Consider the following 55,992-nt stretch of genomic DNA (forward strand, 5'->3'; position numbering starts at 1 on the left):
GCTGACACCCGACTACTCGCCCCACCCGCCCCGCTCGCGGCGGGAACGCCGACGGCCCGGAGGACACTGTCCCCCGGGCCGTCGGCGTCCGTCAGCGCGCGTCGCGGCGGCGGCGCGTCACTCCGAGCGCGAGCGCTCCGCCGGCGAGCAGGGCGAAGGCCGCCGCGGCGGTCCAGCCCGTCTCGACGCCGGTGCTCGCGAGTCCCGAGCCGGTCCGCGGAGGAACGGCGCCGGCCGGAGCGGGAGCCGGCGTGCGGGTCGGCTCGGCCGTGGGGTGCGCAGTGGGCTGCGCGGTCGGCGCCGTGGTCGGCTCAGCCGTCGGCGCCACCGTCGGCTCGACAGTCGGTCCCGGGGTCGGCACCGTCCCCGCCCCGAACACGGACTCCGCGGAGCCGAGCGATGCGAGCACCGTCTCGCCGTTCGCGTCGTCCACGCCGTCGTTGTCGGTCACCGCGAACACCTCGCCGGAGCCGGTGATCCCGAGGCCCTCGAGCTTCTCCTGGGTCCAGCCGTTCCCGGCCTGCAGCGCGGGCAGCACGTCGACCGCGAGCGTCTTCTCGAGCATCGGCAGCGTCTCGCCGACCGCCGCGCCCGCCTCCGTCGGCAGCGGCACCGTGTACACGGCCTTCAGCGCGGCGTCCGGCCCGTTGAGCTTGTCGCGCTCGATCACCGCGAGCGTGCCCGCGGGGGTCAGCGTGATCTCCGAGAGCCCGTTCCAGTCGCCGTCCGCCCCGGACACGGCCTCCAGCGGGTAGCCGAAGAAGCTCCAGCTGTCGGCGGCGACGTCGTAGCGCCCGATCCGGACCACTCCGTCGGCGTCGATCGAGGCCTCGCGCTGCAGTGCCGTCCAGACGATCTCACCGGCGGCGCCGTCCTCGACGGTCACTCCCTCGAAGCCCTGCTTGCCCAGTGCGGAGGCGAGCTCCGCGGGCAGGGCGATCCGCTCGGTCACCGCGGCGTCCGCGTCGAGCCGCAGGAGCGCGTTGCCGTCGCCTGTCCCGCCCTCCGTCACGGCCCAGAAGCCGCCGTCGACGCGGGCGGCGATCCCCTCCAGATCCAGAGCGGCGGGCTCGCCGCCCTCGGTCACCGTGAGCGTCGAGTCGAGCAGCGCCGGCGAGACGGAGGTGTCGATCGAGTGGAGGGTGCTCGGCGCGTAGGCGCTGTCGGTCACCGCGTACAGGCGGTCGGGCGCCGCCGGGTCGGTCGAGAGGCCCGAGAGCGCGCCCCAGGGCAGCGGCGATCCGTCGACGTCGGCCGACAGCACGGTCGGGAACGCGGGGGCGGAGGCGCCGAGCGCGTAGAGCTGCACGCTCGCGCGGACGGCGGCCTCGGCGTCGTCGGTCTCGCTCGAGACGACCAGCAGGTCGCGCTCGGGCAGGGCGAGCAGCCCCTCCGGGCCGGGCGTCGACGGCAGCGCCTGCACGAAGCGCGGCGCGGTCGGCTCCGACACGTCGTAGACGGCCACGAAGTTCGCCCGCTCGGCGCCGACGAACACGTAGGGGACGCCGTCGAAGGTGGCCGAGAGCAGGCCCTCGGGCTCGGAGCCCTTCGCGTCGGAGCGCTTGTCCGGGTAGAGCCCGAGGCGCACCGCGAGGTGGTCGAACGAGTTCCCGGCGTCCCACTGCACGGCCCCGGTCGCGGCGTCGAGGATCGACCAGCCGCGCGTGCCGCCCTTCCAGTCGCCCTCGTTCGCGATCGCGACGTGGTCGTCGCCGACCCAGCCGATCGCGTCGGGCTCGCGCGGGACGTCGGTGATCGAGCCGGTCAGCGAGATCGAGTCGTCGTCGAGCGTGTCGATGCCGCTGACGGAGGCGGTGCCCGCGGTGTACGAGGCGGTGACGGAGCGGGTGGCCAGGTCGACGATCGCGACGGCGTTGTTCTCCTGCAGCGTCACGGCGACGGCCGTGTCGGCCGGGTTGATCGAGACGTACTCGGGCTCCGGGTCCGACGGGGTGTCGAGGCCGGCGAGACCGGTGAGGTCGACGTGCTCCGGCACCCAGGCGGAGGGGTCGCCCGCGAGGTCCATCACCACGAGCTCCCCGGCGGGCGCCTGCGGGAGGTCGCCCTCCTCGCCGCCCTCGCGGGCGAGGTCCTCGTCGCGCTGGTTCTCGATCGCGATGACCGCGGTCGAGCCGTCGGTGGTGACGTCGATGGAGTCGGGCTGGCCGCCGAGCTCGATGCTCGCGACGGGCGCGAGGTCGTCGGCGTGCAGCACGCTGACGTGGCCGGAGGGGTTCGCGAAGTCGCCGTCGCTCGTGTCGACCACCGCGAGGACGTACTCGCCGGTCGCGTAGACCGAGGTCGGCTCGCCGCCCACGCCGACGCCGCCGAGCGGCTCGGGGGAGTCGGGGTCCGAGATGTCGAGGACGTCGATGCGCTGCCCGGCGGAGTCCGTCGAGTAGACCAGGCGGCCGTCGGGCGACGCGCTCGAGATCTCGGCGACGGCGGAGTCGGCGGACGGGTCGGCCGCGTTGAGGTAGGCCGGCACCGTGGCGATGCGGGTGAAGAAGGAGTCGCCCGCGGCGGAGGCGGGCAGGGCCGCGGCTCCGAGGGTGCAGCCGGCGAGGGTGACGGTGAGGGCGAGGGCGGCGGTGCGGGTGCGGGTATGACGAGAGGACACGGGTCTCCTGAGCGGCTTCGAAGGAACCCGCCCACGCTGGCCGCCCCCGGTGAACGCGCCGCCGCCCGCAGGTGTCCGCCCGGCGAACGCGCGGTGGCGGAGCCGCGACCGGGCGGGGGTCTCGAGACGCCGGCACGGACGCCTCGAGATCCGCCAGGCGGCGTGGTCAGCGCGCGAGGCCCTCCGCGGCCGAGCCCCAGGAGCCGAGGGCCGCGCGGACGCGCTCGTCGCGCGCGAGCGTCAGCGCCTCCGCGTACCCCTCCTCCAGCACGTCGTCGAGCCGCACCCGCGCGCCCGTCTCGGAGGAGCGGACCGCCGCCTCCACCATCGCGAGGCTCCGCACGTTCGAGTGCACCTCGCCCGAGGGCACCGCCCCCGAGCCCAGCACCCGCACGAACTCCGCGAGCGAGCCCGCGATCTCCTCGGGCACGGGCTCGAGCGTGGCGGTCCGCACCGCCTCCGACTCGCGCGACTGCCACTCCGGAGCGCCGTCGCCGTCCCAGTGCGCGGTGCCGCCGGCCCCGTTCACGCGCCAGTCGCCGTTCCACGAGGTCTCGAGGCCGTCGGCGCACCAGCTGCCGGTGTAGCTGAAGCGCACTCCGCCGGCGAACTCGAACACGGCGCTCGCCGCGGCTCCGTCGGCGTACCAGCTCCAGCCCGGGTTGTACTCCTCGCAGTAGACCGCGACCGGGTCGCTGTCGAGCAGGTACCGCGCCGCGTCGAAGGCGTGGATCGCCATGTCGACCAGGAGCACGTGGTCCATCTCGTCGCGGAAGCCGCCGAAGCGGGGCGCCTTTGCGAAGTGCACGGAGGCGGTGCCCAGCTGCCCGAGCCCGGCGATCTGCTCGCGGAAGGCGGTGATCGCCGCGTAGTAGCGGCGCGACTGGCTGGTCATCAGGAGCCGGCCCGAGGCCTCGGCCGTCGCCGCGAGCACCAGCGCCTCGGCGATGGTCGGCGCGATCGGCTTCTCGGAGAGCACGGGCAGCCCGGCGAACAGCGCCTCCGAGCTGACGGGCAGATGCGCCCGCGGCACGGTCACGTTGACCACGGCGTCGGCGCCGGAGCGCGCGGCGACCTCGGCGACGGAGGTGCCGACCGCGACCGGGCCGACCCCCTCCTCCTCCGCGGCAGCCGTGGCGAGGTCGACGTCGAGGTCGACGAGGCCGACGAGCTCGGCGTCCGGGGAGTCGCGGATGGTGCGGATCCAGGCGCGGCCCATCGCGCCGGCGCCGACCTGGACGAGGCGGACCGTCATCGGACGAGCGCTCCCTCGTAGTCCTGGCCGTTGTGGAAGTCCTCGGTCTCGTAGCGCTGCAGCACCGGGAGGCTGCGCTCGGGGCGCGAGGAGCGCACCCACTCGACGCCGTTCGCGATCACGCGGCGCACCTCGGCCTGGTGGTAGACGGGGTAGTCCTGGTCGCCGGGGGAGAAGAAGAAGATGCGCCCGTGGCCGCGCTTCCAGGTCATGCCGGAGCGGAAGACCTCGCCGCCCGTGAAGGTCGAGAGGAACACGAGCTCGTCGGGCGCCGGCACGTCGAAGAACTCGCCGTACATCTCCTGCCGGGGGATCACGAAGGGGTGCGGGATCCCCTGGGCGATGGGGTGCGTGGGATCGACGGTCCAGACCAGCTCGCGGTCCTGCTCCGAGCGCCAGCGCAGCGTGCAGGTGGTGCCCATGAGCTTGCCGAAGATCTTCGACCAGTGGCCGGAGTGCAGGACGACGAGGCCCATGCCCGAGAGGACGTGGCGCTGGACGCGCTCGACGATCTCGTCGGAGACGTCGCCGTGGGCCATGTGGCCCCACCAGACGAGCACGTCGGTGGCGTCGAGGACGTCCTCGGTGAGGCCGTGCTCGGGCTCGTCGAGCGTGGTGGTGGAGACGGAGGCGCGCTCGCCGAGGTTCTCGCGGATGCCGTCGGCGATCGTGCTGTGCATGCCGTCGGGGTAGATCGCGCGGACCTTCTCCTCGATCTGCTCATGGCGGTTCTCGCCCCAGACGAGGACGCGGACGGGGGAGGAGGGTGTGGTCACGGTGTTCCTTCTTCGACGGTGGAGACGGTGCGGCAGTGGGCGGCCCGACACGGGGTTAACCGCTTTACCGGCCGCGTCTCCTAGGATGCGGGAGACGTCCGCCCCGCGTCAACCACGGCCGGGCGGCGCGAGCGGAGGAGGCGCGGTGGCCACGATGAGGGACGTCGCGCGCCTCGCGGGGGTCTCGATCGCGACGGTCTCGTTCGTGGTCAACGACACCAAGCCCGTCTCGCCCGAGACCCGCGAGCGGGTGCGGGCGGCGATGCGCGAGCTCGGCTTCCGGCCGCACGCCCTGGCCCGCGGTCTCGCGCGGCGCCGCTCCGGGATCGTCGCGGTCGTCTATCCGCTCGTGTCGAGCCGGCCGCTCAACACCGCCACCTCGTTCCTGCTCGGAGCCGCCGAGGCCGCGGCGGAGCAGGACCACTCGATCGTCCTGTGGCCGACGGTCGGCGGCTCCGACCGCCTCGCCGACCTGCGCGCCGACGGCCTGATCGACGGCGTCGTGCTGATGCAGGTCACCAGCGAGGACGAGCGCGTGCCGGTCCTTCGGGACTCCGGCACGCCCTTCGCCCTCATCGGGCGCACCCGCGACCCGTCCGCCCTCGACTGGGTCGACATCGACTTCGAGGGGATGGTCGAGGAGGCGCTCGGCCGGCTCGCCGGCCTGGGGCACGCGCGGGTGGCGCTCGTGCTCGGCCCGGACCGCGACGCCGCGGCCGACTTCGGCCCCTATGCGCGCACCCAGGAGGCGTTCGCGCTCGCCTGCGCGGCCCGCGGCGTCGAGGGCGTGCTGCTGCGCTGCGAGGAGTCGCCCGCCGGTGGCCGCACCCTCGCCCGCTCGTTCGACCCCGCCTCCGCGACCGCCGTGGTGATCGTCAACGGGGGCGCCGCCGTCGGGTTCGCGCACGAGGTGCGGCACCGCGGGCTGCGCGTGCCCGAGGACCTCTCGATCGTCCTGCTCGCCTCCGACCCCGACGTCGCCGACCTGGCCGACCCGGCACTCGACCTGCTCGTCGCGCCCGGCCGCGAGCTCGGCCGCCGCGGAGTGGAGGCGCTGCTCGCCCGCCTCGCCGACCCGGCGGCGCCGCTCCTCCAGGAGCGCATCGGCGGCCCGTGGCGCCCCGGCGGCTCGGTCGCCCCTCCGCGCTGACGGCCGGCGCCCCGGGAAGCCCCGGGAGCGCGCGCTACGGCACGATCGAGTCGATGTAGCCGCCGTCGACGCGCACGGCGGCGCCCGTGGTGGCCGAGGCGAGCGGGGAGGCGAGGTACGCCACCATGTGGGCGATCTCCTCCGGCTCGATGAGGCGCTTCAGCAGCGACTGCGGCCGGTGCAGGCGCATGAACTCGCGCTGCGCCTCCTCCCACGGGAGCTCGCGGTCGACCAGCTCGTAGACGAAGTCCTCGACGCCGCCCGTGTGGGTCGGCCCGGCGAGCACGCTGTTCACCGTCACCCCGGTGCCGGCGGCGGCCTTGGCGAAGCCGCGCGAGACGCCCAGCAGCGCGGTCTTCGACACTCCGTAGTGGATCATCTCGGCGGGCGTGACGACGGCGGAGTCGCTGCCGATGTAGAGGACGCGGCCCCACTCGCGCTCCATCATCCCGGGGAGGTAGGCGCGGGTCAGGCGCACGCCGGTGAGCACGTTGACCTCGAAGTAGCGGCGCCACTCGGCGTCGTCGATGGAGAGCGCATCGGCGGAGCCGAAGATCCCGAGGTTGTTGACGAGCACGTCCACGTCGGCGGCCGCCCGCAGGAGGGAGGCCGTGCCCTTCTCCGTCGACACGTCGGCCGCGACTCCGCGCACCCGCGCCTCCGGCACCGCCGCGCCGACGGCCTCGATCGCCCGGCGGATCGACCGCTCGGAGCGGGCGTTCACGATCACCTCGGCGCCCGCCTCCGCGAGCGTCGTCGCGATGGCCAGCCCGATGCCCTGCCCCGAGCCCGTGACGAGGGCCGTGCGCCCGGTGAGATCCAACCCGATCATGCTGCTCCGCTCCGCGCTGCCGCCCGCCGGCCGCGCTCGGGGTCGAGCATGCCACCGAGCCCTGACATCCGGCCCGCTTCCGGCTGAGGACGCCCGCGGGTCGCCGCGGCATCGCTCGGAACGGCGGAGACCGTTGCCAACCGGACACTCGTGCGTTACGGTCTAATCAATCGGCAATACGTATTACCCGCGGGTAGTAGGCCGATGACCCAGACTGTCGACGAGGACGAGGCGGACGCGTGACCCCGATGCAAGCAGATGTCGCCGTGATCGGCGGCGGCCTCGGAGGAGTGGCGGCGGCGATCGCCCTCGCCCGCAACGGCCTCTCGGTCGTGCTGACCGAGCAGTACACGTGGCTGGGCGGCCAGCTCACCTCGCAGGGCGTCCCGCCGGACGAGCACACCTGGGTCGAGCAGTTCGGCGTCACCGCCGACTACCGGCGCCTCCGCGACGGCATCCGCGGCTACTACCGCCGCAACTACCCCCTCACCGCCGAGGCGATGCGCGACGACCGCCTGAACCCCGGCCGCGGACTCGTGAGCCGGCTCTGCGCTGAGCCCCGAGTGGCCGTCGCCGTGCTCGACGAGATGCTCGCCCCCTACCGCTCGAGCGGAGCGATCCGCGTCGTCACCGGCGTCGTCCCCTTCGCCGTCGACGGCGGCCCGGGCCGGATCGAGCGCGTCCTGCTGCGCGACGCGGTCTCGGGCGAGGAGCTCGCCGTCTCCGGACGGTACGTGGTCGACGCGACCGAGACGGGGGAGCTGCTCCCCCTCGCGGAGGTCGACTACGTCACGGGCTCCGAGTCGCGCGACGAGCACGGCGAGCCCAGCGCTCCCGCCGTCGCCGACCCGATGAACGTGCAGGCCGTCACCTGGTGCTTCGGCTTCGACAGCGCGGACGGCGACCACACCATCGAGCGCCCGGCCGACTACGACTACTGGCACGAGTACGAGGTGCCCTTCTGGGGCGGGAAGCTCCTCTCCTTCACCGCGCCGAACCCGAGGACGCTGCGCCCCGAGACCCGCACGATGCACGTCAACGCCGTGGGCGACACCCGCACCGCGGACCAGCGCGCGCAGGGCGGGGACACCGACCTCTGGATGTTCCGCCGGATCCTCGCGACCGAGACCCTCCGACCGGGCGCGCTCGACAGCGACATCGTGCTCGCGAACTGGCCGATGCTCGACTACCTCGACAGCTCGATCCTCGACGTGCCGGAGCCGGAGAAGCACCTCGCCGGCGCCCGCGCGCTCTCGCTGTCGTACTTCTACTGGCTCCAGACCGAGGCGCCCCGGCCCGACGGCGGCCGCGGCTGGCCCGGGCTCCGGCTCCGCGGCGACGTGATGGGCACCGCCGACGGCCTCGCGCAGGCCCCCTACATCCGCGAGTCCCGCCGGATCCGCGCGCTCACCACGGTGCGCGAGCAGGACGTCTCCGTCGCCGCCCGCGGGACGGGGAGCCCCGCGCGCTTCGACGACTCCGTCGGCGTGGGCATGTACCGGATCGACCTGCACCCGACCACCGGAGGCGACAACTACCTCGACGTGGAGTGCTCGCCGTTCGAGATCCCGCTCGGCGCCCTCGTGCCGCGCACCCCGACGAACCTTCTGCCCGGGGGCAAGAACATCGGGACGACGCACATCACCAACGGCGCGTACCGCCTCCACCCCGTGGAGTGGAACATCGGCGAGGCCGTCGGCGAGCTGGCGGCCCTCGCCCTCGCCGAGGACCTGTCGCCCCACGAGATCGCCGCCGACCCCGCCCTCGTCGCCCGCCTGCAGGCGAGGCTCGAGTCGCGCGGCGTAGAGACCCACTGGCCCGACGTCGTCGGGTACTGACCGGGAACACCGAGAAGACCATTGGAGAAAGAGAGACGATGAGACCAGCGAAGAAGCTGATGGCCTCGCTCGCCGCAGTCGGAGTGATCGCCGCCCTCTCGGGCTGCGGCGCCGCCGGCGGCGGGGACGACTCAGCACCCGTCGCTCTGAGGATGTCCGTCTGGACCTCCGACGAGAAGCAGCTCGCCCTGTTCGACTCGATGGCCGACGAGTACATCGCCGACCACCCCGAGATCGAGTCCGTGACCTTCGAGTCCCTCCCGTTCGCGGACTACAACTCGACCCTGACCACGCAGGCCGCGGGCGGCAACGCCCCCGACCTCGCCTGGGTGGGCGACATCGCGAAGGATCTGATCGACGCCGGAGCACTCGCTCCGCTGACCGAGACCTTCGAGGGGACCGAGGGCTACGAGTACGACGACATCCTGCCCAGCGTGGCGCAGTCGTTCAGCCAGGACGGCGAGCTCTACGCGTACCCGTTCTCCAACTCGCCGTTCGCGCTGTACGTGAACCAGGACCTCATCGCGCAGGCCGGGCAGACCGTCGACCCCGCGACGCTCAGCTGGGAGGACGTCGACCGCATCGGCGCGGCCGTCAACGAGTCGACCGGCAAGGCCGGCTACATCATCCGCGACTTCGACTTCTCGGGCTGGCTGAGCCTCGCGAACCTCTGGGCGGGCTGGGGAGCCCAGCCGTGGAGCGACGACGGGACCCAGTGCACGATGGACTCGCCCGAGATGGTGGAGGCGTTCCAGTTCTTCCACGACTCGGTCTACGTCAGCGGCGCGACCCCCGGACCCGGCGTGACGGCGGACTTCTTCGCCGGCGACGCCGCGTTCACGACCGCGCAGGTCTCGCGGGCGAGCCTGCTCGACGGCTCGTTCCCGTTCGAGATCTACCCGCTGCCCGTCGGCCCCGCCGGCGAGTACGGCAACATCGGCCAGGCCGGCATGGCCGCGCTCGCAGGCGGCGACCACGTGGAGGAGGCGACCGGCTTCCTCTCGTTCATGACCAACCCGGAGAACTCCGCCAAGCTCGCGCAGTTCTTCCCGCCGCCCCGCGAGTCGCTGCTGTCCGGTGAGGAGCTGGCGAAGGTCAACACCCGCCTCAGCGCCGAGCAGCTCGACCGCGTCGTGGTCGACGAGCTCGCCGACGTGTCCGCCACCCCTCCGGTGACGAGCCCCGCCGAGATCACCTCGGTCGGCAAGACGGCGCTGGACCGCATGTGGTCGGCCGATGCCGACGTCGCCGAGGTGCTCGGAGGCGTCTGCGACGCCATCGCGCCCGTCCTCCAGGGGAAGTGATCCCGTGACCGCGACCTCGACGGACAGCCGCCGATCCGCTCCCGCCGGCGCCTACTGGAACCTCCGGCGCCGCGACGCGCTCGCCGGCTGGCTCTTCATCGCGCCCCAGCTGCTCGGTGTGATCGTGTTCGTGCTGCTGCCCGTCGGGCTCGCGGTCTGGTTCAGCCTCAACGAGTGGAACGTCTTCACCGGCTCCATGACCTTCGTGGGCGGCGAGAACTACGAGCGGGCGATCAACGACCCGAGCATCGGCGCGGTGCTCGGCACGACCGCGGTCTTCTCCGGGGGAGTGGTCGTCCTGAACCTCGCCCTCGGGCTGGGCCTGGCCGTGCTGCTGAACCGGAGGATCCCGGGCGGCGCCCTGTTCCGCACGCTCTTCTTCTCGCCCGTCGTCATCTCGGTGGTCGCCTGGACCCTCGTCTGGGGCTTCCTCCTCCAGGACAACGGCGCGATCAACGGCCTGCTCTCGCTGGTCGGCCTCGACGGGCCGAACTGGCTCCAGGAGGGACCCACCGCGATGGCGAGCGTCATCGTCACGCAGGTCATCCGCAGCGTCGGCGTCAACATGGTGCTCTTCCTCGCCGCGCTGCAGGGGGTGCCGGGCGACCTCTACGAGGCGGCCCGGCTGGACGGCGCGAGCCCCCGCGCGATCTTCTTCCGGATCACGCTCCCGCTCATCTCGCCCACCCTGCTCCTCACCGCCATCCTCACGATCGTCGGCTCGCTGCAGGCGTTCGCGCAGGTCGCCGTCCTGACCGAGGGCGGGCCGGAGCTGTCGACGACAGTGCTCGTCTACTACGTGTTCCAACAGGCCTTCGAGTTCAGCGACATCGGCTACGGCGCGACGCTCTCGCTGATGCTGCTCCTCTTCGTCCTGATCCTCACGGTCGTGCAGTGGCAGCTGCGCAGGAAATGGGTCTTCTATGAGAACTGACGCCGTCGTCGAGCAGGGGACCCCGCTCACGCCACGCCTCGAAGCCGTCCCGGAGCCGCCCGTCAAGCGCCGCCGCGGCCGCAGCCCGCTCATGACCGCCCTGCTCGTCGTGACGCTGATCCTGCTCGTGCTGCCGTTCGCGGTGCCGACGTTCTGGATGATCGCCTCGTCGTTCAAACCGGTGAACGAGATCTTCTCGAACCCGCCGACCCTGCTGCCGGACTCGCCGAGCCTGGCGGGCTACGCCGAGGCGTTCCGGTTCCAGCCGTTCGCGCTCCAGTACTGGAACAGCCTCTACATCGCGGTCACGGTCACCGTGGTCACGCTGCTGGTGTCGAGCCTGGCCGGCTACGCCTTCGCCCGGATCCCGTTCCCAGGCCGCAACGCGGTGTTCCTCGTCGTCCTGACCGGCCTGCTGGTGCCGACGGAGGTGACGATCATCCCGCTGTTCCAGATCTTCCGGCAGCTCGGCTTCATCGACACCCACGTGCCGCTGCTGCTGGTGCCGATGGTCGGAGCGCCGGCGGTGCTGGGCACGTTCATCATGCGGCAGTACTTCATCGCGATGCCCGGCGAGCTCGAGGAGGCCGCGCGCCTGGACGGCCTCGGCCGCTTCGGGATCTGGCGGCGCATCTTCCTGCCGCTGTCCAAGCCCGCGCTGTCGGCCGTCGCGATCCTGACCTTCCTCGGGTCCTGGAACATGTACCTCGAGCCGACGGTCTACCTGACCTCACCCGAGCTCTTCACCCTGCCCCAGGCGCTCACCCGCTTCACCGACGCCTACGGCGGGGAGATGTGGGACGTGCAGCTCGCCGCGGCGACGATGACGGTCGTGCCGGTGCTGGCCGTGTTCCTCCTCGCTCAGCGGCAGTTCGTGGAAGGGCTCGCGCACTCCGGTCTGAAAGGCTGACCCGGTGTTCACGGATCGCCCCCTCGCCGCCCTCCGCGAGTTCCGTGCGGAGGTCGCGGAGCCCGACGACTTCGACGCCTTCTGGCGGGCCACCCTCGCGCTCGGGCGGGAGGGCGGCCCCGGCGTCAGCGCCGCGCCGGTCGACGCGGGCCTCCCGCTGGTGCGGGTGCGGGACGTGCGGTTCCCCGGCTTCGCGGGCGAGCCGATCGCCGCCTGGCTGGTGACCCCCGCGGTCGACCCGGGCGCCCCGCTCCCCGTGGTGATCGAGTACCCCGGGTACGGCAGCGGACGGGGCCGTCCGATCGAGCACCTCTGGATCGCCGCCGCCGGGTACGCGCACCTGGTCGTCGACGCGCGAGGCCAGGGAGCCGGACGCCTCGCCCGCTCCGGAGCCACCCCCGACCCCCACGGCAGCGGACCCGCGTACCCCGGGGTCACGACCCGCGGCATCGAGTCGCCCGAGACGTACTACTACCGGCGCATGATCGCGGACGCGGCGCTCGCCGTCGACGCCGTGGAGGCGCTCCCCGGGCTGGACCCGGACCGAGTGTCGGTCTTCGGCGGCAGCCAGGGCGGAGCGCTCGCGACCGCCGCGGCGGCGCTGCGCCCCCGGGTGCGCGCCGCGATCGCCCTGGTGCCCTTCCTCTCCGACGTCCTCCGCGCCACGACCGTCACGAACGAGGCGCCCTACGTGGAGATCGCCCGCTACCTGGCGACCCGCCCCGAGGACCTCGACGCCGTCGAGCGGACCCTCTCCTACGTCGACGGCGTCCACTTCTCGCGGCGCCTGGGCTGCCGGGTGCACCGCTCGGTCGGCCTGATGGACCCGATCTGCCCGCCCTCGACGGTCTTCGCCTCCCACAACGTCTCCGGCGGCGAGACGTCGATCGACGTGTGGCCGTACAGCGGGCACGAGGGCGGCGGGGTCGGCGACCGCGAGCGGGCGCTGGAGGTGCTGCGGGAGGTCCTCGGGTGACCGCGCGGGCGTGACCCCGCGTCTCAGGACGCCGGCGCCTCCTCCATCCCGAGCCGCATCGCCAGGTCCATGGCGCGCAGGCGGGCCGGCGAGACGTCGTAGGGCAGGCTCCGGATGATCTCGCCGGCGCTCCGGGCGCGGGAGCCCTGTGCGGGATCGGGGGCCGGCGCGGGGTCCTCGGGCGGGTGCGCCTCGTCCCACGCGTCGAAGATCGCCTCGTCCTCCTCGAGCTGACCGGACTCCTCGACGACGCGCATCAGCCGGGCCTCGAAGGCGTGCCGCTCCCGCGCCACCTGCTCCACCCGGGGGTCGTCCTCGGCGACCGTGTCGTGGAGGGCCTCCTCGGCGGCGTCGACGCGGTCGGCCTCCGCCCGCAGCGCCGGATCGGCGGCGAGGACGACGAAGCGGCCGGCCTGGGACACGGCACCCAGCGGGCCGAACATCCGCTCGGTGACCAGCAGGGTGTCGAGGTCGGCCTGGCGCAGCGAGCCCTCGGGCGCACCCTCGAGGCGGCGCGAGACGATGTCGTCGAGCAGCCCCAGCCGGCCGCCGAGGGTCCGCATGCGCCGGACCGAGGCCCGCTTCCGCTGCAGCTCCTCCTCCTGCGCGGCGAGCGCGTCGTCCAGCCGCGCGAGGACGCCCGCGACCTCGTCCTCGCGGTCGGCGCTGTCCTCGGCGCCGGCCGGGGCTGCGACGGCGAAGGCGTCCCGGATGTCCTCGAGCGCGACCCCGGCGTCGGCCAGGCGGCGGATCCAGAGCAGCCGGATGATGTCGTCGTAGCCGTAGCGCCTGCGGCCGTCTCCGCCCCGCTCGCGCTCGGGGAGCAGGCCGAGCCGGTGGTAGTGGCGGATCGCCCGCGGAGTGACGCCGGCGAACGCGGCGGCGTCGCCGATCTGCACCTGGCGGGGCGGGGCGGGGAACGACTGCATGAGGGACCTCTCCGATCGGGACGGTGTGCATCGAGCAGACCACATGACGCAGGGGCAGGAGCAAGCCGGCCCGGCCTGCTCCCGCCCCGCGTCCCCTCGCGCTCAGCGCGCCAGGCGCACCGTCGCGATCTCGAACGGACGCAGCTCGAGGCGCACGTCGGCCGACTCCGCCTCGACGGAGCTCTCGATGCGGACCTGCTCGGTCGGGCGCTCCATCAGGTCGGTGCGGGTGACCGCCCGGACGGCGAAAGCGGCGCGGAGGGTCGCTGCGGCGCGGCGGCCGAGCGACTCGTAGAGCCGCACGATCACGTCGCCGCTCCCGTCGTCCGCCGCCTTCACGGCCTCGACGATGACCGAGGGGTCGTCGATCGACACCAGGGGAGCGACGGGCGCGGCGCCGGTGAGCCTGCGGACCGGGGTGTTCAGCGCGTAGCCGGCCTCGACGGCGTCGGGCAGCTCGGCGCCGACCACGAGCGAGACGGCGAGGCGGTGGCGGCCCTGGTCGGCGTCCGGGTCGGGGAACAGCGGCGCGCGCAGGAGCGAGAGCCGGACCGTGGTCGTCGGGGTGCCGGCCGCGGCGCGGTCGCGGGTGATGTCGTGCCCGTAGGTGGAGTCGTTGACGACCGCGACGCCGAAGCCCGGCTCGCCGACGTGCACCCAGCGGTGCGCGACGGTCTCGAAGCGGGCGGCGTCCCACGTCGTGTTCACGTGGGTCGGGCGGTGCACGTGGCCGAACTGGATCTCGGACGTCGCCCGGTCCGAGAGCAGGTCGAGCGGGAAGGCGAGCTTGAGCAGCTTGCGGCGCTCGTGCCAGTCGATGTCGAGGTCGAGGTCGACGGCCGCCCGGCCGATCTGCAGCGAGACGGTCTGCACGACCGTGGAGCCGCCGAACGAGCGGGTGATCACGACCGTCGGCACCTCGCGGCCGAGCGGGTCGCTCACGGTGCCGGCGCGGACCGAGTCGACGCCGACGAGGTCCTCCACCGTGCGGCGGTAGTTGTCGTCGAGGTCCCAGGCGTCCCACTTGTTCGGGGTGTCGCGGTGGAGCTGGAGGAGCCCCGCGGCGGCGCCGGCGGGCACGACCTCCCGGCCGCTCGCGAGGTCCACGACCGACTCGAGGAGTCCGGAGGCGCCGATCCGCACCCGGACGAGCCCGTTGTCGAGCACGTGGGCGTCGCCGTCGGAGCGGAGCGTCGGGGCCGAGTGCTCCGCGGCGGGGTCGGCCGCGGCCGCGCCGAGCGCCGGCACGCCCCCGACGGCGAAGGGGGAGGAGTTCACCAGCAGCTCCGCGGAGCCCTCGCCGGCGAGGGCCCGGACGGCCTCGGCGATCATCTCCTCGATCCGCTGCGCGATGCGGGCGTAGTTCTCCTCCGCCTCGCGGTGCACCCAGGCGATGGAGGTGCCGGGCAGGATGTCGTGGAACTGCTGCAGGAGGACCGTCCGCCACATCTCGCGCAGCTCGTCGGCCGGGTACAGGACCCCGGCGCGGACGAGGGCCGTGGTCGCCCACAGCTCGATCTCGCGGAGCAGGTGCTCGCTGCGGCGGTTGCCCTGCTTGGTGCGCGCCTGCGACGTGTAGGTGCCGCGGTGGAACTCGAGGTAGAGCTCGCCCGACCAGGTGGGCGCGTCCGGGTACTCGGCCTGCGCCTCCTCGAAGAAGCGGCGGGGCGTGGACAGCTCGACGGTCGGCGAGCCCTCGAGGCTGCGCGTGCGGCGGGCGGCCGCGATCATCTCGCGGTTGGGGCCTCCTCCGCCGTCGCCGTAGCCGAAGGGCACGAGCGACATGGTGCCGCTGCCCTTCTCGGCGTACTGGCGCTCGGCGCGGGCGAGGTCCTCGCCTGAGAGGTCGGAGTTGTAGAGGTCGACGGGCGGGAAGTGCGTGAACACGCGGGTGCCGTCGATGCCCTCCCACCAGAAGGTGTGGTGGGGCATCGTGTTGGTCTCGTTCCACGAGATCTTCTGCGTGAGGAACCAGCGCCCGCCTGCTCCGGCGATGATCTGCGGCAGTGCGGCGGAGTAGCCGAAGGAGTCCGGGAGCCAGACCTCCTCGGTGTCGATCCCGAACTCGTCGAGGAAGAAGCGCTTGCCCTCGAGCAGCTGGCGCACGAGCGCCTCGCCGCCGGGCATGTTCGTGTCCGACTCGACCCACATCCCGCCGACCGGCACGAAGCGGCCCGCGAGCACGTGGCCGCGGACGCGCTCGAACAGCTCCGGGTGGTCGCGCTTCAGCCACGCGTACTGCTGCGCGGAGGAGGCGGCGAAGACGAAGCCCTCCTCGCGCTCGATCAGATCGCAGACGTTCGAGAAGGTGCGGGCCACCTTGCGGGCGGTCTCACGGGCGGGCCAGAGCCAGGCGGAGTCGATGTGGGCGTGGCCGACGGCGTGAAGGTGGTGCGCGCTGGCCGAGGCGGGGCGCTCGAGGACGGTCCGCAGCGCCTCCCGGCAGGCGGCGGCGGTGCCGGACACGTCGTCCGGATCGAGGACGTCGACGGCGCGGTCGAGGGCGCGGACGATCTCGGCGCGGCGCTGGGAGGACTCGGGCAGCTGCCCGATCAGCCCGACGAGCACGGCCATGTCCTGCTCCAGCTCCCAGACCTCCCGGTCGAGCAGTCCGAGCTCGAGGCGTCGGAGGCGGTAGAGCGGGTCGGACGGCAGGGCGCCGTCGGCGGGGCGGCCGCCGAGCGCCGTGGGGGTGAAGGACCAGTCGCCGGTGATGTTCGGGTTGGCGGCGGCCTCGATGTAGAGCTCGACCGTGCGGTCGCCCGCCTCGCGGCCGGGCAGCCGGTCGAGCGGGACCGACTGGTTGAACGGCTCGACGGCCTTCACGACCGTGCCGGTCGCGGTGAAGACGAGCCCCTCCGCCTCGAAGCCGGACTGGGCGCCGGTGTAGCCGAGGTCGACGACGAGCTCGGGCTCGCAGCCGTCGACGCCGACCCAGGAGGCGGGGATCTCGCCGCGCACGTGGAACCACACGGTGCCCCAGGGGGCGCCCCACGGCTCCCCGATGCGGGCGGGCGCGTAAGACGCGGCCCGCGCCTGGTCGAAGGGGACCGGCTCGCCCGGAGCGGTCCACGACTCGATCCCGAGCGGCTCGACCGCCCGGTGGATCGCCGGCCGGAGGCTCTCGGCGCGGAAGCGGGCGATGCGGGCTTCGATGCGGGTGCTGTCGTCATGCATGCGTTCTGGTGCTCGTTCCGTGTGCGGTGGGGGAGGGCGGCGGCGCGGAGGGCGCCGCCGCCCGGGGTCAGGAGGCGATGACGACGCGGTGCCCGTCGGGGAAGACGGCCACCTTCCGCCAGGTGTCGCCGGAGCGCTCCCAGCCCTCGTTGACCTGCCCGGCCGGAGGGGTCGGGATGGTCTCGGGGGCGCGGGCGACCGTGGTGTAGCCGGCCGCGCGCTCCACCCGGCCGCGGCCGAGCTCGAACGAGGTCAGGCGTCCCTCGTCGACGATCAGCGAGCCCTCGTCCACTCCCGCGGCGCCGCGCTCGATGAACGGGTTCACGAGGCGCGTCTGGGAGGAGTCGCTGCCCAGCACGATCGCCTTCTGCTGCGGGAAGCGGCCGAGGCTGAGCCCGTAGAAGCCGCCGAGGACGGTGAGGTTGCGCACCTCGAAGTCCGCTCCGCCGTTCGTCAGGCCGACGCCGAGGCAGTTCGCGCCCGAGGTCGGGAAGAAGTTCGGGTTCACGATCATGTGGCTCGTGCCGGCCTCGATCAGCACCTCCCAGCCGTCGCGGGAGCCCTCCGAGCGGAAGTTGATCAGGGTCAGGCCGGAGTTGACCGAGCGCCGGTTCTCGTTGCGGATCGACCGGAGGCCGACCGTGCCGCCGATGGCCTGGCAGTCGAGCAGCGTCATGTTCGTCGGCGCGAGGAGGAAGCCGCCGAGGCCGGGGCTGATCGCCTCGACGTTGGTCATCGAGCCGCCGATGGAGGCCTTGCCCGAGTCCTCCACGCCCCAGCCGGCGGGGGCGACGATCTTGATCTTGTTCCAGGAGTTGGCGTACGAGTACTCGTCGTCGACGCCCGAGACGAAGGTGGCGCGCTCGCGGAAGATGCCCGACTTGCCGGTCTTCTGGATCCACAGGTTGCGGAACTCGCAGTTGACCAGCGAGCGCAGCGACATCCCGTGGCCGCCGGAGGGCGTGCCCGTCATCTCGAAGTCGGCGAGGACGACGCCGGTGGCCTTGTTGTTGTTGGCGGGGCCTGCCGCGTCGCCGGTCTGGCCGGAGACGGTGAAGATGTCGCGGGTCGAGCCCTCGATCTGGACGATCCTCGTCTGGCGCATGCCGGCGCCGACGATCTTCGGCCCGGCGTAGCCGTAGGGCGGCCCGTTCTCGGGCTGCACCGGGTAGCCGCGGTAGTCGACCGCGAGGCCCGTCACCCGGATCTCGCCGGCGGGCAGCGACACCTCGCCGCCCGGAGCGGTCATCGCCTTGTCGATGGCCGCCTGCACCGCGCGGGTGTTGTCGGCGCCGGCGCGGTCGTCCCAGCGGAACTCCTTGTCGAGCGGCGAGATCGGCCCCTCGGTGACGCTCAGGCGCTTCTTCTGCCCGGGAGCGTCGGCCGGGGGCGCGGCGGCGGCCGGAGTGGCGGCGCCGACGGCCCCTGCCGCGCCGGCGAGGGCGGCGGCGCCCCCGGCGAGGAAGAGGCGGCGAGAGTTGTCGGGCCTGCGCTGCGGATCGTGCTCGGGCTGCTGATCGGGCTTGTGCTGCCGATCGGGCCTCGGGGAGGCCGTGGTCTGGTTGTCTGGGTCTGCGGGATTCATCATCGTCGACGTTCCGCCCTCTCTCGCCCCGGATGGGCGTACGGCGATCCTTCGTCATCGGTAGCCTGAGGTCAAGACGTAATACCTATTACCAGGATGAAGCGGGGGTGTCCGGGTGCCGCGGATCACGCAGAAGGACATCGCGCGTCTCGCGGGAGTCAGCCAGACGACGGTGTCGTTCGTGCTCAACGACAAGGGCGAGCAGCTCGCCCGGGTCCCGGAGGCGACGCGGGCGCGGATCCTCAAGGCGATCCAGGAGACGGGGTACGTCGCCGACCCCATCGCGCGCCGCCTCAAGCAGGTCGGCACCGGCATGATCGGCGTCTACACCTACGAGAGCCTGTTCCCGCTCGACCGCGAGGACTTCTTCCACCCGTTCCTCGCCGGCATCGAGGAGGAGGCGCAGAACCGCGACATCGACCTCCTCCTGCTGACCAGCGGCCGCGTCGGCGGCCGCCGCGGCGGCCTGAGCGGCGGCACCACCCGGCTGCGCCTGGCCGACTCCTGCATCCTCCTCGGGCAGCACATGCCCCGTGAGGAGCTCGAGTTCCTCAACGCGAGCGGCTTCTCCTTCGTCAGCGTCGGCCGCCGCGACGACGCCGGCGGGCCCGTGCCCTACGTGGCCGCCGACTACGCGTCGATCGTCCGCGAGCTGATCTCCTGCGCACGCGCCCTCGGCCACACCCGCTTCGCCTACGCCGGCCACGGCGAGGGCGTCGAGTCGTACACCGACCGCATGGCCGGCGCGCGGGCCGAGCTCGGCGACGGCTTCCTCCACCTCGTCCCGGGGCCGGAGGCGTCGCCGCGGGAGTGGATCCGCCGGATCGCCGCCGAGGGCGTCACGGTCGTCCTCGCCGAGCAGGAGGAGCAGTTCGTCCTCCTGCAGGAGGCCGCCGAGGCCGAGGGGGTGGCGGTGCCGGGCGACCTGTCGCTGGTGTCGCTCTCCGGATCGGCCGACCGCACCGGCTGGCAGGCCGGCTTCGAGCTGCCCCGGCGCGACATGGGGCGCCGCGCCGTGCAGATCCTGATCGAGGGCGACCCCGCGCGACGGGAGCAGCAGCTCCTCCGCTGCACGCTCGTCGACGGCGCCTCCCTGGCCGCGGCCCCGGCCTGACCGGCCGGCCCTGACCGCTCAGCCCTGAACGGCCGGCCGGGCTCAGCCCGAGTGGTGGCGCCCGATCGGCAGCACCAGCGGCGTCCGCGAGACCGGGTCCTCGATCACGCGCGACTCCATCCCGAACACCGCGCGCACCGTCTCCGGCGTCACCACCTCGGCGGGCGTGCCCGAGGCGTACAGGGCTCCGTCGCGCACGGCGACGAGGTGGTCGGCGTAGCGGGCGGCGAGGTTGAGGTCGTGCAGCACGATCACGATGGTCGTCCCGCGCGAGCGGTTGAGGTCGGTGAGCAGGTCGAGCACCTCGACCTGGTGCGACACGTCGAGGTAGGTCGTCGGCTCGTCCAGGAGGAGCACGTCGGTCCGCTGGGCGAGGGCCATCGCGATCCACACCCGCTGGCGCTGCCCGCCCGAGAGCTCGTCCACGGGGCGGTCGGCGAGCTCGAGCGTGCCGGTGTCGCGCAGCGCCTCCTCGACGATCGCGTCGTCGTCCGATCCGGAGCCGCGGCCGAAGAGGCCCCGATGCGGGTAGCGGCCCCGGGCGACCAGGTCCGAGACGGCGATCCCCTCCGGCGCGATCGGGGTCTGCGGCAGCAGCCCCACCTGCTGCGCGACCTGGCGCGTCGGGAGCCGGTGGATCGCGCGCCCGTCGAGCAGGACACTCCCCGAGCGCGGGGTGATCAGCCGCGCCATCGCGCGCAGGAGCGTCGACTTGCCGCAGGCGTTCGCGCCGACGATCACCGTGATCCGGCCGGGCGGCACGGCGAGCGAGAGCCCGTCGACCACGACGCGCTCGTCGTAGGCGAGGGTGACCGCGTCGGCGGCGAGGGTGGGCGGGGCGTCGGTCACAGGGAGCCTCCGGAGCGGTTGCGGCGGGCGAGGACCCAGAGCAGGAAGGGCGCGCCGAGGGCGCCGGTGACGACGCCGACCGGGAAGCGCGCGCCCGAGAACAGCGCGCCGACGACGTACTGGGCGAGCAGGTCGGCGGCGAGCACCACGACCGCGCCGACCAGGGCGGAGGGAATCAGCAGCGTGCGCGCGCTCGGCAGGATCCGCCGCGCGATCGGCCCCGAGACGAAGGCGACGAACGCGATCGGGCCGGTGGCGGCGGTCGCGACGGCCACGAGGCCGACTCCGACCGCGAGCAGGGCCAGCCGGCTGCGCCGCACGTCGAGCCCGAGCGCGGTCGCCGACTCGTCGCCGAGCTGCAGCACGCCGAGCCGGCCCGAGAGCAGCAGCGCCAGCGGCACCAGCACGAGCATCGTCAGCGCGAGCGGCGGGACGGAGGGCCAGGCGGCCGAGTTGAGGCTGCCGGTCAGCCAGCGCAGCGACTCCTGGACGTCCTCGAAGTCGGCGCGGGTCTGCACGTAGGCGATCACGCTCTGGAACATCGCCGCGACGCCGATGCCGATGAGGATCAGCCGCGCCCCGATCACTCCGCCGCCCTCGGCCAGCCCGGCGATGATCAGGGCCGTCGCGAGCCCGGCCGCGACCGCGATCACCGAGACCGCGCCGCCCGAGAGCCCGAAGAACGCGATCGCGACGACGGCCGCCGCGCTCGCCCCCGACGTGATGCCGATGATGTCGGGGCTGGCGAGGGCGTTGCGCAGCATCGTCTGGAAGATCACGCCGCCCATCCCGAAGCCCACGCCCACCAGGACGGCCGTGATGGTGCGCGGCAGCCGCAGCGTGCCCACGGTGAAGGAGGCGCCCGGCACGGTCTCGCCGAGGATCACGCGGACGACCTCCGGCACCGAGTAGACCGTGCTGCCGACCGTGAGCGAGACGACGACGAGCGCCAGCACGAGCACCGCGAGGACCGCGCAGCCGATGACCGTGCGCCGACGGCGCAGCGTGCGGCCGGCCGCGATGCCGACCGCGGCGGGCGCCTCCGCGGTCCTCACAGCGCCCGCACCTTCGAGCGGCGCACGATCGCGATGAGCACCGGGGCGCCGATCAGCGCGGTCACGATGCCCACCTCGACGTCGCTCGGCCGGGCGACCACGCGGCCGACCACGTCGGCGACGAGCAGCAGCAGGGCGCCGAGCAGAGCGGAGGAGGGCAGCAGCCAGGCGTGCGCGGGGCCGGTGACGCGGCGGGCGAGGTGCGGGACGACCAGGCCGATGAATCCGATCGGTCCGGCGATCGCGGTCGCGGCGCCGCAGAGCAGCACGGCCGCGAGCCCCGCGACCAGGCGGATGCGCCCCACGCGCCGGCCGAGGCCGGTCGCCAGGTCGTCGCCGAGCGCCAGGGCGTCGAGCCCTCGCGCGCTGGAGAGGGCCAGAACCGCGCCGACCGCGAGGAACGGGAGGACCTGCAGGATGCTCGCGGTCTCGGCGCCGCCGACTCCGCCGACCTGCCAGAAGCGGAAGCGGTTCAGCGTGGTCTCCTGGGTGAGCAGGACCGCGCTGATGAGGGAGGTGAGCGCGGCGGCGGTGGCGGCTCCGGCGAGGGCGAGCTTCAGCGGAGTGGCGCCCTCGCGGCCGAGCGAGGCGACCGCGTAGACGAACGCCCCGGCGGCGGCGGCTCCGAGGAACGCGAGCCAGATGAACTGCGGCAGGCTCGTCGCGCCGACCCCGGCGATCCCGAGCACGACCGCGAGCGAGGCGCCGGAGTTGAGGCCGAGGATGCCCGGATCGGCGAGCGGGTTGCGGGTCAGGCCCTGCATCACGGCTCCGGCGAGCCCGAGCGCGGCGCCGACCAGGATCGCGAGGACCGTCCGCGGCACCCGCCCCTGCACCGCTGCGTCGACGATGGACGCCGGATCGGGCGAGGTCAGCGCCGGCCAGATCTCGCCGAGCGGGATCTCGCGGGAGCCGTACACGAGCGAGAGGACCGAGGCGACGGCCAGCGCGACGAGGGCGACCGCCAGCGCGGTCGCCCTCGTCTTCCGGGTGGGTGCGGTGCGGGTCACGACACCTTGTCGGCGGCCGCGGCGAGGCCGGCGGTGTACTCGTCGAGCACCCACGGGATGCTGAGCAGGTTCGGCGACGAGGTGGCCATGGCGGCGGACGAGCCGTCCTCCAGCACGTAGACGGAGCCCCGCTCGACGGCCGGGATCTTGGAGAGCAGCGGGTCGGCCTGCAGTGCGGCGAGGGTCGTGTCGTCGCCGTAGACGACGAGCACGTCGGCGTCGAGCTGGTCGGCGTTCTCGGAGCTGATGGTGCCGCTGAACGCCTCCGAGTCGCCGGAGAGCTCGGCGACGCTCGGGGCGACGTCGAGCCCGAGGTCCTCGACGAACTTCACGCGCGCGTCGTTCGGCGTGTAGTAGGTGAAGGTGCTCGCGTCGGTCGGGTCGTACCAGCCGTACATGAACGTGGTGCCCGCGAGCTGCGGGTAGGACGCGGTGGTCTGCGTGATGTCGCTCTCGATCTCGCCGACCTTCGCGACGGCCTCGTCCTCGAGGCCCAGCGCGGCGCCGTCGAGCTTCGCGGAGTCCTGCCAGGTCGTGCCCCAGGGCAGGCCCGGGTAGGCGACGGTGGGGGCGATCTGGCTGAGGGTGTCGTAGTCCTGCCGGGTGATGCCGGAGTAGGCCGAGAGGATCACGGTCGGGCTGAGGTCCGAGATCGCCTCGAAGGGCACGCCGTCGGTCTCGTCGAACAGGGTCGGGGTCTCGGCGCCGGAGGCGTCGAGCGCCTCCTTCGTCCACACCAGCAGGCCGTCGCCGTCCTCGTCGCCGTAGGAGGCGCGGGTGAAGCCGACCGGGGTCACACCCAGCGCGAGCGCCACGTCCTGGTTGGTCCAGCTCGTCGCGACGACGCGGTCGGCCGACTCGACGGTGGTGCTGCCGAAGGCGTGGTCGACGGTGACGGGGAAGCCCTCGCTGCTCTCGGCGGCGCTGCTCTCGGACGTGCCCTCGGAGCCGGCGTCGGCTCCTCCCGAGCAGGCGGTGAGCAGCAGCGCGGCGAGGCCGAGCGAGGCGACGGCGGTCAGGCGGAGGGGGGTGCGAGTGGCGGGCACGGCGATCCTTCGAAGGGGGTGGTGTGGGTTGCGAAGGTTAACCTAACCTAACCGCCTGGACGGGGCCAGTGGCCGAGGGGATCAGCGGACGGGTCGCGCCTCCGCCGCCGCGTCCATCCGTCGCCCGCGGCCCGTGCCCGCCGCGGAGACGGGCCGCTGCTGACGGATCGATCGCGGGTGCGGCCCAGCGGGAGCATCGTTAGCGTGGAGGTCCGCGCCGATCGCCGGCGCCGAGGGGAGCCCCATGGATCAGACCGTCGAGATCGACGCCCGGGCGGAGGCCCTGCGCGCCGACCCCGAGAGCTTCGCCGCGATGGACGCGCTCTGGCGCAGCGTCTACGCCCTGCCGATGTGGTGCTTCATCGCGCGGGGGCCGGACGACGCGCCCACCCCCTTCGTCGGCGGCCTGGAGTCGGGGCCGATGGTCTTCGCCTTCACCACGGGGGAGCGCGCCCGCGCCGGGGCGCTGCACGCCGGCCTCTCCGACGAGGACGCGTCGCGCGTGCTGAAGGTGCCGATGCCGGCCGCGCTCGAGTGGATCGCGGCGATGGGGTCCTCCGGAGTCGCGGGAGTGGTCTTCGACCTGCCCCGCTTCGGGTACTTCGCGCCTCTCCAGAACCTGCTGCCGATGCGCGACTTCATGGCGGCGAACCCGCCGGCCTGAGCCCCGCCCCGTCGAGACCAGCGGATCCGCCGATACCAGCTGATCCGCAGGTTGTCGCCGCCCCGAACTGGTCACTGGACGACACTCGAGGATGGTGGGCCGGAGGCGCGCCCGTCCTCCGAGGACGAGGCCGGGAGACGCCGATGGGGAAGCTGCACTACGACGGATCGGTCGAGATCGACGTCGAGGACCGGGTGCTCGCCCACCTGCAGATCGTCCTCACCGCGAAGCTGCGCCGGGGGGAGTCGTGCCTGCTCACCTGGCGCGACGAGAACGGGATGAGCGACGGCCGCAGCGCGATCTGGCTGCACCCCTCGCACACGCTCCGCTACACCTACGCCGGCGGCCGCATGCCCCGCATCAACCCCGCCTGGATCTCGGCGCTCACCGATCTCGCGAACTCCGCCGGCGGCCTCCGCTTCGTCCCCGAGCCGCCGGAGCCCGTGCATCCCCCCGGCGGGAGCCCTCGCCGGTGACCGGCGGCCGGCCCCGTGCCCGGCCTCGGGCTCAGCAGCCGGAGTCGGCGGCGTCCGCGTCGAGCGCCGCCGCGGTGCCGAGCGCGATCAGCGACTGATCCGTCGCGACCGCGACCCTCGGGAAGCCGAGCGCTCGCAGCAGCCCGGCGCGCTCGCGGTCGCCCGCGTAGGCCCCGGCGCCCTTGCCCGCGCGCCGGGCCGCCGCGGCGATCCTCGGCAGCGGGTCGTCCGGACCGTCGGCGGCGAGCAGGTCGGACAGGTCCCGTCCGAGGCCGATCGCGAGGTCGAACGGGCCGACGAAGACTCCGCTCACGCCCGGCACCGCGAGGATCCGATCGACGGCGTCGAGGCCGGCCTGCGTCTCGATCATGACCCAGAGCGCGGTGCGCGCCTCGGCGGCCGACGGGGGAGCGGCGCCCCAGAGATCGGACATCGGCCCCCAGCTGCGGCGGCCGAGCGGCGGGTAGTGCGCGGCGCGGACGGCCGCGAGCGCCTCCTCGACCGTCTCGATCATCGGGACGACGACGACGTCCGCTCCGGCGTCGAGCGCCCTGCCGATCAGCGCGTCGGAGAGTCCGGCGACCCGGACGCCGACGGGCGGCCTCCCGCTCACGGCGCCGAGTGCGCGAAGGGAGGCGAGGACCGCGGCGTCGTCGAACGCGCCGTGCTGCGCGTCCAGGCACAGCCACGCGGGCCCGCCGCGAGCGATCTGCGCGACCGTCAGCGGCTCCCCGAGCCGGCACCACACCCCGTCGGCCCGTCCGTCTCCGAGAACCCGTTCCGCATCCACGGGTCCGATCCTCGCGCACGGAGCGCCGCCTAGGCGAGGACCGCCAGCGCCGTCGACAGGATCCCGAGGACGACGCCCGCCCCGAGCAGGATCAGCCCGGTCAGGCGCAGGGCCCGCACCGCGTCGCTCCACCGGTGCAGGCGGATGCGGATGCGGTGCGGATCCTCCTCGCGGTAGTGCACCTCCCGCTGGTCCGACCGCGTCGGCGTCAGCGGGTCCCCGGCGGACAGCGGACGCGACCGGACCTCGCCGGCCCGGGTCACCCAGTGCAGCGCGAGGGGCGGCCCCTCCTCGAGGTAGGCGGTCGTCGTCAGCCAGCGTCCGTCGATCAGCGCCGCGACGAACGCGGCGAGCAGGAACAGCACGCCGAGGGGGAGGGTGACCAGCGAGAGGGCCTCGGAGATCGTCTCCAGCATGCAGCGTCCCTCCGACCGGATCCGGTGCTGAGCGTACCGAGTCGGCGGCCGGCGCGTCCGCAGTGGGACGCGCCCCGCCGCCGAGCCCGCGGGCCTCAGCCCCAGGCGACCTCGAGGTCGACGACGAAGGTCACTCCGAAGCGGTCGCGCAGCATCCCGTAGAGGGGCGACCAGGCCGCCGGGGCCAGGGGCACGACTATCGCCGCCCCCTCCGAGAGGCCGTACCAGAGGCGGTGCAGCTCGTCGGCGTCGGAGCCGCGCAGCGACACGAACACCGGGATCGTGCCCGGGTCGTAAGCCGTGTGCGCGGGGACGTCGTACGCCATGACGCGGAAGCCGGCCTCGGAGACGACCTGGCCCCACATCAGCTGGTCGGCCTCGTCGGGCGCGGTGACAGCGTTCGCGTCCGCGTAGGACATCGCGTCGACCCGGCCTCCCGTGACCGAGGCGTAGAACTCCAGTGCCTCGCGGGCCTGTCCGCGGAAGTTGAGGTGGGTCGTCGTGGTGATGCTCATGGTGCGCTCCTCGCAGTCGTGCCGGGTCGATCACCCGGTGCCCCGACGCTCCCAGGAGAAGAGGACGGTGACGGTCCTCTTCTCGGAATACCCTCGGGACGTGCCCACGACGACCGAGCGGCTCCTCCTGCTCCTCTCCCTCCTGCAGACCCGCCGCGACTGGCCGGGCGGAGTGCTCGCCGAGCGCCTGGGGATCGCGCCGCGCACGGTGCGTCGCGACGTCGACCGACTCCGCACGATGGGCTACCGGATCGACGCGGCGAAGGGCCCCGACGGCGGGTACCGGCTCGAGGCCGGCGCCGAGCTCCCGCCGCTGCTCTTCGACGACGAGCAGGTGCTCGCCCTCACCGCCGCCCTGCGCGCGCCGATCGCGGGGCTCGAGGAGGCGTCGGCCCGTGCGCTGGCGACGGTGCGGCAGGTCCTGCCCGCCCGGCTCCGGCCCCGAGCGGATGCGCTGCGCTTCACGGTCGCGGCGGCGCCGGCTCCCGCGGTCCCCTCGGAGCGGCTGGTCGCGGTCGCGGCGGCCGTCCGGGCCTCGGAGGTGCTCCGCTTCGCGCACGCGGAGGCGGTGCGCCGCGTCGAGCCCCACCACCTGGTCGCGCGTCAGGGCCGCTGGTACCTCATCGGCTTCGACCTCGACCGCGACGACTGGCGGGTGTTCCGCGTCGACCGGCTCGAGCCGCGCTCACCCCGCGGTGCCCGCTTCCGCCGCCGGGCGCTGCCGGTCCGGAGTCCCGCCGAGTTCCTGGAGGCGCGGTTCCGCGGCGGAGCGCCCGGGGAGGGGTGGCCGTGCCGCGGCTCGGTGGTGCTGGAGGCGCCCGCCGCCGAGGTCCTGCCCTACGCGGGCGACGGGGAGGTGGAGGACCTCGGCGACGCGGGCTGCCGACTCGCCCTCGGCGCCTGGTCGTGGGAGGCGCTCGCCGCGTCGTTCGGCCGGTTCGACGCTCCGATGGCCGGGGCCGAGCCGCCCGAGCTGGCCGCCGCGTTCCGCGTGCTCGCGGAGCGGTACGCCGCGGCGGGAGCCTGACAGGACCGCGGCGGCCGTCCGGCGCCGCTACTTCACCGAGTACCGGGCGCTCCCCGTGCTGCCGTCCGCCGTCGTGACCGTCAGCGTCCAGCAGGTGCCCCGCTTCGCGGGCACCGTCCACGCCTTCACGTAGCGGTTCGTCGCGGTGTCGTAGCGGAGGCGTCCGGTCAGGGTGGTCGTCGGCGCTCCGGTGAGGACGGCGCCGGCGGTGCAGGAGGTCTGCTTCTGCGTGACGCTGCGCACGTCGGCGAGGGCGGAGTGGCGGAACGTTCCCGCGGAGGACGTCGAGGTCACCTGGAACGTCATGCCGGTCGCGGCTCCGGCGGCCACGCTCTTCACCGAGGTGCTGAGCCCGCCGACCGTCCACGGGGTCACGGTGTAGGACGCGGTGAGGGTCGAGACGTTGCCCGCCCGGTCGGTCGCGGTCGCCCGGTACACGTGCGGTCCGACGGAGCGGCCGCCGCCCGTGATCACGCAGTCGCCGGTGAGGCCCGAGAGCGCGTCGTCCGCGAGGCAGCGCGCCTCCGGGAGCACGGTGCCGAAGGGGTAGGATCCCTCGGGCCTCGACGTGAACGAGAGCTGCGGCTTCGTGGTGTCGATGGCGATGCCGCTGCGGGTCGTCGTGGCGCGGTTGCCCGCGTTGTCGACGGCGGTGCCGGTGACGCTCTGGCCGGGGCCCTCGCGCAGGATCCGCGCGGGGGTGCAGCTGCGGATCCCGGAGCCGCTGCCGTCGGCGCAGGAGAAGCCGACGGAGACGGGGGAGCGGAACCAGCCCGCGGCGTTCGGAGCCGTCGGCGCGGTCGTCGCGGCGATGGTGGGGACGCCGGTGTCGACGATCCGGTAGGTCGCGGCGGCGGTCGTGGTCAGTCCTCCGGGGTCGGTCCAGGTGCAGGTCGCCGTGCGGGTGCCGAGGCCGTTCACGAGCGTGCCGGTGACGACGGCCTCCTCGCTGAACGTTCCGCTCTCCGCATCCGTGATCGCGCAGGCGGCCCTCGGCTCCGAGCCCTTCTCGTAGGAGGCGCCGTCGGTGGCGTAGGCGACCGTCACGACGGGCGGGGTGTTCGCGGGGACCACGGTGACCGTGTGCGGCACGCCGGCCGTGGTGCCGTACGCGTTCCGCGCGCTCACCGTGAAGGTGGAGTCGCCTGCGGTGGTCGGCCTGCCCGAGACGACGCCCTCCGGCGAGAGGGTCACCCCCGCGGGAAGGGCGCCGGACGAGACCTCGAAGGTCGCGGCCGGGCCGGACGCCGTGAAGGTCGCGGAGTAGCGGGTCCCGGCCTTGACGAGCGTCTCGGCGGTGTCGGCGGTGAGGGTCGGCAGCGGGCCGATCGCGAAGGCGTGGTTGAAGCCGACCGCGATGCCGGTGGCGCCGGTGATCCCGGCCGGGACGTCCAGCTCCGTGTCGCCGTCGGGGTGAAGGGAGACGACGGTGCCGTCGGACGTCAGCAGGACGCTGAAGCCGATGCCGGCGGCGATCGCGGTGATGCCGCCGAGATCGGCGGGGACCCGCGGCAAGCCGGAGTCGGCGGGGTCGCCCCAGGTGACGACGGTGCCGTCCCGCTTCAGGGCGAGGCTGTGGGAGTAGCTGACCGAGACGGCGACGACGTCGCGGAGGCCTGCCGGGGCGGTGTACGCGCCCCTGTCGTCGCCGCCCCACGCCACGACCGTCCCGTCGGCGCGCAGCGCGAGGCTGTTCCAGCCGCCCGCGGCGATCGCGACCACTCCGGAGAGACCCGCCGGCACGTCGGTCGCTCCGAACTGATCGGAGCCCCAGGCCGCCACGGTCCCGTCGCCCCGCAGAGCGAGGGTGTGGTGGCTGCCCGCGGCGACGGCGGTCACGCCGCCGAGTCCGGCCGGGACGTCGGTCTGGCCCTGACGGTCGTCGCCCCACGCGACGACCGTCCCCTCCATCGTGAGGGCGATGCTGTGGAGGTACCCGGTCGAGATTGCCGTCACCTCGCGGAGCCCGGCCGGCACGTCCCGCTCGCCCTCCAGATCCGCTCCCCAGGCCTCGACGGTGCCGTCGGTGTGGAGCGCGAGGGTGTGGCTGTAGCTGCTCGCGACGTCCGTGAGGTCGGACATGCCCGCCGGCACGTCCCACTCCCCGTTGAGGTAGCGCCCCCAGGCGGCGACGCCGTTGGCGAGGTGGTCGTTCCCGACCGGCACCGGGTCCGGCTCGGCGGAGGCGAGGGGAGCCGCGGTGCCGGCGAGCAGGGCGACGGTCGCGGTCAGAGCGAGCAGAATGCGGCGCAGACCCGCGGCGGTGCGGGCGGGGCGCGGAGAAGCGGGGTCGGTCACGGGCTCACGCTAGGGGCCGGCTCTCCTCCGCGGCGGGGGCGGGGGCGCCCTGTAGCGGACATGTCCTCTAGAGGGCGGAGCGCCGCTCCTCCAGGGCGGAGCCCGCGCCCTCCAGGGCGGAGCCTGGCCCCTCGGGGCCCGCGGCGGAAGGGCTTGCCCGGATCCGCGGCGGGCGATTGGCTGGAGGGCAGGAGAGAGAGGTGTCACCATGACGCAGACCTTCCCCGCCTGGTTGCGGGATCAGCAGAAGAGGGACGACGAGGTCGGCCGCTTCGCGCAGGCCTTCGGCGGTCGCGACGACCTGCCCGAGCACGGCGGCCGCGCGATCTACGACGGCTACTTCGCCAGCGAGCCCGAGTCGGCGCAGGCCGATCTGGACCGCGCCTGGATGGAGTTCGAGGCGCACCCCGAGCCGTCCGCCACGTCCGACGAGCCGGAGGGACTCCGATGAGCGACCAGACCCCGAGCCCCGTCGAGGACCCGGACGACCAGTCCGACAAGCCGTCGCAGGCCGAGGGCGAGGACGAGCGCGACACCCCGCACGAGGTCCTGCCCGCCGAGGGCAAGCCCTCGAAGGCCGAGGGCTGAGCCGACGCACTGAGCCGACGCACTCCCCGGAGGGGCGCATCCTGCAGAGGGTGCGCCCCTCCGTCGCGTCAGCGCCCGGTGACCGCCAGCAGCTCGTGCGCCGCGGCGCTGTCCGGGTAGCGGGAGAGCGCGCGCTCCAGATCGCGCCGAGCCGGAGCCGTGCGCCCGTCCGAGAGGAGCGTGCTCGCGCGCTCGAGCAGCGCCTCCGCCCGCAGCTCCACGGGCCGCGCACTGGTGACGGTCGGGCGCACCACCCGGTCGAACGCCTCGAGGGCGCCCTCGATCACGCCGAGCTCGCGAAGAGCGACGCCGCGGCGGGTGAGCACCGCGGCGGAGGCGGCGTCCACGTTCTCGACGGGCGCCGAGAACTCGGCCACGTCGCTCCAGCGGCGGCGGGCGGAGTAGAGGGAGGCGAGCGTCGACGCCGCGAGGGTCGACAGCTCCAGGGTCTCGACCGCCACGACAGCCGCGGTCGGATCCATCGGTGCTGCCAGCTCGGCGTAGAGCAGGCGCAGCGCCGGGGCGTCGAGCGGCACATCCACGTCGAGGCCGCCGCTCAGCGGCAGGCGGACGGTCAGCGCGATCCCGTAGCGGCGGAGGAAGGAGTCGGCCGACGGGTCGTAGCGGATGCGCACCAGCCAGCCGGTGAGCCGCAGAGCGCGATCGTCGTCCGCGGAATGCAGGGCGTCGCGGACGAGCTCGACGACGGCCGCGAGGCGCGAGCCCTCGGGGGAGCCGGTGGTCGCCTCGTGCAGGTCCTCCGCCGGCGCCCCGGCGCGCACGAGCCGGAGCAGGGGCGCCTCCCACGCCGGAGCGAGGGCGGAGGGGCGCACGAGACCCGGCCCGCCGGGCATGCGGAGCCAGCCGGACAGCCGGGAGCGGTGGTCCTCGGGGGAGAGCGGGTCCCCGGCCGCTCGGAGCCGGGGGCGTGTGAGGGCGCGGAGCTCACCGCTCCGTCGGAAGCCGACTGCCACGGCCGATCCCCCTCCGCGTGCGGCGGCGGCTGAGGACCGTCGATCCGCCGAGTCTACGGCGTCGCCCCCCGCCGTCACCCCCGAACGGGGAGCGACGCGCTGGCGGCGATCCCCCGCCTCCCGTCGTCGCCCCCCGGCGCTGTCAGGCGCCGATCGAGCCCGCCGTGCGCAGCGGCATCACGTCGGGCTTCTCGGCGGTGCTCGCGATCGTCACGACCGCCTTCTCCTCGTTCGAGCGGAGCACGGCGTCCATGATCTCGAGCACGTGCAGGGCCACGCGGCCGGAGGCGCGGTGCGGGCGGTCCTCCGCGATCGCCTCCGCGAGGTCGGCCAGTCCCACTCCGCGACCGGTGTCGATCACGCCGGCGGAGTCGGGGACGACCCGCCAGTCCTCGTCGCGGACGGCGACCTCGACCGGGTCCGAGAACATGTTCGGATCCGGGACCGAGATGGTGCCCTCGGTGCCGTAGACCTCGAACTTCGGGGCCCGGCTGCGCCAGACCTCGAAGCTCACGGTGACGGTCGTGGCGACTCCGCTCGCGTGCTCGAGCAGCGCGGTGATGTGCGTGTCGATCGTCACCTCGATCGGCGTGCCCGCCTTCGGCCCGGTCTCGATCGTGCGCGGGCGGTCGGAGCGGGTGGCCAGACCCGTGACGCGGACGACCGGCCCGAAGAAGTGCACGAGCGCCGTCAGGTAGTACGGGCCCATGTCCAGCAGCGGGCCGCCGCCGGGCTGGTAGTAGAACTCGGGCGCCGGGTGCCAGCGCTCGTGGCCGGGAGCGGCCCAGTGCACCTGCGCGGCGATCGGGGTGCCGATCGCGCCGGAGTCGAGGGTGAGGCGCGCGGTCTGCACGCCGGTCCCGAGCACCGTGTCCGGGGCGCTCGCGAAGCGCAGGCCCAGCTCGTCCGCGAGGTCGAGCATCGGCGCGGCCTCGGCCGGGTTCAGCCCGAGCGGCTTCTCGGCGAAGACGTGCTTGCCCGCCTTCAGGGCGCGGGTGCCGATCTCGACGTGCGCCGCCGGGATCGTGAGGTTCAGCACCGCGTCGATCTCCGGGTCGTCGATCAGCGCGTCGACGGTGAGGGCGCGGACGCCCTGCTCGTCGGCGACCTGCTGCGCCCGCTCCTGGTTCAGGTCGGCGACCGCGACGAGGCGGAGGCCGGGGAAGGTCGGGAGGTTCGCGAGGTACTGCTCGCTGATCTTCCCGACGCCGATGATGCCGACTCTCAGCGGGACGCCCACAGCATTCCCCTCTCGATGATCGTGCGGACGTTGTCGTCCTGGAGGATCTCGACGCGGTGGCCCGGCGTCGAGACGAAGATGCGGCCCTCGCCCCAGAGGCGGGTCCAGATCGCGGGGGAGGTGATGGGGCGCTTCCACGGGTCCCACGGGCGGACGGCCTGCGTGGTCGTGGCGAGCACGTCGTTGTAGTCGTCGTGCAGCACCCAGTACTGCTCCGTGACCAGCTCGAAGTCGGTGATGCCCTGCGTGATCGGGTGGTCGGCGGCGAGGGCCGTCATCTCGATCGTGTGCGGCATGTAGTTGTCCGACTGCTCGCCGGTGCGCTCGTCCGGGTGCTTGCCGGGGTGCGAGGCGAACTGGCCGCCGATCAGCTGCAGGTAGTCGGAGTTGTCGCGGTAGGAGTCGGCGATCCCGCCGTGCCAGCCGGCGAGGCCTGTGCCGCGCTCGACCGCCGCGCGGAGGCCCAGGAACTCCTCCCACTGGATGGAGGTCATCGTGTTCGACTGCACGATCAGGTCGACGGTCCGCATGTACGCCTCGTCGGCGTACACGGCGGTCGACTCCTCGACGCGCACCTCGTAGCCGTTGTCGCGGAGGAACGGCAGGAACAGCTCGGTCGCCTCGACCGGTTGGTGGCCGTCCCAGCCCCCTCGGACGACGAGGGCCGTCTTGCCGGGAGTGGTCGGGGAGTGGTCGGTCATCGTCGTCCTCACGTGCGGGCGGATCGCTCCGCGGTTCGTCATCGAACAGGACTTGCGCAACTTCTGCGCGGGAGCCCCGGCGTCCGACCATCATGCACCGCGATTCCCGGCGGGAGCAAGCCGTCCTGCCGCAGGGCTAGTTGCGAAAGTCGGCATCCGCTACGGTGAGCACATGCCCGACCACGACGACGTCTCCGGAGCGACCACCCGCCCGACCATGGCGCTCATCGCCGAGCGCGCCGGGACCAGCGTCCCCACCGTCTCGAAGGTGCTCAACGGCGGCACCGACGTCTCGGAGGCGACCCGTCTGCGCGTGATGGAGGCGGCGCACGCGCTCGGCTACCGCCGCCGACCGCGTCTGCGCCCGCCGGTCGAGGATCCGCACTCCGCCCAGATCGTCGACGTCGTCGTCGGCCACATCGGCGGCACCTGGATCGGACCGGTCCTCGAGGGGATCGAGGCCGAGGCGTCCGCCGCCGGGGTCGACCTGGTGCTCACCCGCGCCCGCGACGACGGCGCCTGGATCAGCCGCCTCCTCCGCCGCCCCTCGCTCGGCGCCATCGTGGTGCTGGTCAACGTCTCGGCCGCGCAGCTGCACCTGTTGACCACCGCCGAGCTGCCCGTCGTCGTCGTCGACCCCAGCACGCGGCCGCCGGCCGACGTCGCGAGCGTCGGCGCGACCAACTGGGACGGGGGCCGCATGGCCGCCGAGCACCTCCTCGACGCCGGCCACACCCGCTTCGGCGTCCTCGGCGGCACCCGCACCCAGCTCTACAGCAGCGCCCGGATCGACGGCTTCACCACCGCGCTCCGCGCCGCCGGGGTCGAGGATCCGCGCGTCGCCTACTGCGACTGGGACCGCGAGCTGGCCCGCGAGGCCGCCGGGCTGATGCTCGCCGAGCCGGACGCGCCGACCGCCTTCTTCGCCTGCTCCGACGTGATGGCGCTCGGCGTCTACGAGGCCGCCGACGACGCTGGCCTCCGCATCCCGCGAGACCTCAGCGTCATCGGCTTCGACGACGTCGAGGAGTCGGCCTGGGCGACCCCGCCGATGACCACGATCCAGCAGCCCATCGGCGAGATGGGCGCCATCGCCTTCCGGATGCTGCACCAGGCGCACCGGTCGGCGACCCCGCTCGCCTCGGGAGCCTCGGCCACCCGCATGGAGCTGGAGACGCGGCTGATCCGCCGCGCCTCCGTCGCGCCCGTGCGCGTCTAGCGCCGCCCGCTCGCCCTCCCACCCCGCCCCCCTCGGGATCGATGCGTCACGAACGGCCCCTCTCCCGCGCCCGTGACGACCGTTCGTGACGCATCGACCCCGGTGGGCGCCGCGGAGGGCAGCGACCCGGGTCGCACCGCCTATGCTGCCCGGATGCGCAGCGCGACCGGGGGGATGGTGGTCGCGTCGTTCGTCTCGCGGATCCTCGGGTTCGTCCGGCTGGCGCTCCTGATCGTGGCGGTCGGCGGCACGAGCGCGTCGGTCGGCGGGCAGGTGTTCGAGGTCGCGAACTCCGCGCCCACCTACCTGTACGGGCTCATCGCGGGCGGGGTGCTCGGCGCGGTGCTCGTGCCGAAGATGGTCCGGGCGCGGGCCGACGGACCGGAGGGCGTGCGGACCCTCGAGCGGCTGCTCACCGTCTGCCTCGGCGGAGCGGCGCTCCTCACGGCCGCCTGCACGCTCGCGGCGCCGCTGATCGTCGGGCTCTACGCCGGGGGCTGGTCGGCCGACTGGGCTCTGCTCGCCACCCAGATGGCCTACTGGTGCCTGCCGCAGATCTTCTTCTACATCGTCTTCGCCGTCTTCTCGCAGCTGCTCAACTCCGCCGAGAAGTACGGGCCGGGCGCGTGGGCGCCCGCCTGCGCGAACGTGATCTCGGTGCTCGGGATCGCGGTGTTCCTCCTGATCCACCCCGAGGCGGCGTCGACACCCGCCGACGAGTGGACGCCGGAGATGGTGGCGCTCCTGTGCGGCACTGCCACTGCGGCGATCGTGGTGCAGGGGGTGATCGCGGTCGCGTTCTCGCGGTCCGTCGGCGTCCGCCTGCGGCCGCGCTTCGGCGTCGCCGGGCTCGGCGGAGTGTCGCGGGACGCGGTCTGGGTGTTCCTCGGCGCCCTCGTCGCAGAGGTGTCGTACATCGTCGTCTCGAACGCGGCGACGGCGGCCGGCCAGGCCATGAACCGCGCCGGCGTCGACGGGCCGAGCCTCAACTCCTTCTCGAGCGCGCAGCTGCTGCTCCTGCTGCCGCACGGCATCCTGGTCGTCTCCGTCGCCACGGCGATGTTCACGCCGCTCAGCCGGGACCTGCACCGCGGCGATCGGGCGGCCGCGGCGGTGAACCTCCGACGGACCGAGGACGCGGTGCTCGCCGTCACTCTGCTCGCGACGCTCCTGTTCGTCGCGGCGGCGCCACTGCTCACGCAGCTCGTCTTCGGCACACCGGTGATCGGCGGAGTCCTGCAGCTGCTCGCCCTGAGCCTGGTCGGCTTCAGCCAGACCTACGTCCTCAACCGGGCGATGTTCGCGCTGGGTCGGGCCCGCGACTCGCTGGCGACCCAGGTCGTCTCGGCCGTCGGCGTCGCGGCGGGGGCGCTCGTCGGCGGGCTCCTCCTGCCTGCCGAACTCGTCGTGCCGGCGATCGCGGGCGGCACCGCCCTCGGGACCACGGCCGCGTGGGCCCTCGCCCACCGGCTGGTCCGGCGCCGGATCGGCGTCGTGCCGCAGCCGACCCGGGACTGCCGCGCCGCTCTCGTCGCGGCGCTGGTCGCAGCCTGCGCGTCGGTGCCGCTCGGCCTGCTGCTCGCCGTGCCCGCCGACCGCCTCGCGGCCGGCGCCGTGCTGCTGCCGGTCGGACTCGCGATCACCGCCCTGTTCGTCGTCGTGCACCGGGTCGTCGGCGGGCGCTGGCTCTGGTCGCTGGTGCTCGCGCCGCTCTGAGGGGCTGCGCGTGCGGTCCCGCAGCCCCGACCCTCAGTGCCCCGCGCCGAGGTTCCCGGCGAGGCGGCCGTGCATCCGGGTGGAGGCGTCGTTCATGCCCTCGATCACGGCGCGGGTGCCGTGGCGCTCGTACTTGGTCGTGACGGCGTCCAGCGCGGCGACGGTCGAGGCGTCCCAGATGTGGGAGCCGGAGAGGTCGATCACGACGTGCGCGGGGTCCTCTGCGTAGGAGAACTGCGTGGTCAGGTCGTTGCTGGAGGCGAAGAACAGCTCGCCGGTGACCGTGTAGTGGGCCGTCGATCCGTCGGCCGAGAGGGTGCGCTCGACGGTCGCGAAGTGGGCGACCCGGCGGGCGAAGACGACCATGGCGGCGAGGACGCCGACGACGACTCCGATCGCCAGGTTGTGGGTGAGGACGACCACGACGACCGTGGCGATCATGACGACCGTCTCGCCCACGGGCATCCGCTTCAGGGTCGACGGGCGGATGCTGTGCCAGTCGAACGTCGCCACCGAGACCATCACCATCACCGCGACCAGCGCGGCCATCGGGATGATCGCGACGAGGTCGCCGAGCGCGACGACGAGGATCAGGAGGAACACGCCGGCGAGGAAGGTCGAGATGCGGGTGCGGGCGCCGGACGCCTTCACGTTGATCATCGTCTGGCCGATCATCGCGCAGCCGCCCATGCCGCCGAACAGGCCGGAGAGCACGTTCGCGGCGCCCTGCCCGAGCGACTCCCGGGTCTTGCGGGAGGGGGTGTCGGTGATGTCGTCGACGAGCTTCGCAGTCATCAGCGACTCGAGGAGTCCGACGAGCGCCATCGCGACGGCGTACGGCGCGATGGTCGTGAAGGTCTCCCAGGTCAGCGGTACGTTCGGCAGGAACAGCTCGGGGAGGCTGCGGGGCAGCTCGCCCTGATCGCCCACGGTGGGGACGGCGACCGCCGTGACGACGACCGCCGCGGTGATGAGGACGATGGCGACGAGAGGCGCCGGAACGGCCTTCGTCAGGCGCGGCATCACCACCATGATCACGATGCCGACGGCGACCAGCGGGTAGACCAGCCAGGGCACGCCGATCAGGTTGGGGATCTGCGCCGAGAAGATCAGGATCGCCAGCGCGTTCACGAATCCGACCATCACGCTGCGGGGGATGAAGCGCATGAGCTTCGCCACTCCGAGCAGCCCGAGCACGATCTGGAGCACGCCCGCGAGGATCACCGTCGCGATGAAGTAGTCCATTCCGTAGTCGCGGGCGACGGGGGCGATCACCAGGGCGACGGCGCCGGTGGCGGCGGTGATCATCGCGGGGCGGCCGCCGAGGAACGCGATCGACACGGCCATCACGAACGACGAGAAGAGGCCGACCCGCGGATCCACGCCCGCGATGATCGAGAACGAGATCGCCTCGGGGATGAGCGCGAGCGCGACCACGAGGCCGGCGAGGACCTCGCGGGTCAGGATGCGGGGGGTGCGCAGCGCCGTCATCACGGTGGGCTCGGCGTGCGGGCGGGCAGGGGTCTTCGAAGCGAGGGCCATCGCGGCGGCTCCAGGGAGTGGGAGGGGTGCTCGACGAGGAGCGCGGAGGGCTGCGGCATCGGGTCGGCGGAAGCGGGCGGGGATGCCAAGCTTGCAGAGGCGTGTCAGCAGCACGGGCAACCCTACCCTCACGTAAGGGTAGATCTGAAGGGGTGAGCAGGATCGGCACCATGCACATCGGCGAGCTCGCCGAGCGGACCGGCCTCTCGCTCCGGACCCTGCGCCACTACGACGAGATCGGCCTCGTGAAGGCGTCCGGCCGCACCGAGGGCGGCTTCCGCCTCTACACGTCCACCGACTACGACCGCCTGATCCTCATCCGCCGCATGAAGCCGCTCGGCTTCTCGCTGGAGGAGATGGCCGCGCTGCTCCGCGTGATCGACACCCTCGAGGCCGAGGGCGACGACGCCCCGGCCGAGGTCCGCGCGCAGCTCGACGGCTTCGTCGCGCAGGCCCGCGAGCGCCGCGAGGCGCTGAGCGCCCAGCTCGCGATGGCCGACGAGTTCGTCGAGCTGCTCACCAGCCGCTGAGCCCGGCCGCCTGCGCGATCGATGCGTCGCGAACGGCTCCCACGCGGCTCCGATGACGACCCTTCGCGACGCATCGGATCCTCGGGAGCGCGGGAGAGCCGCTCAGGTCGCGCTCGCGTCGGGGAGCTGCTCCGGGCAGTCGCCGCCCGGCTCGGTGGCGAGCTCGAAGTGCCAGATCTCGTTCGCGTAGATCTGGCAGAGCCCGTAGTCGGTGCCGTGCTGCGCGAGCCGGCTGTCCGCGTCCGTGTAGCCGATGTCGACCGCGCCGCCGGTGAGGTGAGCGGAGGAGGTGACGGATGCGACGCGGCGGCCGCGGTCCGACGGCGGCCGTCAGCCGCGCGGGCCGCGGGCCAGCAGGGCGTGCAGCAGCGGCAGCGCCGACGCGATCATCAGCACGGTCCCGAAGCCGCTGTCGTCCGGGCGCACGACGGCGCCGGCGATCAGCAGTCCCGCGAACAGCACGGCCGAGATCACGCGGCGGACGGTGCCCTCGAGCCGGTTCAGCCGGCGCTCGATGGTGGGGACGGTGACCGCGAGCTCGCCGTCGTCGAGGGTCGTGACGAGCTGGTCGAGTCGGCGCGGCAGGCGCCAGATCAGGCCGAGCGTGTCGACGGCCTGCTTGCCGACGTCCTGCACGACGGAGCCGCGCTCCTCGCGGATCAGCTGCTGCGCGTAGGGCTCGACCGAGTCCCACAGGTTGAAGGCCGGGTCGAGCGCGCTGCAGACGCCCGAGGTCAGCGACATCGCGCGGATGACGAGCAGGAAGTTCTCGGGGAGCTGGAACGGCAGCGCGCGCACGACGTCGCCGAACTGCACGGCGAAGTCGCGGAACTCGCGCGGATCCACCTCCCGCAGCTCGGCGAAGCCCATGCCGCCGAAGCGGGCGAAGAGCTGCGTGAGCGCCCGCTCCAGCTCGCGGGAGTCGGCCGAGGGGAGGAGGACGCCGACCGCGCGGGCCGCGTCGACGAGCCCCTTGCCGTCGCGGGAGGCGGCGGCGATCAGCATCCGGCGCAGGCCCGCACGGGTGCTCGGCGGCACCTCGCCCATCATCCCGAAGTCGATGAAGGTGAGGCGCCAGGGCAGCTCGCCCCCGGGGGTCGGCGTGACGAAGACGTTGCCGGGGTGCGGATCCGCGTGGAAGTAGCCGTTGGTGAAGAGCTGGTCGAACATCACGGCCGCGAAGACCGGAGCGACCTCCCGCGGATCGATCCCGGCGGCCAGCAGCGCGGCGTGGTCGGTGATCTTGATCGCGGTGACGTCCTCGAGCGTGAGGACCTTGCGGGTCGAGCGCTCCCAGACCACGTCCGGGACGGCCACCCGGGCGTCGCCCGCGAAGTCGGCGGCGAAGCGGACGGAGTTGGCCGCCTCCTGCAGGTAGTCGATCTCCTCGAGGCTGGTGACCGCGAACTCCTCGACGAGCGCCGGGGCGTCGACGCGGTCCGAGACGAGGCGCACGTGGCTGAGCCAGCCGCCGACGCGGCGCAGAGCCGCGAGGTCGACCTCGACGATCTGGTCGATCCCCGGCCGCTGCACCTTCATGATGGCGGCGGAGTAGCCGGTGTCCTCGGCGTCGGCGGGGGCGAGCCGGGCGCGGTGGGCTTGCCCGAGAGAGGCGGCGGCGACGGGCGACTCGTCGACTCCGGCGTACGCGCGCTCGAGCGGCAGCCCGAGCTCGGACTCGGCCAGCGCCCGGATCCGCGGGAACGGGACGGGCGGGACCTCGTCCTGCAGCCCCTCCAGCTCCCGGGTGATCTCGGGCGGCAGCACGTCCAGGCGCGACGACATGAACTGGCCGACCTTGATCATCAGGCCGCCGAGGTCGACCGCGAGCACGTGGAAGCTGCGGGCGAAGCGGCGCATCCGGCCGGGCCGGGTGCGGAGCGCGACGCGCGTGAGCCCCACCCGCGGCAGGAGCAGGTCGAAGAACCAGGTGACCGCGAGATGCCACGCGGCGAAGCGGAGGATCCGGCGGTAGCGCCGCCGGTCCTCCCGCTCTCGGTGGCCCGGGGCGGCAGGACCCGGGCTGACCGAGGCCACCCGGGTCAGTCCTGCGCGAGGATCGCGTACAGGCGGCGGCGCACGTCCTCGAGTTCGGCGACGGCCTTGCGGATCTGCTCGGGGGTGCCCGAGCGTCCGACCTGGGCCGCGGCCTGGGCGAGCTCGAGGCCCGCCTTGGGCAGGGCGCCGAAGTCGACGTGGTCGGAGTCGTTCCACGGGGTCGAGGTGCCGTGCTCGGCGACCGTCGCGCGGCCGGCGTCGGTCAGCGTGTAGGTCTTGCGGCCGTTCTGCTCGTCGGCCGTGATGAGGCCCTCGTCCGCGAGGAGCTGGAGGGTCGGGTAGACCGAGCCGGGGCTCGGCTTCCAGTCGCCTCCGCTGCGCTCCTCGATCTCGCGGATGATCTGGTAGCCGTGCATGGGCTGCTCGGCGAGGAGCGCGAGCACCGCGGTGCGCACGTCCCCGCGGCCGACCCGGGAGCCGACGCGCTTCTCCATGCGGGAGCGGGCCTGCTCCATCGCGCGCCAGATGCTCTCGATGGGCGTGCCGGTGCCGAACGCGCCGGTCGATGACGATCCGTTCATGATGACCTCCTGTTTCTCCGAACGATACTCAGCGATATGGGTGGCGACTGTGAACGACTGCCGCGTCGGCTCAGAGCTTCGCGAGCTTCGCCCGGGCGACGAGGAACAGCCCGTACATGACCAGTCCCGCGCTGACGAGGGTCAGGGCGATCGTGCCGTACGGAGGGACGTCGAGGAAGCGGATGGCCCCGTCGAGCCCGGTCGCCTGGCGGGCGTCGCCGGTCAGCGCCGCGACCACGAAGATCCCGCCGGCCAGGCCCAGAGCGAGCCCCTTCGTGATGTAGCCGGTCGCGCCGAGGATCAGCACTGCCGTCCCCGTCGGGCCCTCGGGGATGCGGACGAGCTTGCGGAAGCCGCGCCGGATCCCGATCGCGACGAAGCCGATCCCGCTGCCCAGCACGATCCCGCCGACGATCACGAGGATCACGACGCCGACCGTGCTCGTCAGCAGCTCGGTGTTGATGCGGCGGATCGTGGCCGAGGAGCTCGTCGAGCCGCCGAGCGCGAAGACGAGCGTGGTGCCCGCGAGCGTGAGCGAGGCGAAGCCTTTGCCCGACTCGACGATCCGGCGGCCCAGGCGGGCGGGGAGCCCCGGCGCGGAGGAGCGCCCGCCGAGGGAGAGCTGCCAGAGGCCGAGCGCGACCAGCCCGACCAGCGCAGCCCAGACCACCACGAGCCCGACGGGGGAGTCGGCCATGCGCCCGATCGCTCCGGACGCGTCCGCCTCCCGCGAGGTCTCGTCGCTGACCGCGACGCGCAGGGCGAGGCCGCCGATCAGGAGGTGGATCAGTCCGTTGACGGCGAAGCCCGTGCGGGCGAGGCGCCGGAAGCGCCGGGTCCGGACTCCGGCGCGCGGCGACGGCACGCTCGCAGTGGACATCGCGCAACCCTCTCATCCCCGGCGGCCCCGGCGCCTCCTGACCCGCCGACGCGCGCGTGGCAACCCTCTCCCCGGCCGGGGTGCCCGAGTCGTGGGATGGAGGTGCGGCGCGGTTCGCACCGCAGCAGGACGAGAGAAGGAACCCCATGCGTGCACGCCGACGTCGCGCGGGCGGTCGCCGAGGGCCGAGGCGGGGCGGACGTCCCGGACCGGTCCCGGGCAGGGGAGGGCGGCGACGATGACCGGAGCGACGCTCCTCGTCCGCCGCCCGTCGAGCCCGGCCTCGCGGGTGCTGGTGCTCTACGCGACGGCGGTCGAGCTGGAGCTGCTGGTGGCCGCGCTGCTCGGACTCGCCGAGGCGACGCCGTGCCTCGACGTGCGGGTGGCGGCGAGGTCGCGGGCGGCGGTCCTGCTGGCGACCGTCGATCCGGAGGCGGTGCTGCCGCTGGCCGAGGCGCGGCGGGTCCGCGTCGGGCTCCGCCGCGAGCGCGAGGAGCTGGAGCGCGGCGGGGTCGGGTGCCGGCACGTCGTCGAGGCGCGGGTCGGCGGTCGGTGAGGGGATGCCGGGATGTCGGCTGATCGGCGTCTCCGCGGTGCTGAACGGGGGGTGCCCTGATCCGTGTGCGAGCGGGCGGCTGACCTCAGACTGGGGAGGCCGCTCTCCGCAGCGACTCCGCGCCTCCCTCCCGATCCGACAGGACCCGGCATGCCGCTCAGCTCCGACCGCCCCGCCGTCGCCGATCCGCGGCGCCGCTCCTTGGTGCAGGCCGCGTGGGCCGCTCCGGTCGTGATCGCCGTCGTCGGCGCTCCCGCCGCGATGGCGTCGACCTCGGCGGCTCCCACCCTCTACGTCTTCTTCACGGGCGTGGGCGATTCGGGCGACGTCTTCCTGGAGCTCCTCGCCGGCGACGGGACGCCGCTCCAGCAGCAGTTCGAGTTCCAGGGCGTTCCCCGCGGCACGGACGCCTGGGTCACGGCTTTCCGACCGAGCACCGACGCGTCGGGGATCTTCCGGGCCCGGATCCCCGCCACGCTCACCGCGGCCTACTCCGCCCTCCGTATCGTCGTGCGGGTTCCCGGATTCGCCGAGCCGCTGATCAGCCAGGTGCAGAGGCTGCCCTTCGAGGCCTGAGCGCGGGCATGTGTACGGCTCGAGGCCCGTCCGACAGCGCCGCCGCTCACTTCTCCCGTCGGCGGCGACGCTGTTGCCGGACCACGACCGCCGTGAAGAAGGCGGCGGAGAGGACGAGCAGCGCCGCGACTCCGACGAGCAGGAGTCGGGCGGCCACGAGGAACTCCTCCATCGGAGCCTCCGACAGCAGCATCTGGATCGCCGCGACCGCATGCACCAGTGCGATCCCGCAGAGGATCCGCCGGGTGTTCGCGATCCACCGCCACCCGTCGAGGTCCGGATGCGGCCGCTCGACCTCGGCCTGCTCCGCCTCGAAGTCCGCGATGAGCTCCCCGAGATCCCCGAGGTCCAGCGGCGACTCCGGCGGAAGCGCCAGCAGTCTCCGCAGGCGCTCCTCCGTGCTCGCTCCGGTCCGCTCCATCACTGCGACGAAGAGCCGGCGCTCGCGAGCAGTCGTCCACCCGGGCACGAGGACGCCCCAGCGGCCGGCCTGATCGTCGTAGCCCTCGTCGCGATAGGTCTGCGCGAGCAGCTGCCGCGCCTCGAGGGCGAGCGGATCCGCGTCGATCCGCGAGCGCAGCTCGCTCCGCCGCGCTCTGAGCCGACGCCGCTCGTCGGCTTCCGCTCGATCCATCCGGTCAGTATGGCGCCCCGCGATCGCTCCCGGCCGATCCGTCGAGCTCACCGACCAGAAGACGCGGCTCGGAGGAGGGATGTGGCGGTCGGACGCCCCTCCGAGCGCCCGTCGAGACCCACCTGCCGGGCGTCTAGAGGGCCGCAGGCCTCGTGATGAAAGTTGTCTCCAGGTAGGGCAGCTCGGCGCGGGCGAAGACCGCAGTGAGGACGCGGTCCTCGAACGCGACGCCGAGGCCGACCACGAGGGCGTCGGTGTCCACGCGCATCCCGTCGCGTGCCACGCCGTCCACCAGGACCGGGACGCCGTGCTCGACGGCCGACTCGGTCACGGGCCTGAGCAGGTCTCCCGGCAGGCCGCCGCGCACCCGCTCGTTCCGGAACTGATTGATCAGCACGTGCTCGAGGTGTTGCACCAGCGCCTGCTCGGGAGTAGCCCAGGGCCCGTCGGAGTCGAGGGGCACCGTGGTCCTCACGGCTTCCCAGAGCATCGGGTGCCTCATCTGCTCGCGGACCTTCATCAGGCTGTCGGGGAGCGGCCGACGCGGCGGCCCGTCGAGCTCGGCCCGCAGGTCGTCGTCGAGGTCGGCCAGGTTCACCGGATCGCTGCGGTCGTCCGGATTCCGCCACAGAGCGTAGGAGAGGGATGCGGACTCGAGGTGGGTCCGCCCCTCCGACGTGGTACTCACGGTCGAGACGCCGAGCTCTTCGATCGACGGCTGAGGCGTCAGCGCGAAGAGGGGCCCGCCGAAGCGTGCCGTCACCTCGTCGGGCGTCGGAAGCTCGAACTCCTCGGACGGTCCAGGATCCACCACGAACATGCGCCTCAGCCTGCCCGCGGCCCACGCCGCGTGCAACGGCTGCGCGCGATCCGACGCGCGGCCGTCGCGACCGGTCCGGGGGAGCGTCCCAGCCCGCCCTCCTCGAGGGAACAGCACCGCCCCGTCAGCAGCAGCCGCAGGCCTCGGAGTCCTCGCTCGTGAGCGCGGAGATCGGCGTCGTGCAGGACTCGCCGCGCCAGGCCTCCAGGCTCTCGCGGACGGCGACCGCGGCGATCACGAGGCCGGCGACGGGGTCGGCCCACGTCCATCCGAGCGTGCTGTTCAGCAGCAGGCCCACCAGGACGGCGGCGGAGAGGTACGAGCAGAGGAGCGTCTGCTTCGAGTCCGCGACGGCCGAGACCGAGCCGAGCTCGCGGCCGGTCCGGCGCTCGAGCAGGGAGAACGCGGGCATCACCAGCAGGCTGACGGCGGCCAGCACGATGCCGACGGGCGAGTGCTGGGCCTCCGAGAATCCGAGCAGCGCCCGGATCGAGTCGACGGCGACGAACGCGGCCAGGCCGAGGAACGAGACGGCGATCACCCGCAGGGCGGTGCGCTCGCGCGCCTCCGGATCGCGGCCCGAGAACTGCCAGGCGACGGCCGCGGCGGAGAGCACCTCCACCACGGAGTCGAGGCCGAAGGCGACGAGCGCGGTGGACGACGCGACCGTCCCGGCGGCGAGGGCCACGATCGCCTCCACCACGTTGTAGGCGATGGTCGCGCCGACGATCCAGCGGATCCGCCTCTGCAGCACGCGGCGGCGGGCGGGGAGGAGCGGAGCGCGCAGGGCGGTCATGCGCAGCGGCAGTCGTCGCCGGAGCAGCAGTCCGGATCGACGACGAGGGCCAGGCGGAGCAGGTGGTCGAGCGCCCCGGCGATCCGGGTCTCGGCCAGCCGGTACCAGGTGTACCGGCCGTCCTTCACGGCCTCCACCAGCCCGCATCCGCGGAGGCAGGCGAGCTGGTTCGACATCACCTGCCGCGAGACCCCGAGCGCGTCCGCGAGGTCGGAGGGGACGGCCGGAGCCTCGCGCAGCGCGAGCAGGATCCGGGACCGCGTCTCGTCGGCCAGGGCGGATCCGAGGCGCGCGAGGGCAGCGGAGTGGGTGAGGGTCGCGGTGGCGGGCACGGGAGCAACGGTACACGCGATGCTGTATCGAGCGCGAGGGCGGTCGTCTCTCCTCGAACGGGTGAGCTCCCCTCCTGCTCCCCCCGTCGGGTGGGCGGACGGGCCGCACTGCCGCGGATCCCCGGGGCCGGCCTCCACGGCGCGCCCCGAGCGGCCCGCGCGCCGTGCCAGGATCCCCTTGATCACGGCGCCCGTCCGCCGCTCCGCCGCTCGGTCTCCTGGAAGGGCCACGGACCCGCCTTGCTCGATGCCACGACCCTCCGCGTCGCCTTCGGGGTCACCGCCCTCACCCTCTTCCTGCTGTTCGCGCTGGTCACCTACCGGTCGACGCGCTCGTCCTTCAGCTTCTGGTGGTGCACGGCGCTCGCGCTGTTCATGGGCGGCTCGCTCGCCTACCTCCGCGACGGCACGGCCGACCAGGTGTGGGCGAATCCGCTCGGCAACGGGCTCATCGTGGCCGGCGCCGCCGCGGTCTGGGCGGCGAGCCGCTCCCTCCGCGGCAGGCCGACGCCGTGGTGGCTGGTGGTCGCTCCGACCGTGGTGGTGACGGGCGTGTCCAGCCTCGACTCGCCCGCCGTCAACGACTGGTCGGGAGGGCCGCTCTACCTCGCCTCGATGGCGCTCCTCATCGGCCTGTCGACCCGCGAGATCGCGCTGCTCGGCGCCGGACGCTCGCGCACGCGCTGGCCGCTGCTGCTCAGCTCCGGCGCCCTCTCCCTCTACTACGCGCTCCGGTTCGCCGTGTTCCTGGCCGCGGGGCTGCGCAGCGAGCTGTTCGCGACCTGGTTCGGGACCCCGACCACCACGCTGATCACGCTGGTGCTGCTGGTCGTGGTGTCGTTCAGCATGGCGTCGCTCAGCGGCGAGCAGGTCGCGCAGATGCTCACCGCCGGCGCCGCCCGCTCGCGGCAGGAGCTCGCCGACGGCGAGAGGGTGCAGCGGCGGCTCGAGCCCCGCTCGGTCCCGGACCTCCCGGGCTACGACGTCGCCGGCGCCTGCGTGCCCAGCGGGACGGTGAGCGGCGACTTCTTCGACTGGCGCTGCACGCCCGACGGGCTCGCCGTCACCGTCGCCGACGTCATGGGCAAGGGGGTCGGCGCCGCGATGATCGCGGCCACGGTCCGCGCCGCCCTGCGCGTCACTCCTCCCGCCCTCGGCCCCGCGGCGACGATGGCGCTCATCGACCGGGTCGTCGAGCCGGATCTGTCGGCGAACGACGCGTTCGTCACGCTCCTCCACCTGCGGCTCAGCGCCTCGACCGGCGACATCGCGCTCGTCGACGCCGGGCACGGACTCGGGATCGTCTGCCGCGCCGACGGCTCGCGCGAGCGCATCCCCTCCGCCCATCTGCCGCTCGGCCTCCTCGGCACGCAGGAGTGGGAGCCGACCGGCCTCCGGCTCCACCCCGGCGACCTGCTGCTGATCTGCAGCGACGGCGTGCTGGACCTCTTCGACGGCTCCCTCGCCGCCCTCGACCGGGTGGCCGACGCGGCCGTCGCCGCCCCTGCGACCGCCGCCGCTGCGGTCGCCGGCGTCACCCGCCTGGCGGCCGAGGGGCTGCTGGCCGACGACGTGACCGTGGTCGCGATCCGGCGGACCTCGGGGAGCTGACCCGGCCTCAGCCCCGCCCCGCCTGCAGCCGGAGCCCGGCCAGCAGCAGGTCGAGGCCGGAGCGGAACACGTCGAGGTCGTCGTGCGTCGCCATGACGTCGGCCGCGTGGTGGCCGAAGGGGAACTCCTCCGGATCGAGGGCGCGCCAGCGGTCGGCCAGGTGCTCGAGGAACTCGCCCCTCTCCATCCCGCTCTCGAGGAACTCGCGGGGCGGCGGCTGCGCCAGGTCGGCCGCGACTCCGACGACGTAGCTGACGATGGACGACACGGCGTGGAACCGCTGCCGGGGCGTCAGGTCGAGAGCCATGAGCTGCTGCCCGAGGCGCTCGTACATCGCCATCGAGTTGGGCTGCACCCCGGTCGTGCGGAGCATGTAGAGGCCGAACCAGGGTCGGCGGACGCACTCGTCGAAGAGGGCCAGTGCGACGGCGCGGACGTTGTCGATCGGGTCCGGCCCGTGGGTGAGCGGCTCGCTGTCGGCGAGGACCCGACCCATGACCTCGTCGGTCGCCCGCTCCAGCAGCTCGTCGCGGCTGCCGACGTACCAGTAGATGCTCGCCACACCGCCGCCGAGTCGGGCCGCGAGCGCGCGGAACGTGAGGGCCGACTCCCCGGACTCGTCGAGGATCGCGATCGCCTCGGCCAGCACGGTGTCGAGCGAGTGCGACGCTCGGCGGCGGCCCCGGGCGGGGGAGGGCGCGGCAGCGGTCTCCGTCGGGCGATCTGCAGGCATGGCTTGCATCTTACCGAACGGCGTTCCATACTATCGAACGCCGTACGAGAGTCGAACGGCGTTCGATAGGAAGGCGCCTCGATGTCCGCTCCGACGACCACCTCCGCCGAGTCCCGCGCTCACACCTCCCTCCGCTCCGCGGCACTCCCGCTCGCCGCTCTCTGCCTCGCGTTCTTCGTCGAGATGGTCGACAACACGCTGCTCTCGATCGCCCTCCCGACGATCGGACGCTCACTCGACGGGTCGACCGCCGGACTGCAGTGGGTGACCGGTGCCTACTCCCTGACCTTCGGCGGGCTGCTGCTGACAGCCGGGTCCGCCGCCGACCGGTTCGGCCGCCGCCGCGTGCTCCTCACCGGCCTCGCCGCGTTCGGGCTGATCAGCCTCGCCGTCGTCCTCGTCACCGACATCGGCCAGCTGATCGCCCTCCGCGCGGCGCTCGGCTGCGCCGCGGCCGCCATGGCGCCCGTCACGATGTCGCTGGTGTTCCGGCTCTTCGACGACGAGAGGCTCCGCATGCGGTCGATCACGATCGTGATGATCGTCGGGATGTCCGGCATGGTCCTCGGCCCCCTCCTCGGCGGCTCGATCCTCAGCACCGTCAGCTGGCAGTGGCTGCTCGTCGTCAACGCCCCGATCGCGCTGCTGGTCTGGATCGGCGTGCGCCTCGGAGTCCCCGCGGACCAGCGCGCCGACCTCACCTCCGGTCGGCTCGACCTGCCGGGGACCGCCCTCACCGTCGCGGCGGTGGGGCTCGGCTGCTACACGCTCACCAGCGGAGTCGAGAACGGCTGGCTGTCGCTCCTCACGATCGCCTGCGCCGCGGGGACCGTCGCGGCCGTCGCGGGATTCGTCGTCCGCGAGCGCCGCGCCGTCTCGCCCATGATCGACCTCGCGATCTTCCGCGCCGGCCCCGCGCGGGGAGCGGCGCTCACGCAGCTCGGCGCCTCGGTCGCCTTCGCGAGCGTCCTGTTCGGCCTGATCCTGCACTTCCAGTACGCCTACGGCTGGAGTCCGGTGCGCGCCGGCCTCGCGAACCTGCCCGTCATCGTCACGATGCTCGCCGCCACTCCGATCACCGAGCGCCTCGCCGCGAAGCTGGGGCACCGCGCGGCCTGCCTGATCGGCACCGGGCTCCTGGTCGGCGCGCTGCTCGGGATGTCCTGGGCGGTGGACCGGGGCTACCTCGCGATCGCCGTGATGATGGTCGTGATGACGGTGGGCCTGCGGACGATCATGACCATCTGCGCCGTCGCCCTCGTCGAGGCGATGCCCGCGAACCGCACGTCGATCGGTGCGGCGCTCAACGACACGGCCCAGGAGATCGGCACCAGCATCGGCACGGCCGTCGTCGGCACGCTGATCGCCGCACTGGTGGCGACCACCCTCCCGGCGGGCGCGTGGAGCGCGGACCTCGTCCGGAGCTTCTTCGCGGGTGAGCGGGTCGCCTTCCTGGTCGTGGCGGTCCTCGTCGGCGTGATCGCGACGATCGGCTCGCTGTCACTCAGCGACTCCCGCTCCACCGAGGAGCCGGCGGCGGCCTAGTTCATCGGGTCGCGCCGGGCGTCCTCGAGGTCGGCGATGTCCGTGTACTCGAGGAAGTCCAGCGGCGGGATGTCCGTCATCTCCTCGCTCCAGGAGGGGCGCGCCGGCTGCATGCGGCGCGTCTCGAGCTCGATGTGGGCGATGACCTCCGCGTCGTCCGGCTCCTCCACCTCGCTGCTGTCGATCGGCAGCGACCAGAGCTGGCTCGCCGGCCCGATCAGCAGGTGGGCGTAGGCGCGGCCGCCGCCCTCGGTCAGGACCGGCACCGAGACGACGTCCGACTTGTTGACGTCCGCGAGGGCCCGGGCGTACCGGAGGACCGCCTTGCAGGTCAGGTCGCCGACGAGGAGGTGGCCGCTGGAGTAGTGCAGTTTCCGCATGCGACCAGCCTCCGCGCGCCGCCCGCGGGACCTCAAGAGGGTTGCCGCGGGGAGGCGGCTCCCCTAATGGGCCGGGAGGTCCCGCCCGATCGGGATCACCGCTCGGGGCGCCCGGCGCTCTCGCGGAGCTCGCGGCCGTCGGCGACGTCCTCGGCGTGCTTCTCCGCCTTCTTCTCGCTCTGCCGGGTGTCGCGGGGCGGGAGCTGGATGTGCTCCTCCGCCGGGATGCCCGCCTGCAGCTGGCGGCCTCGCTCGAGCTCGGCGTCGAACTCGGCCCCGAAGAGCAGGGCGAGGTTCGTGATCCAGAGCCAGAGGAGGAAGACGATCACGCCGCCGAGCGCGCCGTAGGTCTTGTTGTAGTTGCTGAAGTTGGCGACGTAGAACGCGAAGCCGGCCGAGGCCAGCGCCCACACCACGAGCGCGAGGAGCGAGCCCATGCTGGTCCAGCGGAACTTCGGCTGCCGCACGTTCGGCGACCAGTGGTAGAGGACCGCGACGATCACGACCATGATCGCGATCAGAATCGGCCACTTGGCGATGCTCCACACGGTCAGGGCGACCTCGCCGAGGCCGACGGCGTCGCCGATGGTCTGCGCGACGGGTCCGCTGAGCACGAGGATCAGCCCGGCGATCACGAGCAGGAGGACCGTCACGAGGGTGACGGCGAGCATCGTGGGGCGCAGCTTCCAGATCGGGCGGCCCTCGTCGATCTCGTAGACGCGGTTCATGCCGCGCCCGAAGGCGCCGACGTAGCCGGAGGCGGACCAGAGGGCGCCGAGGACACCGGTGACGAAGGCCAGACCGGCGGCGGGGCTGGAGGTGAGCTCCTGGATCGGGCCGCGGACCGTGTCGAGGACGTCGGCCGACACGAATCCGCCGGCGATCTCGAGCACGGTGTCGGTCGTGGTCTCGGCCTGGCCGAAGAGGCCGAGGATGGAGACGATCGCGAGCAGCCCGGGGAACAGCGCGAGGACGGCGTAGTAGGTCAGCCCCGCCGCGATGTCCGTGCACTGGTCGGCGCCGAACTCGCGGAGCGTCTTCTTGAGGACGTAGCCCCAGGAGCGCTTGGTGACCTCGGTCGGTCCGTCGGGCTTGCGGGAGTCGTCGGGGTCGGGCGCGGTGCGGTCGCGCTCGGTGCTGGTCTGGGCCACGGTCGTCCTCCATCTCGAGCGTCTGCGGATCGTCGGGGACGGAAGGACCGCCTGCGATCGCTCCGAGCCCCGACGACGCCGTGCTCGCCACCGACCGTAGGAGCGCCGGACGCTCAGGGCAGGACGGTTGACAGCCGCCCGTCGAGTCCGGTGGGGGAGGTGTCCCGCGGTGGAGCCCGCGCTCAGAGCTGCGCGAGCAGCCTCTCGCACGCCTGCTCGCAGCGGCGGCAGGCCTCGGCGCAGATCCGGCAGTGCTCGTGCATCCCGGCGTGCTGCTCGCAGTCGTCGGCGCAGGCGCGGCAGGCCAGGAGGCAGGCCTCGACGAGGGCGCGGACGGCCGCGGATCCGACGACGCCGCGGCGGGAGAGCACGGCGCCGGTCGCGGCGCACACGTCGGCGCAGGCGAGGTCTCTGCGCATGCAGTGGACCAGCTCGTTGATCGACTCCTCGCCGAGGCACGCGTCGGCGCAGGCGGTGCAGGTGAGTGCGCAGGCGCCGCACGCGTCGATGCACTCGGCCAGGACCTCCGGATCGACGCCGCGCAGCTCCTCGGGGTGGCTCCGGATCATGTCGCTCGTGCTGCTCATGGCGCGTCCTCTCGTCGTGACCCCGGCGGGTCGATCGGTCCGGGCGACGCTACGGGCCCGCCCGCCGCCGGGCGAGGGCCTGGCCAGGCACCGCGGCCGGTGATAGCCGGGCCGTCAGCCCCTCACGACGAAGGCGTCGTGGATCAGGTTGCCCCCGGTCGCCGCCGGATTCCGTGTGCTGCCGCGGGTGATCGTGACGGTGTGGGTGCCGGCGGGCAGGGTCCCGCTGGTCCAGACGGTCTGGGCGGAGCGGGTGGTGGCGCTGTAGCGGTCGACCGAGGCCACGAGGACGCCGTCGAGGCGGACCTCGTCGATCCCGGACGTGCTGGACCGGCGGCTCACCCACGAGACTCCGGTGCCGGTGAAGCGGAGGGTCGCCGAGGCGCCCCCCGTCGACGAGAAGGAGACGCCGCCGCCGCTGTCCGCGGAGGAGGAGGTCGTGGACCAGGTGCCCGTGACGGCGACGGCCGGCGAGCCGTTCTGGTGGGTGCCGGCCCCGACGGCGGCGAGCGGAGTCGCGGTGGCGGTCGGCGTGGAGGTCGAGGTCGGCGTGGCGGTCGCGGTCGGCGTGGGCGTGGCCGTCGGCGCCGGAGTGGCGGCCCTCTTCGCGAGCACGATGGACGCCGTCGCTCCCTTCAGCCCGCTCGGCCGGAACGTGATCGTCGTCGCGGTGCTCGTCCTGCTCGTCACGCTCAGGGCGGCGCTCGAGGACACCGTGCCCGCGGTCGGCCGCGCGAGCGTCACGGTGAGCGCGCTCGTCGAGACCTGCGTCGGGTCGACGGTCGAGACGGTCACCGTGTCCGCGTCCTCCCGGATCGAGACCAGTCCGGCGCCGGTGATGCTCGCGACCCGGGTGCCTCCGACGAGGACGGGGCTCGTGGTCCCGGCCTTCCACGACACGGCGCTCACGGTGCCGGTCGAGCGGTCGCGGGCGGCGCTCAGCTGGGGTGTGTTGCTGAGCACGGTCACGTCCGGGTCCGCCGCGTACGCGGCGGTCGCCGCCTCGGAGGCGCCGGGGAGGACCGTGTACGCGTAGGAGGCGCCGGTCGGGTTCGTGCCGTGGCTCGTCGTGAGGGAGTAGTAGTGGCCGGTCACCGGCGCCGTCGGACCGGCGGCGCTCACGGCGCTCCAGGCTCCGGTGCGGGTCCGTCCCTGCGCGGTCAGGGCGATCGGCGACGGGAAGACGTAGCCCACCGACTCCGCGGAGCCGGTGATCGAGGCCCAGCGGGCGGTGCTCGTGGCGGTCGCCTCCGCACCGCGGAGGACGCCGTCGACGCGGAGCCTCGCGTCGGGAGCGACGTCGCGGCGGTCGTCGATCACCGTCTCCGCGCGCCGGCGCACCCCGTCCCAGCCGGTCCCGGACATGTCGGTCGCCGTGATCCCGGAGCCGAGCGCGAGGATCTCGTCGTCGAAGGTGAACCAGGCCTTCTTCGCGACCAGGCTCACCGACGCCGCGTCGAAGTCGAGCGCCGCGATCCCCGTCCGCCGCGACGGGCTCTCGAGGCTCCCGGTGAAGGTCGTCGTCGGGCGGGACGACGCGCCCTCGCCCGCGCTCCGGACGATCGTGTCCTCGGTGGTGCCGGGCATCCGGTACGGGTTCGCCGTGGCCCAGTAGCCGTCGTCGTACTGGCGCCCGCTGCCCAGGTGGAGCGACGTCGCTCCGTCGCCGGTGTACCAGCCGCTGCGGTTCTCGCCGTTGAGCGACTCGTAGCGGGCGATCCGCGTGCTCGACAGGCCGACGGCGAAGCCCGAGGTCGCCGTGGTCCGCGTGAAGCGGTCCATCCCGGCGAAGGCCCGGACGCCCGAGCCGATCGGGGTCGCGGTCAGGCCCGTGTCGGCGAGGACGAGCCGCGCGCGCACGACGTCGCTGACGGATCCGGCCGTCTCGATGCTCACGGGGCTGCCGGAGTTGCAGGCCAGCCAGCTCTTCGCCAGCGCGTTCGTCCGTGTCCTGGCCGAGGGAGGGGCGCTGTCGGCGAGGCGCAGCACCGCCGCCTGCAGCTGGACGCCGACGTCGCCGTCCTCCGACTCCGCCCGCGCCGTCTCGCGGCCGCGGACCGTCGACATCACGGCGCCGCACCAGGTGACGGGGGCGAAGGAGGAGGCGAGCCGGTCGTACACGCCGAGCCCCTCCGGGCTCGTGATCTCCCAGCGGGAGCCGTCGAGCAGCGCGTAGAGGTCGTCGAGGGTGTCGAGCATCGAGAGCCCGTACCCGCCGCTGTAGGCGAAGACGCTGTGCTGCACGAAGGAGCCGTCGGCGTGGAAGCCGTCGCCGGACGCCACCGTCCGCAGCGCCGGGTCGATGCCGGCGGCCGCCTCCGCGATCTTCGCCGGCTGCTTCAGCAGCACCGCCCGCCCGGCGATGACCGCCGCCGTCCAGACGCGGTTGGCGCCGGTCCGGGTGACGGTGTCGGCGAAGCGCGTCGAGGCCGACAGGTAGGCCTGCACCTGCGCCGCCGAGAGGTCGGGGTAGAGGAGGGCGGTGATGCTGTTCAGCTCGAGCGGGATGCCGATCTGCTGCTCCCACCAGCGGGAGGTGCCGGTGGTGGAGCGGTTGTAGCGGTTCGCCGAGAGCCAGTCGGCGGTCGTGACGACGTCGCGGAGGAGCGCCGGGTCGCCGCTGAGGGCGGTGCCGGGGGTCTTCAGCGCGGTCGCGAGGACGGTGACCCGCTTGTAGGCGGCCCACACCTCCACCGCCGAGGTGCCCGTGACCAGGTCGGGCCAGGGCTCGCCGCCGTCGGTCTCGAGCGTCGACCAGTAGCCCTCGGCCTCGGCGACGAGGCGGCCCTTCGCCGCGGCGAGGCCGCCGACGCTCCCGCTTCCCGGGATCGTGCCCGTCAGATCGGCGACGAGGGCGAGGCGCATCGCGTCGTACTCGTCGCCCGCCGAGTCGACGGCGGACGCTGTCGGCGCGGCGGCGAGCGGGAGGATCAGGGCGGTCACCAGCAGGAGCGCCGCAGCGAGCGGGCTCCCGCGCCGGGGCGCGTCGGATCGAGAGGGTCGGTTCGTCTCCGCGCGCGATCGGCGGAGGGGACGCGGCTGGGTGGGCACGGGCGCTCCTGAGGCGACGCCCACGAGCCTGCGGGCTTCGGGTGCTCGCGGGTCGCCGGGGGAGCGTCGGGTGAAGAGTAGGGGTCCGCTCCGTCCGGCGGCAAGAGGCGGAGGCGAGGACGGCCGGGATCGGCCACCGCCGACGCTCCCGACCGCGCGATCTGCGACAGCCGTACCCCGTGAGGGGTACAGAGGCGCCTAAGGTCCCCCACCCGTCAAGCGGGGCGATACGGTCGGAGGTGCGTGTGCGCTCCGGGGAGTCCCGGCGCGGCGCGCAGGGGGAAGGGGGCACGGATGATCGAGGCCGAGCAGGATCCGCGGCTGGTGGCGCTCGAGGCGCTCGAGATGATGGGGTCGGCTCCGGAGGAGCGCTTCGACCGGATCACGCGGATGGCCGAGGAGCTCTTCCGCGTGCCCGTGGCCGAGATCCACTTCCTCGACGACACCACGCTGTTCACGAAGTCCCCGCAGCGTCCGGACGCCGTGCTCGCGTACCCGCGCGCCGGCACCTTCTGCGACGCGACGCTCGAGAAGCGCACCACCTTCGTCGTGCCGGACCTCGGTGCCGACGAGGCGTGGGCCGGGCACGAGCACGTCGCGGGGTACCCGCACGTCCGCTTCTACGCCGGGCGGCCGCTGTCGGTCGAGGGCGACCTGCAGCTGGGCACCCTCTGCCTCATCGACTTCGTGCCCCGGAGCCTCACCCCGGACGAGCGGCAGCTGCTCGAGGAGTTCGGCGAGTGGGTCGAGCGGGAGCTGCGCGACACGGCGGAGCGCGACCGCGCCGCCGACATGCAGACGCAGATGGCTCCCTCCTCCCTCCACCACCCCGCCGGCTACGAGCTCTCGGGGCTCTCGCTGCCGCGGTGGACGATCACCGGCGACTTCTACAGCTGGCGCGGCGACGACGAGACGGTCGACCTGACCCTCGTGGACGTGATGGGCAAGGGGACGGCGGCGGCGATCGTGGCCGCGTCGATCCGCTCCGCGTTCCGGGCGCGCCTGGGCGGCGACCCCGACGCGGTCGTCAGCGCGGTGAGCGCCCAGCTGCACGACGACTTCACGGCCACCGAGACCTTCGCGACCCTCTTCCACGGGCGCCTCGACACCGCGTCCGGCCGGATCGACTTCGTCGACGCGGGCCACGGGCTCACCGTCCTCCTCCGCGCCGACGGCTCGTTCCAGCGGCTCGCGGCACTGGGCCTCCCACTGGGCATCGCGGAGGACGGCGGCTGGATCACCCAGACCGTGGAGCTCGCGGTCGGCGACTCGCTCCTGGCCTTCACCGACGGCGTCCTCGACCTCTACGACGGGACGCTGCAGTCCCTGGCGCGCGCGGTCGACCTCGCCCGCGACTCCGCCGACACCGCCGCGTTCCTGCAGGCGCTGAAGGCGCTCGCCGCCTCCGGCTCCGCGTCCGACGACATCACCGCCCTCGTGCTGACCCGCACGGGCGCCGACCGCTCCGCCGAGAAGGACCCCGCATGACGTTCACGACCGAGACGACCGCCCCCGACATCGCCGTGCTGCGGGGGGAGGGGCGGCTCAACGCGGCCTCGGCTCCGGAGCTGCGCTCGGCCGTCCGCCGGGCGATCGACGAGGGCAGCCCCCGCATCGTCGTCGAGCTCAGCGCGGTGACGTTCATGGACTCCTCCGGCCTCGGCGCCCTGGTCGGCGCTCTCAAGACCGCGCGGCAGGCGGGCGG

Annotated in this window: 52 protein-coding genes (1 of these 52 only partly in view); 21 read left to right on the forward strand and 31 right to left on the reverse strand. The window is 73.6% G+C overall.

Features of this window, described 5'->3' with window-relative positions; all coding sequences use genetic code 11:
• Positions 1 to 91: 91 nt before the first annotated feature.
• From C5D09_RS14170 to C5D09_RS14180, 3 genes are all read right to left on the reverse strand, one after another.
• Complete coding sequence (locus C5D09_RS14170) at positions 92 to 2,620, reverse strand: esterase-like activity of phytase family protein (protein ID WP_104269603.1); 2,529 nt, start codon at positions 2,618 to 2,620, stop codon at positions 92 to 94.
• A 166-nt stretch (positions 2,621 to 2,786) separates the two neighbouring features.
• A complete protein-coding gene (locus tag C5D09_RS14175; RefSeq protein WP_104267971.1) occupies positions 2,787 to 3,875 on the reverse strand; it encodes a Gfo/Idh/MocA family protein in 1,089 nt (362 codons plus the stop codon).
• The gene (locus tag C5D09_RS14180; protein WP_104269604.1) at positions 3,872 to 4,651 is read right to left on the reverse strand and encodes a ThuA domain-containing protein; all 780 of its coding nucleotides are present in this window, start codon (positions 4,649 to 4,651) and stop codon (positions 3,872 to 3,874) included. The genes C5D09_RS14175 and C5D09_RS14180 overlap by 4 nt, the downstream gene beginning before the upstream one ends.
• A gap of 154 nt (positions 4,652 to 4,805) precedes the next feature.
• Between C5D09_RS14180 and C5D09_RS14185 the strand changes: the two genes are divergently transcribed.
• Positions 4,806 to 5,801: a LacI family DNA-binding transcriptional regulator gene (locus tag C5D09_RS14185; protein WP_258067017.1), complete on the forward strand. Its 996-nt coding sequence runs from the start codon at positions 4,806 to 4,808 to the stop codon at positions 5,799 to 5,801.
• A 34-nt stretch (positions 5,802 to 5,835) separates the two neighbouring features.
• Here C5D09_RS14185 and C5D09_RS14190 read toward each other — a convergent pair whose 3' ends face one another.
• Positions 5,836 to 6,630: an SDR family NAD(P)-dependent oxidoreductase gene (locus tag C5D09_RS14190; RefSeq protein WP_104227166.1), complete on the reverse strand. Its 795-nt coding sequence runs from the start codon at positions 6,628 to 6,630 to the stop codon at positions 5,836 to 5,838.
• A gap of 251 nt (positions 6,631 to 6,881) precedes the next feature.
• Here C5D09_RS14190 and C5D09_RS14195 point away from each other — a divergent pair, with 251 nt between their 5' ends.
• Genes C5D09_RS14195 through C5D09_RS14215 form a run of 5 tightly spaced genes read left to right on the forward strand, consistent with a single transcriptional unit; the run spans position 6,882 to position 12,595 of the window.
• Positions 6,882 to 8,471, forward strand: coding sequence for an FAD-dependent oxidoreductase (locus tag C5D09_RS14195; protein ID WP_104269629.1), 1,590 nt, complete (start codon positions 6,882 to 6,884; stop codon positions 8,469 to 8,471).
• Positions 8,472 to 8,509: 38 nt separating this feature from the next.
• Complete coding sequence (locus C5D09_RS14200) at positions 8,510 to 9,775, forward strand: sugar ABC transporter substrate-binding protein (RefSeq protein WP_104224315.1); 1,266 nt, start codon at positions 8,510 to 8,512, stop codon at positions 9,773 to 9,775.
• 4 nt (positions 9,776 to 9,779) lie between these two features.
• Positions 9,780 to 10,709 (forward strand): carbohydrate ABC transporter permease, encoded by a 930-nt coding sequence (locus tag C5D09_RS14205; RefSeq protein WP_104234014.1) that lies wholly within the window; start codon positions 9,780 to 9,782, stop codon positions 10,707 to 10,709.
• Complete coding sequence (locus C5D09_RS14210) at positions 10,699 to 11,619, forward strand: carbohydrate ABC transporter permease (protein WP_244229554.1); 921 nt, start codon at positions 10,699 to 10,701, stop codon at positions 11,617 to 11,619. The genes C5D09_RS14205 and C5D09_RS14210 overlap by 11 nt, the downstream gene beginning before the upstream one ends.
• Before the next feature lie 4 nt (positions 11,620 to 11,623).
• Entirely contained in the window at positions 11,624 to 12,595 is a 972-nt protein-coding gene (locus tag C5D09_RS14215) for an acetylxylan esterase (RefSeq protein ID WP_104269607.1), read from the forward strand.
• 23 nt (positions 12,596 to 12,618) lie between these two features.
• Here the strand turns inward: C5D09_RS14215 and C5D09_RS14220 are convergent, their stop codons facing one another.
• From C5D09_RS14220 to C5D09_RS14230, 3 genes are all read right to left on the reverse strand, one after another.
• Positions 12,619 to 13,524: a MerR family transcriptional regulator gene (locus C5D09_RS14220; RefSeq protein ID WP_104269608.1), complete on the reverse strand. Its 906-nt coding sequence runs from the start codon at positions 13,522 to 13,524 to the stop codon at positions 12,619 to 12,621.
• Between the two features lie 102 nt (positions 13,525 to 13,626).
• Positions 13,627 to 16,701, reverse strand: coding sequence for a glycoside hydrolase family 38 C-terminal domain-containing protein (locus C5D09_RS14225; protein ID WP_104269609.1), 3,075 nt, complete (start codon positions 16,699 to 16,701; stop codon positions 13,627 to 13,629).
• A 67-nt stretch (positions 16,702 to 16,768) separates the two neighbouring features.
• Complete coding sequence (locus tag C5D09_RS14230; protein WP_104263296.1) at positions 16,769 to 18,289, reverse strand: hypothetical protein; 1,521 nt, start codon at positions 18,287 to 18,289, stop codon at positions 16,769 to 16,771.
• 112 nt (positions 18,290 to 18,401) lie between these two features.
• Between C5D09_RS14230 and C5D09_RS14235 the strand changes: the two genes are divergently transcribed.
• Positions 18,402 to 19,400: a LacI family DNA-binding transcriptional regulator gene (locus C5D09_RS14235; protein WP_104255943.1), complete on the forward strand. Its 999-nt coding sequence runs from the start codon at positions 18,402 to 18,404 to the stop codon at positions 19,398 to 19,400.
• A 42-nt stretch (positions 19,401 to 19,442) separates the two neighbouring features.
• Here C5D09_RS14235 and C5D09_RS14240 read toward each other — a convergent pair whose 3' ends face one another.
• Genes C5D09_RS14240 through C5D09_RS14255 form a run of 4 tightly spaced genes read right to left on the reverse strand, consistent with a single transcriptional unit; the run spans position 19,443 to position 23,360 of the window.
• Positions 19,443 to 20,249: an ABC transporter ATP-binding protein gene (locus tag C5D09_RS14240; protein ID WP_104224308.1), complete on the reverse strand. Its 807-nt coding sequence runs from the start codon at positions 20,247 to 20,249 to the stop codon at positions 19,443 to 19,445.
• Positions 20,246 to 21,304, reverse strand: a complete 1,059-nt coding sequence (locus C5D09_RS14245) for an iron chelate uptake ABC transporter family permease subunit (protein ID WP_104269610.1) — start codon at positions 21,302 to 21,304, stop codon at positions 20,246 to 20,248. The genes C5D09_RS14240 and C5D09_RS14245 overlap by 4 nt, the downstream gene beginning before the upstream one ends.
• Complete coding sequence (locus C5D09_RS14250) at positions 21,301 to 22,314, reverse strand: iron ABC transporter permease (protein WP_104269611.1); 1,014 nt, start codon at positions 22,312 to 22,314, stop codon at positions 21,301 to 21,303. Before C5D09_RS14250 ends, C5D09_RS14245 begins: the two co-directional genes overlap by 4 nt.
• Positions 22,311 to 23,360 (reverse strand): iron-siderophore ABC transporter substrate-binding protein, encoded by a 1,050-nt coding sequence (locus C5D09_RS14255; protein ID WP_181027213.1) that lies wholly within the window; start codon positions 23,358 to 23,360, stop codon positions 22,311 to 22,313. The genes C5D09_RS14250 and C5D09_RS14255 overlap by 4 nt, the downstream gene beginning before the upstream one ends.
• 244 nt (positions 23,361 to 23,604) lie before the next feature.
• Here C5D09_RS14255 and C5D09_RS14260 point away from each other — a divergent pair, with 244 nt between their 5' ends.
• Both C5D09_RS14260 and C5D09_RS14265 read left to right on the forward strand, forming a co-directional pair.
• Positions 23,605 to 24,024 carry a hypothetical protein gene (locus tag C5D09_RS14260; protein WP_104224305.1) on the forward strand — a complete coding sequence of 140 codons (420 nt, stop codon included), beginning with the start codon at positions 23,605 to 23,607 and terminating at the stop codon, positions 24,022 to 24,024.
• A gap of 143 nt (positions 24,025 to 24,167) precedes the next feature.
• Entirely contained in the window at positions 24,168 to 24,500 is a 333-nt protein-coding gene (locus C5D09_RS14265) for an ATP-dependent DNA ligase (RefSeq protein ID WP_104263292.1), read from the forward strand.
• A gap of 31 nt (positions 24,501 to 24,531) precedes the next feature.
• On the opposite strand, the gene C5D09_RS17585 is transcribed toward C5D09_RS14265, so the two are convergent.
• From C5D09_RS17585 to C5D09_RS14275, 3 genes are all read right to left on the reverse strand, one after another.
• Complete coding sequence (locus C5D09_RS17585) at positions 24,532 to 25,290, reverse strand: HpcH/HpaI aldolase/citrate lyase family protein (RefSeq protein WP_159940053.1); 759 nt, start codon at positions 25,288 to 25,290, stop codon at positions 24,532 to 24,534.
• A 29-nt stretch (positions 25,291 to 25,319) separates the two neighbouring features.
• On the reverse strand, positions 25,320 to 25,706 hold the full coding sequence (locus C5D09_RS17590; protein WP_181135059.1) for a hypothetical protein: 387 nt from the start codon (positions 25,704 to 25,706) through the stop codon (positions 25,320 to 25,322).
• Between the two features lie 95 nt (positions 25,707 to 25,801).
• A complete protein-coding gene (locus C5D09_RS14275; RefSeq protein WP_104269613.1) occupies positions 25,802 to 26,221 on the reverse strand; it encodes a VOC family protein in 420 nt (139 codons plus the stop codon).
• 100 nt (positions 26,222 to 26,321) lie between these two features.
• Here C5D09_RS14275 and C5D09_RS14280 point away from each other — a divergent pair, with 100 nt between their 5' ends.
• Positions 26,322 to 27,248 carry a YafY family protein gene (locus C5D09_RS14280; RefSeq protein ID WP_258063344.1) on the forward strand — a complete coding sequence of 309 codons (927 nt, stop codon included), beginning with the start codon at positions 26,322 to 26,324 and terminating at the stop codon, positions 27,246 to 27,248.
• A 27-nt stretch (positions 27,249 to 27,275) separates the two neighbouring features.
• Here the strand turns inward: C5D09_RS14280 and C5D09_RS14285 are convergent, their stop codons facing one another.
• Complete coding sequence (locus tag C5D09_RS14285; protein WP_104269614.1) at positions 27,276 to 29,546, reverse strand: putative Ig domain-containing protein; 2,271 nt, start codon at positions 29,544 to 29,546, stop codon at positions 27,276 to 27,278.
• Positions 29,547 to 29,754: 208 nt separating this feature from the next.
• Here C5D09_RS14285 and C5D09_RS14290 point away from each other — a divergent pair, with 208 nt between their 5' ends.
• The gene (locus C5D09_RS14290) at positions 29,755 to 29,997 is read left to right on the forward strand and encodes a hypothetical protein (protein WP_104227148.1); all 243 of its coding nucleotides are present in this window, start codon (positions 29,755 to 29,757) and stop codon (positions 29,995 to 29,997) included.
• Positions 29,994 to 30,134 (forward strand): hypothetical protein, encoded by a 141-nt coding sequence (locus tag C5D09_RS17595; protein ID WP_159940045.1) that lies wholly within the window; start codon positions 29,994 to 29,996, stop codon positions 30,132 to 30,134. Before C5D09_RS14290 ends, C5D09_RS17595 begins: the two co-directional genes overlap by 4 nt.
• 68 nt (positions 30,135 to 30,202) lie before the next feature.
• On the opposite strand, the gene C5D09_RS14295 is transcribed toward C5D09_RS17595, so the two are convergent.
• The 3 genes from C5D09_RS14295 to C5D09_RS14305 all read right to left on the reverse strand — a co-directional run bounded on the left by C5D09_RS14295 (position 30,203) and on the right by C5D09_RS14305 (position 33,049).
• The gene (locus C5D09_RS14295) at positions 30,203 to 31,108 is read right to left on the reverse strand and encodes a tol-pal system YbgF family protein (RefSeq protein ID WP_104269615.1); all 906 of its coding nucleotides are present in this window, start codon (positions 31,106 to 31,108) and stop codon (positions 30,203 to 30,205) included.
• Positions 31,109 to 31,250: 142 nt separating this feature from the next.
• Positions 31,251 to 32,348: a Gfo/Idh/MocA family protein gene (locus C5D09_RS14300; protein WP_104255953.1), complete on the reverse strand. Its 1,098-nt coding sequence runs from the start codon at positions 32,346 to 32,348 to the stop codon at positions 31,251 to 31,253.
• Entirely contained in the window at positions 32,333 to 33,049 is a 717-nt protein-coding gene (locus C5D09_RS14305; protein ID WP_104269630.1) for a ThuA domain-containing protein, read from the reverse strand. Before C5D09_RS14305 ends, C5D09_RS14300 begins: the two co-directional genes overlap by 16 nt.
• Before the next feature lie 172 nt (positions 33,050 to 33,221).
• Between C5D09_RS14305 and C5D09_RS14310 the strand changes: the two genes are divergently transcribed.
• Together C5D09_RS14310 and murJ are read left to right on the forward strand one after the other, a co-directional pair.
• Positions 33,222 to 34,268 (forward strand): LacI family DNA-binding transcriptional regulator, encoded by a 1,047-nt coding sequence (locus C5D09_RS14310; protein ID WP_104224297.1) that lies wholly within the window; start codon positions 33,222 to 33,224, stop codon positions 34,266 to 34,268.
• Positions 34,269 to 34,421: 153 nt separating this feature from the next.
• Positions 34,422 to 35,984, forward strand: a complete 1,563-nt coding sequence (gene murJ / locus C5D09_RS14315) for a murein biosynthesis integral membrane protein MurJ (protein ID WP_146085648.1) — start codon at positions 34,422 to 34,424, stop codon at positions 35,982 to 35,984.
• 33 nt (positions 35,985 to 36,017) lie between these two features.
• Here murJ and C5D09_RS14320 read toward each other — a convergent pair whose 3' ends face one another.
• Positions 36,018 to 37,526: a SulP family inorganic anion transporter gene (locus C5D09_RS14320; RefSeq protein WP_104227143.1), complete on the reverse strand. Its 1,509-nt coding sequence runs from the start codon at positions 37,524 to 37,526 to the stop codon at positions 36,018 to 36,020.
• A 170-nt stretch (positions 37,527 to 37,696) separates the two neighbouring features.
• On the opposite strand from C5D09_RS14320, the gene C5D09_RS14325 reads away from it, so the two are divergent.
• Positions 37,697 to 38,056: a MerR family DNA-binding transcriptional regulator gene (locus C5D09_RS14325; protein WP_104224294.1), complete on the forward strand. Its 360-nt coding sequence runs from the start codon at positions 37,697 to 37,699 to the stop codon at positions 38,054 to 38,056.
• 330 nt (positions 38,057 to 38,386) lie between these two features.
• Here the strand turns inward: C5D09_RS14325 and C5D09_RS14330 are convergent, their stop codons facing one another.
• The 3 genes from C5D09_RS14330 to C5D09_RS14340 form a co-directional block, all read right to left on the reverse strand.
• Complete coding sequence (locus C5D09_RS14330) at positions 38,387 to 40,093, reverse strand: AarF/ABC1/UbiB kinase family protein (protein WP_104269617.1); 1,707 nt, start codon at positions 40,091 to 40,093, stop codon at positions 38,387 to 38,389.
• Positions 40,094 to 40,098: 5 nt separating this feature from the next.
• Positions 40,099 to 40,635: a PadR family transcriptional regulator gene (locus tag C5D09_RS14335; protein WP_104224292.1), complete on the reverse strand. Its 537-nt coding sequence runs from the start codon at positions 40,633 to 40,635 to the stop codon at positions 40,099 to 40,101.
• A gap of 70 nt (positions 40,636 to 40,705) precedes the next feature.
• Positions 40,706 to 41,515, reverse strand: coding sequence for a DUF1206 domain-containing protein (locus C5D09_RS14340; protein WP_104227140.1), 810 nt, complete (start codon positions 41,513 to 41,515; stop codon positions 40,706 to 40,708).
• Positions 41,516 to 41,753: 238 nt separating this feature from the next.
• Here C5D09_RS14340 and C5D09_RS14345 point away from each other — a divergent pair, with 238 nt between their 5' ends.
• Entirely contained in the window at positions 41,754 to 42,071 is a 318-nt protein-coding gene (locus C5D09_RS14345) for a hypothetical protein (protein WP_104269618.1), read from the forward strand.
• A 150-nt stretch (positions 42,072 to 42,221) separates the two neighbouring features.
• Complete coding sequence (locus C5D09_RS14350) at positions 42,222 to 42,647, forward strand: hypothetical protein (RefSeq protein WP_104227139.1); 426 nt, start codon at positions 42,222 to 42,224, stop codon at positions 42,645 to 42,647.
• Positions 42,648 to 42,693: 46 nt separating this feature from the next.
• On the opposite strand, the gene C5D09_RS14355 is transcribed toward C5D09_RS14350, so the two are convergent.
• From C5D09_RS14355 to C5D09_RS14370, 4 genes are all read right to left on the reverse strand, one after another.
• Positions 42,694 to 43,281, reverse strand: a complete 588-nt coding sequence (locus tag C5D09_RS14355) for a hypothetical protein (protein ID WP_104269619.1) — start codon at positions 43,279 to 43,281, stop codon at positions 42,694 to 42,696.
• 133 nt (positions 43,282 to 43,414) lie between these two features.
• Positions 43,415 to 44,095, reverse strand: coding sequence for a hypothetical protein (locus C5D09_RS14360; protein ID WP_146085649.1), 681 nt, complete (start codon positions 44,093 to 44,095; stop codon positions 43,415 to 43,417).
• Between the two features lie 130 nt (positions 44,096 to 44,225).
• Positions 44,226 to 44,897, reverse strand: coding sequence for a cation diffusion facilitator family transporter (locus C5D09_RS14365; RefSeq protein ID WP_104269621.1), 672 nt, complete (start codon positions 44,895 to 44,897; stop codon positions 44,226 to 44,228).
• Positions 44,894 to 45,229, reverse strand: a complete 336-nt coding sequence (locus C5D09_RS14370; protein ID WP_104234042.1) for a helix-turn-helix transcriptional regulator — start codon at positions 45,227 to 45,229, stop codon at positions 44,894 to 44,896. Before C5D09_RS14370 ends, C5D09_RS14365 begins: the two co-directional genes overlap by 4 nt.
• A 240-nt stretch (positions 45,230 to 45,469) precedes the next feature.
• On the opposite strand from C5D09_RS14370, the gene C5D09_RS14375 reads away from it, so the two are divergent.
• Complete coding sequence (locus C5D09_RS14375; RefSeq protein WP_104269622.1) at positions 45,470 to 46,840, forward strand: PP2C family protein-serine/threonine phosphatase; 1,371 nt, start codon at positions 45,470 to 45,472, stop codon at positions 46,838 to 46,840.
• A 7-nt stretch (positions 46,841 to 46,847) separates the two neighbouring features.
• On the opposite strand, the gene C5D09_RS14380 is transcribed toward C5D09_RS14375, so the two are convergent.
• The gene (locus tag C5D09_RS14380; RefSeq protein WP_219812210.1) at positions 46,848 to 47,573 is read right to left on the reverse strand and encodes a TetR/AcrR family transcriptional regulator; all 726 of its coding nucleotides are present in this window, start codon (positions 47,571 to 47,573) and stop codon (positions 46,848 to 46,850) included.
• An 81-nt stretch (positions 47,574 to 47,654) separates the two neighbouring features.
• Here C5D09_RS14380 and C5D09_RS14385 point away from each other — a divergent pair, with 81 nt between their 5' ends.
• A complete protein-coding gene (locus tag C5D09_RS14385; RefSeq protein ID WP_104269623.1) occupies positions 47,655 to 49,118 on the forward strand; it encodes an MFS transporter in 1,464 nt (487 codons plus the stop codon).
• On the opposite strand, the gene C5D09_RS14390 is transcribed toward C5D09_RS14385, so the two are convergent.
• The 4 genes from C5D09_RS14390 to C5D09_RS14405 all read right to left on the reverse strand — a co-directional run bounded on the left by C5D09_RS14390 (position 49,115) and on the right by C5D09_RS14405 (position 54,179).
• Entirely contained in the window at positions 49,115 to 49,498 is a 384-nt protein-coding gene (locus C5D09_RS14390) for a hypothetical protein (protein ID WP_104269624.1), read from the reverse strand. The genes C5D09_RS14385 and C5D09_RS14390 overlap by 4 nt on opposite strands.
• Before the next feature lie 95 nt (positions 49,499 to 49,593).
• Positions 49,594 to 50,649 (reverse strand): YihY/virulence factor BrkB family protein, encoded by a 1,056-nt coding sequence (locus C5D09_RS14395; protein ID WP_104269625.1) that lies wholly within the window; start codon positions 50,647 to 50,649, stop codon positions 49,594 to 49,596.
• Between the two features lie 182 nt (positions 50,650 to 50,831).
• Positions 50,832 to 51,236 (reverse strand): four-helix bundle copper-binding protein, encoded by a 405-nt coding sequence (locus C5D09_RS14400; protein WP_104269626.1) that lies wholly within the window; start codon positions 51,234 to 51,236, stop codon positions 50,832 to 50,834.
• A gap of 114 nt (positions 51,237 to 51,350) precedes the next feature.
• Entirely contained in the window at positions 51,351 to 54,179 is a 2,829-nt protein-coding gene (locus tag C5D09_RS14405) for a polysaccharide lyase 8 family protein (protein WP_146085650.1), read from the reverse strand.
• A gap of 402 nt (positions 54,180 to 54,581) precedes the next feature.
• On the opposite strand from C5D09_RS14405, the gene C5D09_RS14410 reads away from it, so the two are divergent.
• Positions 54,582 to 55,775 carry a PP2C family protein-serine/threonine phosphatase gene (locus tag C5D09_RS14410; RefSeq protein ID WP_104227128.1) on the forward strand — a complete coding sequence of 398 codons (1,194 nt, stop codon included), beginning with the start codon at positions 54,582 to 54,584 and terminating at the stop codon, positions 55,773 to 55,775.
• Positions 55,772 to 55,992, forward strand: the 5' portion of a protein-coding gene (locus C5D09_RS14415; RefSeq protein ID WP_104227127.1) for an STAS domain-containing protein. The gene runs 112 nt beyond the window's last position; the window shows 221 of its 333 coding nt (coding positions 1–221); its start codon is at positions 55,772 to 55,774; its stop codon lies beyond the right edge, outside the window. Before C5D09_RS14410 ends, C5D09_RS14415 begins: the two co-directional genes overlap by 4 nt.

The organism is Rathayibacter sp. AY1C9, from assembly GCF_002932315.1.
In the GTDB taxonomy this organism is placed as follows: domain Bacteria; phylum Actinomycetota; class Actinomycetes; order Actinomycetales; family Microbacteriaceae; genus Rathayibacter.

Coding starts and splice junctions, on each gene's coding strand:
- C5D09_RS14175 (WP_104267971.1), bottom strand. CDS start 3,875: ATGACGGTCCGCCTCGTCCAGGTCGGCGCCGGCGCGATGGGCCGCGCC.
- C5D09_RS14185 (WP_258067017.1), top strand. CDS start 4,806: ATGAGGGACGTCGCGCGCCTCGCGGGGGTCTCGATCGCGACGGTCTCG.
- C5D09_RS14195 (WP_104269629.1), top strand. CDS start 6,882: ATGCAAGCAGATGTCGCCGTGATCGGCGGCGGCCTCGGAGGAGTGGCG.
- C5D09_RS14200 (WP_104224315.1), top strand. CDS start 8,510: ATGAGACCAGCGAAGAAGCTGATGGCCTCGCTCGCCGCAGTCGGAGTG.
- C5D09_RS14210 (WP_244229554.1), top strand. CDS start 10,699: ATGAGAACTGACGCCGTCGTCGAGCAGGGGACCCCGCTCACGCCACGC.
- C5D09_RS14220 (WP_104269608.1), bottom strand. CDS start 13,524: ATGCAGTCGTTCCCCGCCCCGCCCCGCCAGGTGCAGATCGGCGACGCC.
- C5D09_RS14225 (WP_104269609.1), bottom strand. CDS start 16,701: ATGCATGACGACAGCACCCGCATCGAAGCCCGCATCGCCCGCTTCCGC.
- C5D09_RS14230 (WP_104263296.1), bottom strand. CDS start 18,289: ATGATGAATCCCGCAGACCCAGACAACCAGACCACGGCCTCCCCGAGG.
- C5D09_RS14260 (WP_104224305.1), top strand. CDS start 23,605: ATGGATCAGACCGTCGAGATCGACGCCCGGGCGGAGGCCCTGCGCGCC.
- C5D09_RS14265 (WP_104263292.1), top strand. CDS start 24,168: ATGGGGAAGCTGCACTACGACGGATCGGTCGAGATCGACGTCGAGGAC.
- C5D09_RS17590 (WP_181135059.1), bottom strand. CDS start 25,706: ATGCTGGAGACGATCTCCGAGGCCCTCTCGCTGGTCACCCTCCCCCTC.
- C5D09_RS14275 (WP_104269613.1), bottom strand. CDS start 26,221: ATGAGCATCACCACGACGACCCACCTCAACTTCCGCGGACAGGCCCGC.
- C5D09_RS14290 (WP_104227148.1), top strand. CDS start 29,755: ATGACGCAGACCTTCCCCGCCTGGTTGCGGGATCAGCAGAAGAGGGAC.
- C5D09_RS17595 (WP_159940045.1), top strand. CDS start 29,994: ATGAGCGACCAGACCCCGAGCCCCGTCGAGGACCCGGACGACCAGTCC.
- C5D09_RS14305 (WP_104269630.1), bottom strand. CDS start 33,049: ATGACCGACCACTCCCCGACCACTCCCGGCAAGACGGCCCTCGTCGTC.
- C5D09_RS14310 (WP_104224297.1), top strand. CDS start 33,222: ATGCCCGACCACGACGACGTCTCCGGAGCGACCACCCGCCCGACCATG.
- murJ (WP_146085648.1), top strand. CDS start 34,422: ATGCGCAGCGCGACCGGGGGGATGGTGGTCGCGTCGTTCGTCTCGCGG.
- C5D09_RS14320 (WP_104227143.1), bottom strand. CDS start 37,526: ATGGCCCTCGCTTCGAAGACCCCTGCCCGCCCGCACGCCGAGCCCACC.
- C5D09_RS14325 (WP_104224294.1), top strand. CDS start 37,697: ATGCACATCGGCGAGCTCGCCGAGCGGACCGGCCTCTCGCTCCGGACC.
- C5D09_RS14335 (WP_104224292.1), bottom strand. CDS start 40,635: ATGAACGGATCGTCATCGACCGGCGCGTTCGGCACCGGCACGCCCATC.
- C5D09_RS14340 (WP_104227140.1), bottom strand. CDS start 41,515: ATGTCCACTGCGAGCGTGCCGTCGCCGCGCGCCGGAGTCCGGACCCGG.
- C5D09_RS14345 (WP_104269618.1), top strand. CDS start 41,754: ATGACCGGAGCGACGCTCCTCGTCCGCCGCCCGTCGAGCCCGGCCTCG.
- C5D09_RS14350 (WP_104227139.1), top strand. CDS start 42,222: ATGCCGCTCAGCTCCGACCGCCCCGCCGTCGCCGATCCGCGGCGCCGC.
- C5D09_RS14355 (WP_104269619.1), bottom strand. CDS start 43,281: ATGGATCGAGCGGAAGCCGACGAGCGGCGTCGGCTCAGAGCGCGGCGG.
- C5D09_RS14365 (WP_104269621.1), bottom strand. CDS start 44,897: ATGACCGCCCTGCGCGCTCCGCTCCTCCCCGCCCGCCGCCGCGTGCTG.
- C5D09_RS14380 (WP_219812210.1), bottom strand. CDS start 47,573: ATGCCTGCAGATCGCCCGACGGAGACCGCTGCCGCGCCCTCCCCCGCC.
- C5D09_RS14385 (WP_104269623.1), top strand. CDS start 47,655: ATGTCCGCTCCGACGACCACCTCCGCCGAGTCCCGCGCTCACACCTCC.
- C5D09_RS14390 (WP_104269624.1), bottom strand. CDS start 49,498: ATGCGGAAACTGCACTACTCCAGCGGCCACCTCCTCGTCGGCGACCTG.
- C5D09_RS14400 (WP_104269626.1), bottom strand. CDS start 51,236: ATGAGCAGCACGAGCGACATGATCCGGAGCCACCCCGAGGAGCTGCGC.
- C5D09_RS14410 (WP_104227128.1), top strand. CDS start 54,582: ATGATCGAGGCCGAGCAGGATCCGCGGCTGGTGGCGCTCGAGGCGCTC.